Annotated in this window: 55 protein-coding genes (2 of these 55 only partly in view); 45 read left to right on the top strand and 10 right to left on the bottom strand. The window is 62.6% G+C overall.

Translation table 11 applies throughout. The features are described 5' to 3' along the window. Positions 1-1,449, top strand: partial view of a YdiU family protein gene (locus ACFWAD_RS16880; protein WP_378533630.1) — the 3' portion only. 60 nt of this gene lie to the left of the window's left edge; 1,449 of the gene's 1,509 nt are visible here — the last part of the coding sequence; the start codon falls outside the window, past its left edge; its stop codon occupies positions 1,447-1,449. 16 nt (positions 1,450-1,465) lie between these two features. Here ACFWAD_RS16880 and yaaA read toward each other — a convergent pair whose 3' ends face one another. Further along, on the bottom strand, positions 1,466-2,209 hold the full coding sequence (gene yaaA, locus ACFWAD_RS16875; RefSeq protein WP_007735009.1) for a peroxide stress protein YaaA: 744 nt from the start codon (positions 2,207-2,209) through the stop codon (positions 1,466-1,468). A gap of 55 nt (positions 2,210-2,264) precedes the next feature. Between yaaA and ACFWAD_RS16870 the strand changes: the two genes are divergently transcribed. From ACFWAD_RS16870 to ACFWAD_RS16850, 5 genes are all read left to right on the top strand, one after another. Continuing rightward, positions 2,265-4,010 (top strand): proline--tRNA ligase, encoded by a 1,746-nt coding sequence (locus ACFWAD_RS16870; RefSeq protein WP_378545737.1) that lies wholly within the window; start codon positions 2,265-2,267, stop codon positions 4,008-4,010. 79 nt (positions 4,011-4,089) lie between these two features. After that, a complete protein-coding gene (locus tag ACFWAD_RS16865) occupies positions 4,090-4,761 on the top strand; it encodes an O-methyltransferase (protein WP_378533626.1) in 672 nt (223 codons plus the stop codon). Between the two features lie 22 nt (positions 4,762-4,783). Then, the gene (locus ACFWAD_RS16860) at positions 4,784-5,443 is read left to right on the top strand and encodes a rhomboid-like protein (protein WP_003942804.1); all 660 of its coding nucleotides are present in this window, start codon (positions 4,784-4,786) and stop codon (positions 5,441-5,443) included. A 58-nt stretch (positions 5,444-5,501) separates the two neighbouring features. Beyond that, positions 5,502-7,232, top strand: a complete 1,731-nt coding sequence (locus ACFWAD_RS16855) for an acyl-CoA dehydrogenase family protein (protein WP_378533624.1) — start codon at positions 5,502-5,504, stop codon at positions 7,230-7,232. Further along, a complete protein-coding gene (locus tag ACFWAD_RS16850) occupies positions 7,229-8,008 on the top strand; it encodes a nuclear transport factor 2 family protein (protein WP_378533622.1) in 780 nt (259 codons plus the stop codon). The genes ACFWAD_RS16855 and ACFWAD_RS16850 overlap by 4 nt, the downstream gene beginning before the upstream one ends. A gap of 77 nt (positions 8,009-8,085) precedes the next feature. Here the strand turns inward: ACFWAD_RS16850 and ACFWAD_RS16845 are convergent, their stop codons facing one another. Continuing rightward, positions 8,086-8,511, bottom strand: coding sequence for a pyridoxamine 5'-phosphate oxidase family protein (locus ACFWAD_RS16845; protein WP_378533620.1), 426 nt, complete (start codon positions 8,509-8,511; stop codon positions 8,086-8,088). 155 nt (positions 8,512-8,666) lie between these two features. Between ACFWAD_RS16845 and ACFWAD_RS16840 the strand changes: the two genes are divergently transcribed. Together ACFWAD_RS16840 and ACFWAD_RS16835 are read left to right on the top strand one after the other, a co-directional pair. Continuing rightward, complete coding sequence (locus ACFWAD_RS16840) at positions 8,667-9,962, top strand: MFS transporter (protein ID WP_378545733.1); 1,296 nt, start codon at positions 8,667-8,669, stop codon at positions 9,960-9,962. A gap of 43 nt (positions 9,963-10,005) precedes the next feature. Then, positions 10,006-11,010: a DMT family transporter gene (locus tag ACFWAD_RS16835; RefSeq protein ID WP_378533616.1), complete on the top strand. Its 1,005-nt coding sequence runs from the start codon at positions 10,006-10,008 to the stop codon at positions 11,008-11,010. Here ACFWAD_RS16835 and ACFWAD_RS16830 read toward each other — a convergent pair. The 3 genes from ACFWAD_RS16830 to ACFWAD_RS16820 form a co-directional block, all read right to left on the bottom strand. Next, on the bottom strand, positions 10,972-11,805 hold the full coding sequence (locus ACFWAD_RS16830) for an SDR family NAD(P)-dependent oxidoreductase (RefSeq protein ID WP_378449959.1): 834 nt from the start codon (positions 11,803-11,805) through the stop codon (positions 10,972-10,974). The two genes, ACFWAD_RS16835 and ACFWAD_RS16830, sit on opposite strands and share 39 nt — an antisense overlap. Beyond that, positions 11,802-12,299 (bottom strand): nuclear transport factor 2 family protein, encoded by a 498-nt coding sequence (locus ACFWAD_RS16825; protein ID WP_019748058.1) that lies wholly within the window; start codon positions 12,297-12,299, stop codon positions 11,802-11,804. The genes ACFWAD_RS16830 and ACFWAD_RS16825 overlap by 4 nt, the downstream gene beginning before the upstream one ends. Before the next feature lie 93 nt (positions 12,300-12,392). After that, positions 12,393-13,034, bottom strand: a complete 642-nt coding sequence (locus ACFWAD_RS16820) for a TetR/AcrR family transcriptional regulator (RefSeq protein WP_378533612.1) — start codon at positions 13,032-13,034, stop codon at positions 12,393-12,395. Positions 13,035-13,117: 83 nt separating this feature from the next. On the opposite strand from ACFWAD_RS16820, the gene ACFWAD_RS16815 reads away from it, so the two are divergent. Then, on the top strand, positions 13,118-14,542 hold the full coding sequence (locus tag ACFWAD_RS16815; RefSeq protein WP_378545730.1) for an MFS transporter: 1,425 nt from the start codon (positions 13,118-13,120) through the stop codon (positions 14,540-14,542). Between the two features lie 54 nt (positions 14,543-14,596). Here ACFWAD_RS16815 and ACFWAD_RS16810 read toward each other — a convergent pair whose 3' ends face one another. Then, positions 14,597-15,052, bottom strand: a complete 456-nt coding sequence (locus ACFWAD_RS16810; protein WP_378545727.1) for a ferritin-like domain-containing protein — start codon at positions 15,050-15,052, stop codon at positions 14,597-14,599. Continuing rightward, on the bottom strand, positions 15,049-15,498 hold the full coding sequence (locus ACFWAD_RS16805; RefSeq protein WP_378545979.1) for a hypothetical protein: 450 nt from the start codon (positions 15,496-15,498) through the stop codon (positions 15,049-15,051). Before ACFWAD_RS16805 ends, ACFWAD_RS16810 begins: the two co-directional genes overlap by 4 nt. A 271-nt stretch (positions 15,499-15,769) precedes the next feature. Between ACFWAD_RS16805 and rimP the strand changes: the two genes are divergently transcribed. The 5 genes from rimP (at position 15,770) to ACFWAD_RS16780 (ending at position 21,256) form a co-directional block, all read left to right on the top strand. Continuing rightward, a complete protein-coding gene (gene rimP, locus ACFWAD_RS16800) occupies positions 15,770-16,378 on the top strand; it encodes a ribosome maturation factor RimP (protein ID WP_378545724.1) in 609 nt (202 codons plus the stop codon). Then, positions 16,375-17,406, top strand: coding sequence for a transcription termination factor NusA (gene nusA / locus ACFWAD_RS16795; RefSeq protein WP_283303835.1), 1,032 nt, complete (start codon positions 16,375-16,377; stop codon positions 17,404-17,406). Before rimP ends, nusA begins: the two co-directional genes overlap by 4 nt. A gap of 44 nt (positions 17,407-17,450) precedes the next feature. Continuing rightward, positions 17,451-17,801, top strand: a complete 351-nt coding sequence (locus tag ACFWAD_RS16790) for a YlxR family protein (protein ID WP_095970750.1) — start codon at positions 17,451-17,453, stop codon at positions 17,799-17,801. Positions 17,802-17,909: 108 nt separating this feature from the next. Next, positions 17,910-20,852 (top strand): translation initiation factor IF-2, encoded by a 2,943-nt coding sequence (infB, locus tag ACFWAD_RS16785; RefSeq protein ID WP_378449954.1) that lies wholly within the window; start codon positions 17,910-17,912, stop codon positions 20,850-20,852. A 113-nt stretch (positions 20,853-20,965) separates the two neighbouring features. Beyond that, a complete protein-coding gene (locus ACFWAD_RS16780; protein ID WP_003942205.1) occupies positions 20,966-21,256 on the top strand; it encodes a DUF503 domain-containing protein in 291 nt (96 codons plus the stop codon). 3 nt (positions 21,257-21,259) lie between these two features. Here ACFWAD_RS16780 and ACFWAD_RS16775 read toward each other — a convergent pair whose 3' ends face one another. Then, positions 21,260-21,727: a hypothetical protein gene (locus ACFWAD_RS16775; protein ID WP_378545721.1), complete on the bottom strand. Its 468-nt coding sequence runs from the start codon at positions 21,725-21,727 to the stop codon at positions 21,260-21,262. Between the two features lie 312 nt (positions 21,728-22,039). On the opposite strand from ACFWAD_RS16775, the gene rbfA reads away from it, so the two are divergent. From rbfA to ACFWAD_RS16740, 7 genes are read left to right on the top strand one after another with little or no spacing between them, the layout of a single operon-like run. Further along, a complete protein-coding gene (gene rbfA / locus ACFWAD_RS16770) occupies positions 22,040-22,519 on the top strand; it encodes a 30S ribosome-binding factor RbfA (RefSeq protein WP_230813034.1) in 480 nt (159 codons plus the stop codon). Positions 22,520-22,531: 12 nt separating this feature from the next. Continuing rightward, positions 22,532-23,524, top strand: coding sequence for a bifunctional oligoribonuclease/PAP phosphatase NrnA (locus ACFWAD_RS16765; protein ID WP_378545718.1), 993 nt, complete (start codon positions 22,532-22,534; stop codon positions 23,522-23,524). Between the two features lie 10 nt (positions 23,525-23,534). Continuing rightward, entirely contained in the window at positions 23,535-24,938 is a 1,404-nt protein-coding gene (locus ACFWAD_RS16760) for an MATE family efflux transporter (protein ID WP_378545715.1), read from the top strand. Then, positions 24,923-25,846, top strand: coding sequence for a metallophosphoesterase family protein (locus tag ACFWAD_RS16755; RefSeq protein ID WP_378545713.1), 924 nt, complete (start codon positions 24,923-24,925; stop codon positions 25,844-25,846). The genes ACFWAD_RS16760 and ACFWAD_RS16755 overlap by 16 nt, the downstream gene beginning before the upstream one ends. A gap of 13 nt (positions 25,847-25,859) precedes the next feature. Continuing rightward, a complete protein-coding gene (locus ACFWAD_RS16750; protein WP_378533592.1) occupies positions 25,860-26,519 on the top strand; it encodes a 4'-phosphopantetheinyl transferase in 660 nt (219 codons plus the stop codon). 24 nt (positions 26,520-26,543) lie between these two features. After that, on the top strand, positions 26,544-27,464 hold the full coding sequence (gene truB / locus ACFWAD_RS16745; protein ID WP_378545711.1) for a tRNA pseudouridine(55) synthase TruB: 921 nt from the start codon (positions 26,544-26,546) through the stop codon (positions 27,462-27,464). Further along, on the top strand, positions 27,461-27,937 hold the full coding sequence (locus ACFWAD_RS16740) for a GNAT family N-acetyltransferase (RefSeq protein ID WP_378545708.1): 477 nt from the start codon (positions 27,461-27,463) through the stop codon (positions 27,935-27,937). The genes truB and ACFWAD_RS16740 overlap by 4 nt, the downstream gene beginning before the upstream one ends. A gap of 4 nt (positions 27,938-27,941) precedes the next feature. Here ACFWAD_RS16740 and ACFWAD_RS16735 read toward each other — a convergent pair whose 3' ends face one another. Further along, positions 27,942-28,688, bottom strand: a complete 747-nt coding sequence (locus ACFWAD_RS16735; protein WP_283303847.1) for a metal-dependent transcriptional regulator — start codon at positions 28,686-28,688, stop codon at positions 27,942-27,944. Between the two features lie 117 nt (positions 28,689-28,805). Here ACFWAD_RS16735 and ACFWAD_RS16730 point away from each other — a divergent pair, with 117 nt between their 5' ends. The 23 genes from ACFWAD_RS16730 (at position 28,806) to ACFWAD_RS16620 (ending at position 53,672) form a co-directional block, all read left to right on the top strand. Continuing rightward, on the top strand, positions 28,806-29,786 hold the full coding sequence (locus ACFWAD_RS16730) for a bifunctional riboflavin kinase/FAD synthetase (RefSeq protein ID WP_283303848.1): 981 nt from the start codon (positions 28,806-28,808) through the stop codon (positions 29,784-29,786). Positions 29,787-29,940: 154 nt separating this feature from the next. Next, positions 29,941-30,210, top strand: coding sequence for a 30S ribosomal protein S15 (gene rpsO, locus ACFWAD_RS16725; protein WP_003942254.1), 270 nt, complete (start codon positions 29,941-29,943; stop codon positions 30,208-30,210). Positions 30,211-30,648: 438 nt separating this feature from the next. Then, entirely contained in the window at positions 30,649-32,919 is a 2,271-nt protein-coding gene (locus ACFWAD_RS16720) for a polyribonucleotide nucleotidyltransferase (RefSeq protein ID WP_378533586.1), read from the top strand. Between the two features lie 126 nt (positions 32,920-33,045). Beyond that, positions 33,046-34,407, top strand: coding sequence for a pitrilysin family protein (locus ACFWAD_RS16715; RefSeq protein WP_230813043.1), 1,362 nt, complete (start codon positions 33,046-33,048; stop codon positions 34,405-34,407). Positions 34,408-34,435: 28 nt separating this feature from the next. Then, positions 34,436-35,548, top strand: coding sequence for an alcohol dehydrogenase catalytic domain-containing protein (locus tag ACFWAD_RS16710; protein WP_378545703.1), 1,113 nt, complete (start codon positions 34,436-34,438; stop codon positions 35,546-35,548). Positions 35,549-35,729: 181 nt separating this feature from the next. Then, positions 35,730-37,355: a cutinase family protein gene (locus ACFWAD_RS16705; protein ID WP_378545700.1), complete on the top strand. Its 1,626-nt coding sequence runs from the start codon at positions 35,730-35,732 to the stop codon at positions 37,353-37,355. 157 nt (positions 37,356-37,512) lie between these two features. After that, positions 37,513-37,842 (top strand): hydrogenase maturation nickel metallochaperone HypA, encoded by a 330-nt coding sequence (hypA, locus tag ACFWAD_RS16700; protein ID WP_283303994.1) that lies wholly within the window; start codon positions 37,513-37,515, stop codon positions 37,840-37,842. Between the two features lie 2 nt (positions 37,843-37,844). Beyond that, positions 37,845-38,642 (top strand): hydrogenase nickel incorporation protein HypB, encoded by a 798-nt coding sequence (gene hypB, locus ACFWAD_RS16695; RefSeq protein WP_378545697.1) that lies wholly within the window; start codon positions 37,845-37,847, stop codon positions 38,640-38,642. 180 nt (positions 38,643-38,822) lie between these two features. Beyond that, positions 38,823-39,938, top strand: coding sequence for a NiFe hydrogenase small subunit (locus ACFWAD_RS16690; RefSeq protein ID WP_007735073.1), 1,116 nt, complete (start codon positions 38,823-38,825; stop codon positions 39,936-39,938). 54 nt (positions 39,939-39,992) lie between these two features. Next, the gene (locus ACFWAD_RS16685; protein ID WP_378449941.1) at positions 39,993-41,786 is read left to right on the top strand and encodes a nickel-dependent hydrogenase large subunit; all 1,794 of its coding nucleotides are present in this window, start codon (positions 39,993-39,995) and stop codon (positions 41,784-41,786) included. Between the two features lie 3 nt (positions 41,787-41,789). Next, positions 41,790-42,692, top strand: coding sequence for a NifU family protein (locus tag ACFWAD_RS16680; protein WP_378545693.1), 903 nt, complete (start codon positions 41,790-41,792; stop codon positions 42,690-42,692). Between the two features lie 19 nt (positions 42,693-42,711). Next, entirely contained in the window at positions 42,712-43,332 is a 621-nt protein-coding gene (locus tag ACFWAD_RS16675; RefSeq protein ID WP_378545690.1) for a DUF5947 family protein, read from the top strand. Then, positions 43,329-43,967 carry a DUF6084 family protein gene (locus ACFWAD_RS16670; protein ID WP_378545687.1) on the top strand — a complete coding sequence of 213 codons (639 nt, stop codon included), beginning with the start codon at positions 43,329-43,331 and terminating at the stop codon, positions 43,965-43,967. Before ACFWAD_RS16675 ends, ACFWAD_RS16670 begins: the two co-directional genes overlap by 4 nt. After that, complete coding sequence (locus ACFWAD_RS16665; RefSeq protein ID WP_378545684.1) at positions 43,964-45,343, top strand: hypothetical protein; 1,380 nt, start codon at positions 43,964-43,966, stop codon at positions 45,341-45,343. The genes ACFWAD_RS16670 and ACFWAD_RS16665 overlap by 4 nt, the downstream gene beginning before the upstream one ends. A 49-nt stretch (positions 45,344-45,392) precedes the next feature. Then, a complete protein-coding gene (locus tag ACFWAD_RS16660; protein ID WP_374227973.1) occupies positions 45,393-45,512 on the top strand; it encodes a DUF6893 family small protein in 120 nt (39 codons plus the stop codon). A gap of 6 nt (positions 45,513-45,518) precedes the next feature. Next, positions 45,519-46,013, top strand: coding sequence for a hydrogenase maturation protease (locus ACFWAD_RS16655; RefSeq protein WP_378449936.1), 495 nt, complete (start codon positions 45,519-45,521; stop codon positions 46,011-46,013). Positions 46,014-46,016: 3 nt separating this feature from the next. Then, entirely contained in the window at positions 46,017-46,304 is a 288-nt protein-coding gene (locus ACFWAD_RS16650) for a HypC/HybG/HupF family hydrogenase formation chaperone (protein ID WP_378449935.1), read from the top strand. Next, positions 46,301-48,589 (top strand): carbamoyltransferase HypF, encoded by a 2,289-nt coding sequence (gene hypF / locus ACFWAD_RS16645; protein ID WP_378545681.1) that lies wholly within the window; start codon positions 46,301-46,303, stop codon positions 48,587-48,589. The genes ACFWAD_RS16650 and hypF overlap by 4 nt, the downstream gene beginning before the upstream one ends. Positions 48,590-48,605: 16 nt before the next feature. After that, positions 48,606-48,905: a HypC/HybG/HupF family hydrogenase formation chaperone gene (locus ACFWAD_RS16640; RefSeq protein ID WP_030535597.1), complete on the top strand. Its 300-nt coding sequence runs from the start codon at positions 48,606-48,608 to the stop codon at positions 48,903-48,905. Beyond that, a complete protein-coding gene (gene hypD, locus ACFWAD_RS16635; protein ID WP_378545678.1) occupies positions 48,902-50,014 on the top strand; it encodes a hydrogenase formation protein HypD in 1,113 nt (370 codons plus the stop codon). The genes ACFWAD_RS16640 and hypD overlap by 4 nt, the downstream gene beginning before the upstream one ends. Beyond that, positions 50,004-51,074: a hydrogenase expression/formation protein HypE gene (hypE, locus tag ACFWAD_RS16630; protein ID WP_378545675.1), complete on the top strand. Its 1,071-nt coding sequence runs from the start codon at positions 50,004-50,006 to the stop codon at positions 51,072-51,074. Before hypD ends, hypE begins: the two co-directional genes overlap by 11 nt. Continuing rightward, positions 51,074-51,823 carry a DUF6390 family protein gene (locus tag ACFWAD_RS16625; protein WP_378545672.1) on the top strand — a complete coding sequence of 250 codons (750 nt, stop codon included), beginning with the start codon at positions 51,074-51,076 and terminating at the stop codon, positions 51,821-51,823. Before hypE ends, ACFWAD_RS16625 begins: the two co-directional genes overlap by 1 nt. Positions 51,824-51,854: 31 nt before the next feature. Then, on the top strand, positions 51,855-53,672 hold the full coding sequence (locus ACFWAD_RS16620; RefSeq protein WP_378545669.1) for an ABC transporter ATP-binding protein/permease: 1,818 nt from the start codon (positions 51,855-51,857) through the stop codon (positions 53,670-53,672). 82 nt (positions 53,673-53,754) lie between these two features. On the opposite strand, the gene ACFWAD_RS16615 is transcribed toward ACFWAD_RS16620, so the two are convergent. Next, positions 53,755-56,079, bottom strand: coding sequence for an ATP-binding protein (locus ACFWAD_RS16615; RefSeq protein ID WP_378545666.1), 2,325 nt, complete (start codon positions 56,077-56,079; stop codon positions 53,755-53,757). Positions 56,080-56,313: 234 nt separating this feature from the next. On the opposite strand from ACFWAD_RS16615, the gene ACFWAD_RS16610 reads away from it, so the two are divergent. Further along, on the top strand, positions 56,314-56,748 hold the 5' portion of the coding sequence (locus tag ACFWAD_RS16610) for an alpha/beta hydrolase (RefSeq protein WP_378545663.1). It continues 1,230 nt past the right edge of the window; the window shows 435 of its 1,665 coding nt (coding positions 1-435); the start codon lies at positions 56,314-56,316; its stop codon lies beyond the right edge, outside the window.

The raw sequence follows: 56,748 nt of genomic DNA, 5'->3' as shown, positions 1-56,748 counted from the left end.
ACCTTCGCTGACGAACTGGGCGCTCTGACCGTGCCGTGGCATGGTGCTGCCGCGCCTGACCCGCAATTGCTCGTTGTGAACGAGCGGCTGGCTGCGTCGTTGAGATTGGACGTGACAGCGCTGCGAAGTGTGGACGGGGTTGGCGTCTTGTCCGGGGCGACGGTGCCGGTCGGGGCCACACCGGTGGCGATGGCGTACGCGGGTCATCAGTTCGGTGGATACGCACCAATTCTCGGGGACGGTCGGGCGTTGTTACTCGGTGAGCTCGTGAGCAGCGACGGTCAGCGAGTGGACCTGCATCTGAAGGGCTCCGGGCCCACGCCGTTCTCTCGGGGCGGAGACGGGTATGCGGTCGTCGGGCCGATGCTGCGCGAATATCTGGTCAGTGAGGCGATGTATGCCCTCGGTATCCCCACTACGCGCGCGCTGTCGGTGGTGGCGACGGGTCGGCACGTTCGCCGCAGCGGCGCCGAACCCGGAGCTGTGCTTGCACGGGTTGCGTCGAGCCATCTTCGAGTGGGGACCTTCGAGTTCGCGGCCCGGCAGGGCGAGGTCTTGCAGCCGCTCGCCGACTACGCGATCGCCCGCCACGACCCGGAGTTGACCGAACTGCCCGCAACGGGGGCGAACAATCGCTACCTGAGGTTCTTCGAGGCGGTGGTCGAGGCGCAGGCGTCACTGGTGGCGAGGTGGATGCTCGTCGGTTTCGTACACGGGGTCATGAACACCGACAACACGACAATTTCGGGGGAGACCATCGATTACGGTCCGTGCGCCTTCCTCGACGCCTTCGATCCGGCGGCGGTGTTCAGCTCGATCGACCACGGCGGCCGCTATGCGTTCGGCAATCAGCCCGGTGTCTTGAAGTGGAATCTGGCGCGCCTCGCGGAAACACTGTTGCCGCTGATCGATTCCACACCCGATGATGCGATTTCCGCGGTGTCAGCAGTTCTCGACACCTTCGACGAGCGCTATGAGGACCACTACGCGGCCGGTATGGCGGCAAAGCTCGGTTTGGCCCTGCCGATTGTCGATCGGACGCTTGTCGACGATCTGCTGACGTTGTTGGCGGAACACGGTGCTGATTGGACGGGCAGTTTCCGCGTTCTCGCCGACGAATTGCGCGGAAATTCGGCGCCCCTCGACCAACTCGTGCCACGGGAGCACATCGCGCCGTGGTTGCAGCGGTGGCGCGGCGCCCTGGCGGAACAGGGACATGGGGCTGTGGAGACCGCTCGCGCGATGGATCGCGTCAACCCGCTGTACATTCCGCGCAATCATCAGCTCGATGCTGCCCTGCGCGCCGCGAACGACGGCGACCTCGTTCCATTCGAGAAGCTGCTGGAAGTGGTCACGCACCCGTTCGACCGGCGCGACGAGTGGGCTGCCTACACCGAGGCGGCCCCGCAGTCCTTCAGCGAGACGTTCCAAACCTTCTGCGGCACTTGACAGACAGACGAATCCATCAATCCGTCAGGATGATCAATTCACGCTCCGACGCGATCTCCACTCGCAGTCCCGCTTTCGACGCCACCCGCGCAACACCTTTGATGTCCGTGGGTTCGGCACGCGAGACCACAAGCGCACGGGCGAGCAGACCCTTGTGGTGCTTGTTGAAATGACTGACTACCGTGCGGGTGCCGTCCGGCTTTTCGGTGAGCACGGTCGCGATCAGCGCGTCCGGAACCGGTCCCAGGTCTTGGTAGGTACCCGATCGCAGATCGATCACAAGTCCGTCGGCTTCGGCGGCCAACGCCTTCGGCAGTTCCGGCTTCCACAGTGAGCGGAGCGTACCCATCCCGGGCAGTTTGGACCCACCGGAGAGGCGGTACGCGGGGATCAGATCACCGGCGCGGACCGCACCGAACAGGGCGGAACCGATTGCGATCCGATCGAGAGCCTTGGCCTTCTGGGCGCGGGTGAACGACTTGGCGTCGAGTGCGTCGAAGAGCACCCCGGTGTAGCGCTGCAGCGCGGGCCGCGTCGCGGACACCCACAGCTTGGCGTTGCGCTCCACTTCGTCCGCTTGCGTCGGACCAAGGCCGAGCGCTTCGCACGACGCCTCGACGTCGGCGGCCAGATCGACCAGCGTCTGAACCAGCAATTCGCGCGTTTCGGTCAACTGGGGCATCGACAGTTCGGCCAGATCGAGGGGCGCATCCTTGCCGCCGTCGGACTTGGTTTCTGAGGGAGGCAGCAGTACAAGCACGCTGTAACCGTACCGAGGCCCGCTCGGCCGACTGCGGCGACTATCCTTACACCTCGTGATTACCCGTCTGTCCCACCTGTTCCTGCGTACCCTGCGTGACGATCCCTCGGACGCCGAAGTTGCCAGCCACAAACTGCTGGTTCGTGCCGGCTACGTGCGTCGTATCGCTCCAGGCGTCTACTCGTGGTTGCCGCTGGGATTGCGGGTGCTGCGCGAGGTAGAGCGTGTTGTCCGTGAAGAAATGAATGCCATTGGCGGACAGGAAATCCTGCTGCCTGCGCTGCTCCCGCGCGATCCTTACGAAGCGTCGAACCGCTGGACCGAGTACGGCCCCAACCTGTTCCGCCTCAAGGACCGCAAGGGCAACGACTACATGCTCGGCCCGACCCACGAGGAGCTCTTTGCTCTGACGGTCAAGGGTGAGTACAACTCCTACAAGGATTTCCCGGTCACCCTGTACCAGGTGCAGACCAAGTACCGCGACGAAGAGCGTCCGCGTGCGGGCATTCTGCGCGGTCGCGAGTTCCTCATGAAGGATTCCTACTCCTTCGACCTGACCGACGAAGGCCTGACGGAGTCATACCAGGCGCACCGCGGCGCCTACGAGAAGATCTTCACGCGTCTGGGCGTCAAGTACGTCATCGTCTCGGCCACCTCCGGTGCCATGGGCGGCAGCGCGTCCGAGGAGTTCCTCGCCGAGAGCGAGATCGGCGAAGACACCTACGTCCGCTGCCTCGAATCCGGTTACGCCGCCAACGTCGAGGCCGTCAAGACGGTTGTTCCCGCCTCGATTCCGTTCGACGGGCTGCCCGAAGCGAAGGTGTACGACACCGCGAACACCCCCACCATCGACACCCTGGTGGACTGGGCGAACGGCGCCGACCTCGGCCGTACGGTCACCGCGGCCGACACCCTCAAGAACATCATGGTCAAGACCCGTCTGCCCGGCGGCGAGTGGGAACTGCTCGGTATCGGCATCCCCGGCGACCGTGAGGTCGACGAAAAGCGACTGGAGGCTTCACTGGAGCCGGCCGAGTTCGTGATGATCACCGAGACGGACTTCAAGAACAACCCGTTCCTGGCCAAGGGCTACATCGGCCCGAAGGCGCTGCAGGCCAACGGTGTTCGCTACCTCGTCGATCCGCGCGTCGTCGACGGCACCAGCTGGATCACCGGCGCCGACGAAGACGGCAAGCACGTGGTCGGCCTCGTCGCAGGGCGTGACTTCACGCCGGACGGAACCATCGAAGCTGCCGAAGTTCGCGACGGCGACGCCTCGCCCGACGGAGCCGGTGCGCTGGTCTCGGCTCGCGGCATCGAGATCGGGCACGTCTTCCAGCTCGGCCGCAAGTACACCGACGTGTTCACCGTCGATGTCCTCGCCGAGAACGGCAAGCCCGTCCGCCCGACCATGGGTTCGTACGGCGTCGGCGTCTCGCGCCTGGTTGCCGTCATTGCCGAACAGCACCATGACGAGAAGGGCCTGCGCTGGCCGGCCGAGGTCTCACCGGCCGACGTCTACCTCGTCATCGCGAACAAGGACGAGACCGCTCGGGAAGGTGCCGAAGGCCTCGCCGCGCAGCTCGACCGCGCCGGTCTCGAAGTGATCCTCGACGACCGCAAGGCATCGCCGGGCGTGAAGTTCAAGGACTCCGAGCTGATCGGTGTTCCACTGATCGTTGTCGTCGGCCGTGGTTGGGCTGACGGCAAGGTCGAAATTCGCGATCGCTTCACTGGTGAAAGCCGTGAGATCGACGCCGACTCGGCGATCGAGGAGATCATCAGCGCAGTTCGCGGCTGATTCGAATAGGCGTCAGGGCCGCCGCAGCCACCTTCCGAGGCGTCTGCGGCGGCCCTTCTTTTCTGCCACAATCGAGCCTATGGAACGCGAACCGGATTGGGCAGAAGTCGACGGCTATCTCGTTTCCACGTTGGTAGGTGAAGATCCGGTTCTCGACGCGGCACTCGTCGCCAATTCCGAGGCCGGTCTCCCGCCCATCGACGTGGCGCCGAACCAGGGCAAGCTCCTCAACCTTCTGGCGCGAATGTGCTTGGCGCGCAATGTTCTCGAGATCGGAACGCTCGGCGGATACAGCACGATCTGGCTCGCTCGCGCGGTCGGTCCCTCGGGCCAGGTCATCACGCTGGAATTCGATCCCACCCACGCGGATGTCGCTCGGGCGAATATCGAGCGTGCCGAACTGGCTGACCGTGTCGACATCCGCGTCGGCGCTGCGCTCGACAGTCTCCCGTTGATCGCGAAAGAAGAGTTGGGACCTTTCGACTTGGTCTTCATCGACGCCGACAAGGAGAACAACACCGAGTACGTGCGGTGGGCGTTGGCCCTTTCGCATCCCGGAACCGTCATCATCGTGGACAACGTCGTGCGTGGGGGACACGTGTCCAACCCGGATATCGACGACGAGCGCGTCAAAGCGAGTCGAGCGGTGTTGGAGATGATCGCGGCCGAGCCGAAACTCGACGGCACCGCCATTCAAACCGTGGGTTCGAAGGGATGGGACGGGTTTGCCGTTGCAGTAGTGAACGAGTGAGCGCAGACTCGAAGCGGTGAGGATGCTGGGGGCAGCAAAGGCGGCATGGCGATGGGTGCGCAGTGCTCCCGGTACCTACGTTTGGTTGCTGGCCCTGCTGTTCACCACACTGTTCCTGCGGCATCTGCCCGACAATGTCGAGGAGCGTTTTCTCGGCAAGCGCTCGACCAATCTGCATCACCTGGCCGAAGACCCGCTACGAGTCCTGTTCTCGAGTGCCTTCTGGCTCGAAGGTGGCGGTTGGTTGGGATACCTGGTTCTCTTCACCATCTTTCATGCAACGGCTGAGCGTTGGCTCGGGACGTGGCGGTGGCTGTGTGTTGTCGTCATCGCCCACGTCGGAGCCACGTACATCAGCGAAGGTGTTCTGTACGAAGGTATTCGGCACGGATACGTGGCGGAGTCGGCGGTCAACACTCTCGACGTGGGTGTGAGTTACGGTCTGGCCGGCGTCATGGGGATTCTGGTATATCGAATCGTCGATCCGTGGCGATACGTCTATCTCGCGGGGTTGCTGCTCTTCTACGGTGTACCTCTGATTTTCGCCACCAATTTCACCGCCATCGGCCACATGTCTGCGTTGTTGCTCGGGTTGGCGTGCTACCCGATCACGCGCGCTCGGGCCGGCACGTGGAATCCGATGGACCTGTGGCATTCGCGAAGAATCGCAGGTCTTCCATGAATCGCACCGCGGAAAGTTACCCGCTGGTAGTTTAGCGTCATCGACGAAAGGTAATGACGTGTCTGGCACCGATGGACTGCTCTTCAACCCCCATACTTACGACCCCGCTCAGTTCGATCCGGAGACCCGCCGTTTGCTGCGAGCCACCATCGAATGGTTCGAGAGCCGCGGCAAGAAGCAACTTCTTCAGGACGACCTCGACGCCGTGTGGGTCTCAGACTTTCTCGAATTCGTCGGCAAGGAGAAGTTGTTCGCGACGTTCCAGACTCCGGCGGCATTCGCCGACGGTGACGAGAACCGTCGTTGGGACGGTGCCCGCAACGCAGCTCTGAGCGAGATCTTCGGTTTCTACGGGCTGGCGTACTGGTACGCGTGGCAGGTCACGATCCTCGGACTCGGACCGATCTGGATGAGTGACAACGACGCTGCGAAGAAGCGTGCAGCGCAGGAACTTGCCGACGGTGGTGTCATGGCGTTCGGGCTGTCCGAGCGCGACCACGGCGCCGACGTGTACTCCACCGACATGCTCCTCACTCCCACCGACGGTGATGTCGTCTTCCGAGCGAGCGGCGAAAAGTACTACATCGGAAACGGCAACGTCGCCGGAATGGTGTCCGTGTTCGGGCGTCGTACGGATGTCGAGGGTCCCGAAGGCTACGTGTTCTTCGTCGCCGACAGCGCACATCCGAACTATCAGCTCGTGGATAACGTTCTGCGCGGGCAGATGTATGTCAGCAACTTCCGCCTCGAGGACTACCCGGTGCGTGAGGAAGACATTCTGCACACCGGCGTCGCCGCATTCGAGGCCGCACTCAACACGGTCAACGTCGGAAAGTTCAACCTCTGCACCGGCTCCATCGGGATTACCGAGCATGCGTTCTTCGAGGCAATCACTCACGCACAGAATCGAATTCTCTACGGCAACCCGGTCACGGACTTCGCCCACGTTCGCGCCGCCTTCGTCGACGCGTACTCACGTTTGGTCGCGATGAAGCAGTTCAGTGCGCGGGCGGTCGACTACTTCCGCAGTGCCAGCCTCGAGGACCGTCGCTACCTGCTGTTCAACCCCATGACCAAGGCCAAGGTCACCTCCGAAGGTGAGAAGGTGGTCGGGTTGCTGCACGACGTGATCGCGGCCAAGGGTTACGAGAAGTCCACGTACTTCCGCGAGGCAGCGCAGATGATCGGCACACTGCCCAAGCTCGAGGGCACCGTCCACGTCAACGTCGGTCTGATCCTCAAGTTCTTGCCGAACTATCTGTTCAACTCGGCGGAGTTCCCGGAGGTCGTCACTCGCGACGACGCCGCCGACGACGAGTTCTTCTGGAATCAGGGGCCTACCCGCGGCGCTGCGAAGATTCAGTTCCACGAGTGGAAGCCCGTCTACGAGAAGCACTCTTCGATTCCGAACGTCGCTCGTTTCTACGAGCAGGCGATCGCGCTCACCGAATTGCTCACTGCTGCAGCGCCGGACGCGCAGCAGCAGAAGGATCTCGATTTCATGCTCAACGTCGGGCACCTGTTCTCCCTCGTCGTCTACGGTCATCTGATTCTCGAGCAGGCCGAGATCACCGGACTCGACGCCGACGTCGTTGATCAGATCTTCGACTTCCAGATCCGCGACTTCTCGGGATACGCGATCGCACTGCACGGAAAGCCCTCGTCGACGCCGGAGCAGCAGCAATGGGCACTGGCCGCGGTGCGTAAGCCCGTGGTCGACGGCGAACGCTTCGACCGGGTGTGGCAGCAGGTCAAGGCGTACGACGGTGCGTACGAGATGCGCGCATGACCGCCCCGGTGACGCGCGAGCAGTTGATGACCGTCGTGGAGGGATCTCCGAAAGCCGTCGGCGCGCATGACCGCTCGACGTGGGTTGCCCTGTTTGCCGGCGACGGGCAGATAAACGACCCTGTTGGTTCGCGTCCGCACAACGGTCAGGCGGCGATCGAAAGCTTCTACGACACGTTCATCGCCCCCAATTCGATCACTTTCCATGTCGAGCGCGACATCGTGTGCGGCCGGACGGTGTGGCGCGATCTGAGCCTCGCTACCGAAATGTCGACCGGAGTCGTTCTCGACGTTCCGATGCACTTGCGTTACGACTTGGTGGGGGAGCCCGATTCCTTGCGGATCGGAACACTTTATGCGCATTGGGAATTGGCGACGATGTTGAGCCAGCTCGCTACTGCTGGTGTGGCAGGGGTGAAGGCGGCCGCGAAGTTGACCCCGCAGCTGCTCTCGAACCAGGGGATCGGCGGGGCGCTCGGGTTCTCACGCGGCATCTTCGGAGTTGGAGACAAAGGCAAGAAGGCAGCGTCGCGGTTCCTCGATGCGGCCGCCGTCGGCCGGACGCCGCCGGTACCCGTCGAGCTTCCGGCGGGCACACAGTTGTCCAACGCTGATGTCAACGCTCTGCTGACGGGCGTGACGAAGAGCAAGATGTTGGTTGCCGGTCGAACTGTGACGGCGAGCGTCATCGTGTGCGGGGAACCAGCCATTGCACTGTTCGGCTTCGAGGCGAGCGGTCATCGCCTCAACCGGGTGCGTTTCTTCACCGAGAGCTGATATCGAGAGCCCTCCACATGCAGGTCAGGCTCGGCGCGCCACTCCGGCGCGCCGAGCCTTTCGGGTTCCGGTTGTTGTCAGAGGGCCCCGAGATCCGCGGACAGCCAGTGCTGCGGGTCCATGAAGATCGCCACCTGCTCGCCCAACTGAGATCGTGCGAAGTCGAGGTATCCGTCGACCTTGTCCGGAGTCAGGTAGCGCCGCGAGACTTCGACCAGCATCTCGTCGGTGCCCGGAACGATCTTGTCGACGGATCCGCTGACACTGACGTAACGGATTGTCGGATCAAGCCTTTCGGCCATCAACGAGAAATGACCGGCCGACGCGATGAGCTGCGCTTTTCGCGAATCCTTTCCCGTGAGGATCCACGGTTTCCCGCCGGGTGAGTACAGGTACCAGATCGGGACGGTCAACGGGCCGCGTTCGGGACCGTCCGATACGGACAGCGCCCCGATGTGGGGCTCGGACAGAAACTGTTCACGCTCATTTTCGGAGAGTGCCATTCCTCGAGATTACCGCGACGTTTGACATGGCGTTGTGACTCCGTACACAATCGACGTGCTCATTATGAACAGGCGTTCGCAATGCGAACATCGATCTGGACTACTGGATCTGAACCGGTAGCGAACGCCCACAAGCAGTGAATGTCGAGGATCCGATGACCGCACCGCATACGCAGTCGAGTTCAACCACCGGTTCGCGTCGGGTGAGTGCCGCAATGTGGGTAGCACCGTTGTGTTGGATCGCTGTGCTCCTGGACGGATTCGACCTGGTCGTACTCGGCGCGGTGATTCCTTCGCTTCTTGACTACGACGCATGGGGATTGAGCACAGGCACGATCACGATGATCTCGACCTTCGGGCTCGTCGGCATGACCATCGGCGCCCTCGTCATAGGCACTCTCACCGACGTCATCGGTCGACGCCGCGCGCTGCTGTACGCCGTTGCTGCCTTCTCGATTCTCACTCTGTTGTGCGCAATTGCGCCGAACCCCTTCATCTTCGGTCTGCTGCGCTTCCTGGCCGGTGTGGGACTGGGTGGCGCCCTGCCGACTGCATTGGCTCTGGTCAACGAATTCTCGAAGAAGCAAGGCGGCGGATCTGCGTCGACCTTGCTGATGACCGGCTATCACGTCGGCGCCGTTGCCACCGCCGCGCTGGCGCTCGTCGTGATCGAACCTTTCGGTTGGCGAGCGATGTTCGTTGTCGGCGCACTTCCTGCCGTCGTCCTGATTCCGCTCATGTTGCGGTATCTGCCGGAATCTCCGTCGTACCTTCTCGCTCACGGAAAGCGTGCCGAAGCCGAGGAAATCGCTGCCCGTTACGGAGTTGAACTCGAGGCCGCGCCTACCTCTGAAGATGGGCGCGCCGAAGCTGCCAATCCCGTTCGCGCACTGTTCTCTTCGAAGTTCCTGCGCAACAGCATCGCTATCTGGATCACCAGTTTCATGGGCTTGCTGCTCGTCTACGGATTGAACACGTGGCTTCCGACAATCATGCGTGAGGCCGGTTACAACCTCGGGGCGTCGTTGACGTTCCTTCTGATCCTCAATGCCGGAGCTGTCGTCGGACTGTTGATCGCCGGGGGTGTCGCGAACAAGATCGGCCCGCGTACCGCCGCCATCGTGTGGTTCGCCGGAGCGGCATTGTTCCTGGCACTTCTAAGCGTGAAGGTGTCGTTCGGGATCTACGTGATGGTCTTCCTCGCCGGATGCTTCGTGTTCAGTGCACAGGTGTTGGTCTACGCCTTCACCAGCGCCAATCATCCTCCTCAAATTCGCGCGACAGCGCTCGGATGGTCGGCCGGTGTCGGTCGGGTCGGTGCGATCTGTGGCCCGATTCTGGGCGGAGTTCTCCTGGGCGCGGGCTACGCCGTGCCGTGGGGCTTCTATGCATTCGCGCTTGTCGGTCTGCTCGGTGCAATTTCGATCTCCTGCACACGGGTACGCATCTGAAATACCAGTTTCGCCGGTTGGTGTGCTACTGCTATCGTAAAACATGAGTACCAAGAGTAGCGCTATCGTCACGCCGCAGGCACTGCTACCGACGACATCGTCTCGATCCGGTTTGTGGTGGGGCCTGCTCGGAGTGCTGGCGTTCTCGTTCACCGTTCCGCTCACGAGAGTCGCCGTCGCGGATCTCGACCCCTTGTTTGTCGGTGCGGGCCGCGCCGTCGTCGCCGGAGTCCTTGCGATTGTGATGCTTTCGGTAACTCGCGCGACGCTTCCGACGCTTCGGCAATGGTTGCGCATCGCACTCGTGACCGTTGGCGCGGTTCTGGGGTTTTCACTGTTCACCACGTTTGCGTTGCAGACATCGCCGGCAAGTCACGCGGCGGTGGTGATCGGTCTACTTCCCGCGGCTACTGCGGTTTTTGCCGTCGTTCGAGGAAAAGAGCGCCCCAGCCCGGGATTCTGGTGGGCAAGCGCCGCCGGTGCGGTGTCCGTCGTAGGGTTCGTGGCCGTCGCAAACGGTGGACTCGGCTCGTTCCATCTCGCTGACCTTCTTCTGTTCGCCGCGGTTGTCTGTGCAGCGCTGGCATATTCGGAAGGTGCGTTGCTGGCTCGCGAGATCGGGTCGTGGCAGACGATTGCCTGGGCATTGATTCTTGGACTGCCGGCAACGATTGCGTTGACGGTGGCGTCCATGGCACAGGCCCCGGTCTCTGCCGATACGAACTCGTGGCTTTCGTTTGCCTACCTGGGGTGCGTGAGTATGTTTCTCGGGTTCTTCCCCTGGTACCGGGGCCTGGCGATCGGTCCCATTTCCACAGTGAGCCAAACACAGTTGGTTCAACCGGTACTCAGCATCGCGTGGTCGGCGCTGATACTCGGTGAGGCGTTGTCACCCTCGATCATGGCCGGTGGCGTCGTCGTGATCGTGTGCGCCTGGCTTGCTTTGAAGGCCCGAGTGGCAGCGCCGCGTGCTGTGTCGGCACGCGACGCGCCTACTGCTGCAGATGGCTCAGAAAAGCGGCCCGCCGCCGAAGGCACTGCGATGTGACGCCGGTTGTTTCCCGTTGGCGTCGGTGATCCCGTATTCGACAGCCGTTTCCGCGGTGATCAGAGTGTGACCGCTGCGCGCGTTCACTTCTGGATCGTTGGCCAACGCGGTGATGACCTGACCGACGAATTCGGGGGTTTCGGCCTCGGCCAGCGAGAAGCCTTCGAAGCTCTCGATTCCGCTCGCTTCCATGCGTTCGTTGCGGATCAATCCGAGCCAGAAGGACAGCGCGGTGACGCCGGTTCCCTTCAATTCGACGGCCATGTCCGCAGCCATCTTGTCCAAGCCTGCCTTCGACATGCCGTACAGCACCGAGTGCAGGTACCCGCGGGTCCCGAATGACGAGATGTTGCCGATCACTCCGCTGCCCCGGGGAACCATCAACTTGGCCGCTTCCACCGAAGCAACGTAGTGGGCGCGTAGCCCGATCCCGATCAGCGAATCCCAATCGTCGATCGGCCTCTTCCAGAACGGATCAGCGAAGCCTGCATAGCCGGCCGGGTTGGCCCAGACGTTGTTGACCAGGAGATCGAGGCGCCCGGACTGTTCGTCTGCGATACGGGCAAACAGGTCGACGATCTGCTGATCGTCGCTGTGATCGCACTGCACGGCAATGCCGTGACCACCGCGCTCGGTGATCTCCGCTGCGGTGCGATCGAGCGGGCCGTCGGCGCCGACGGTTCCTCGTGCCGTCACGTACACCGTCCAGCCGTCGCTTCCCAAGGCGAGGGCAATGCCCTTACCGACGCTTCGGCTGGCACCGGTTACGAGCGCAACTTTTCCGTTCGTCGTCATCGCGGCCCACCCAACGAACCCTCGGCGATGTCAGCGTCAGGGGACAGTGGAGTGGTGATCGACCACGTCTCCGTGAAGTGGCATTGACTCATTTTCCACACACCGTCCTCGATCACGTATTTGTCGTCGTATTCCCCGGTCATCAACTTCTCGGTGCGTCCGACGGTGTCGACCTGGCGGAACTGCAGGGTCCATCGACCTACCGCGGAAGTCTCCGAGGTCAGTGCGATATCGGGATGCAATCCGTGATGCATGTCGAGGACCGCGTACCGGCCGTCGACCTTGCGGAGGGCGATCTTCTCGAAGATGTCCGCCATCGGCCCCGCGTCGTCGAACGCGCCGAGACGGCCGTAGTCGATCGACGCTCCGGAACGGATGAAGCTGTTGCGGAACTGAACTGGATCCTTGGCGTCACAAGCTCGCCAGTAGCCGTGCTTGAGCTTCTTGATTTCCTCGATCTGTTCGAGCGCGTCGAGGCGTTGTGCGAGATCCAACGTCGGTCCTTTTCGTCTGGGTTTCCCGGAGACATGTCGGATCGACTGTAGGGTGTCCTCAGTCACATGTGTGTAGTTTTTCCCAGTGACCGGTCAGGAATCGGTGTCGGTTTCGGTTTCGCTCGAGGATTCGTCGCCGGTGAGCGTGATCGCAGTCGAGTCGCTGAAGACGCTGCCCCAGAGCTCGCCGAGGGCCGGATCTTCTTCGGCGTGTTCGGGCGCCATCATTGCGAGCAGATTGTTGATCAGCATCCCGTTCGCGATGAACAAACGCGCTTGCTCGGGCGTGCAGCCGGTGCGCTCGCGCAGCAAGGTGTAGATGCCGGACATGGCGTTCCGGGATACGGCGGCGACGTCATCGGTGCTGGTGGCGAAGCCGTGCAACATGACAAGTAGTAGATCTCGGTCGAGAACCAGTTCGCCGTAGGCGGATCCGAGCTCGGCCCAGAACTGCGGATTGCTCGGATCGATCGTGACCGTATCCAATTTGTCGTTGAACGTGCGCACGATTTCGTCGAGCGCGCGCGTGAACACCGCGTGGAACAGATCTGCCTTGGTTCCGAACATGCGCACGACGTAGGGCTGTGAGACACCGGCTTCCTTGGCGACGGCGTCCGTACTGGTTCCGGAGTATCCGCCCTTTGCGAATGCTCGCGTTGCCGCGGCAAGGACGAGCGCGCGACGTTCCGGTGCGCTCATCCTGCGGGTACGTGGTTCAGCTGCACCGATCGACATGTTGACACGTTATCACCGGATAGCTTAGTTTCGACTTAAGTAATCATTCGATGCCTTAAGGCACCTTCACTTGAGGAATCACGATGACCGTTTTGACGAAGTCCGGATCGGACGCCGCATCCGGGTCGGAAAGCAGTGGAGGACGTAAGGTTTCGATCGCGATAGCGATGGTTGCTGCTTCTCTGCCCATGTTCATGGCCACCCTCGACAACCTCGTGATGACGAGCGCGCTGCCGGTGATCGAGAAGGAACTGAACGCGTCCGTCGGGCAACTTCAGTGGTTCATGAACGCGTACACACTCTGCTTTGCGACGCTGATGCTTTCGGCGACGACGCTCGGCGATCGGTGGGGGCGCCGCAAGATGTTCGTGTTCGGGATCGGGCTGTTCACGGCGGCGTCGATTGCTTCGGCGTTGTCGACGACACCGAGCCTGCTGATCGCGGCCCGAGCTTTTCAGGGCGCCGGCGCTGCCGCGATCATGCCGCTCTCGCTCACTCTCCTCGTGGCAGCGGTGCCGGAAGCCAAGCGCGCCATGGCAATCGGCGTGTGGGGTGGAGTCTCCGGACTGGGAATCGCGATGGGTCCGGTTGTCGGTGGGGCAGTAGTCGACGGGTTCTCATGGCAGGGCATCTTCTGGATCAACGTGCCGGTTGCGATCGTCGCTGTTCCTCTCGCGCTGTACGCGTTGCGCGAATCGACCGGTCGCACAAAGCCTCTCGATCTTCCCGGTGTCGCGCTCGCCGGGCTCGGCGTGTTTCTGGCGGTATGGGGAATCGTTCACGGCAACGACGAGGGCTGGGGATCCTTCGGAGTGGTGGCGTCGCTGGTGGGTTCCGCAGTTGCCTTGGCGCTGTTCGTTCTTCGCGAGATGAAGGCGTCGCATCCGGTGATGCCCCTACGTCTGTTCCGCTCGCGCAGCTTCTCGATGGCGAACGTCATCGGCTTGACCTTCTCGATCGGTATCTTCGGGGCGGTGTTCCTTCTGTCGCAGTATCTCCAGATCGTGATGGGTTACAGCCCGTTCCAAGCAGGCCTGCGGACGCTTCCGTGGACGGCAGCGCCGATGATCTTCGCGCCTCTCGCCGGTTTTCTGGCACCGAAGGTCGGGCTCCGTTCGCTCCTGCTGACCGGGCTGTTGCTCCAGGCCGGAGCCCTGTTCTGGTTGGCCGCGTTGATCGGTCCGGACGTGACGTACGCGTCGCTGGTTCCGGCGCTGCTGATGGCTGGCATCGGCATGGGCTTGACCTTCGCGCCGAGTTCGACCGCGGTACTCGTCGACATGGACGAGCCCGATCACGGAACGGCCAGTTCGACGAATTCCACGCTTCGTGAGATCGGTGTTGCTCTGGGAATCGCAGTTCTCACCGCAGTTTTCCTCGCCGCCGGCGGTGCGCTCACTCCGCTGGGCTATGGCGATGCACTGACACCAGCTCTGCGCGTCGGCGGTTGCTTTGTGTTGGTCGCGGTGGTCGCGGCGTGGTTCGTGCCCTCGCATCGAAAGGCCTGAGCACTGCTGTGCGCCTTTGTTAACCGCCGGCGGTTAACAAAGGCGCACAGCAGTTTACGAAGCCGGGTCCCCTGGGAACGCTGAGGTGGCCGGAGCGGTTCCCAGTGCGGACCGCCAACCGGCACCGCGGATTGCCGCATCGGTGAGGCCGTCGATTCCGAACGTGCGGAGTTGGTCGGTGTCGACTTGTTCGACAAATGCCCGGTAGGTCACGGCAGTGTCGGCTTCGATCTGCGCAGCCAGTTGCGCTGCGGTAACGGCATCGGTCACCGGGAACGGAATCTCGTAGGCCGCCGCGGCTGTCGGCGGGGTCTCGCCGGCTTCGGTCGAGAGTGCCACCAGAGCATCGCGTCGAGCGCGGTGCGCAGCTGTATGCGTGGCAACTTCGTTGACGCGGGCAGGGTTCGAAAACGCGGCGACTACTCCGTAAGCGAAGATCGCGGCATTCTCGGATTCGATGGCGGTCAGCAAGGCAGAGCTCTCGGATCGACGGGTGTGCGAGGTGATCACGGAAGCAACACCGCAACCTGGGTTGAACACGACGCGCTGATCGAGCCGAGCAAGCCTGCGCGATAGCCGGACATCGTCCGCGCCAGGTCTGCGGCACTGCGCGCCGAATCGGCCAGCGAGGTACCCAGCGCGTCGACGCCCGTAGGAGCGTTCGCGGCCGAGGTCGACGGCGATGCAGTGGTCGTGGCGCTGCCGCCCGCTGCCCGCGCGATCTCGGCGTCGAGTTCGAGTGCATGCGCTGTTCGTTCGGCGCTGATCGTCGTGAGCGAGGCCGACTTGTCCGGTGCAAGAGCGATCGCGGCGGTTGCCGCTGCCGCGTCCGAACGGGCTCTCTCGGCCTGGGCCGTCAGCTGGTCGACTTCTGCAGCCGCCTCCGCTGTGCCGTCGTCGGTGCAGGCGGACAAGGTGAAGGCTGCAGCGCCCAACGCTGCTGCGGTTCCCGTCATCTTGATCGCACTCCGCCGGGAGAGTGGGGTAGTGGTCATGGGCGTCAGCACCAGTCCATCGTGCCAGGTGGTCGGCCGATCGTTCGAATCCGCGGGTCGTGTTCAACTGTGACGTGCGTCGGGCACTCTGGTCACGGAGGCGCGCAATGAGCGGTACTCTTGGATGCTTGCAGCATGTGGCACCTGGTGTCTTTTCATGCTCGCAGCCGCCCACGTCGACCGTCGACACAAGTCGGACAATCGACGACAACTGAAATGAGGAGTTCGCGAGATGCCGGTGCCATCCAGGGAGAGGGTGATCGAGCTGATCTCCGAACTCGTGCACGCCCAGGGTTACGACGTCGAAGACGTAGTCGTGACCAATGCGGGCAAGCACAGCGCGGTGCGCATCATGGTCGACAGCGATGCCGGGATCGAACTCGATGCCGCCGCAGAGGTCAGCAGACTCGTTTCGGAACTCTTCGACAGTCTCGAGGAAATCGGTGAAACGCCGTACACCCTCGAGGTGACCTCGCCGGGAATCGATCGTCCGCTGACGCTCGAGCGTCACTGGCGTCGAGCGCGGGGACGTAAAGCGCGCATCGATCTGGCCGGCGAGACCGTGGTGGGCCGTATCGGAACGTTGAACGAGGATTCGGTTGCGGTTGTCATCGGTGGGCGCGGCGGACTGAGCGTGCGAGCGATTGCCCTGGCCGACGTGCAGAAGGCAGTCGTTCAGGTGGAGTTCTCCAAGCCCAGTGAGGCGGAGTTGGAACTCGCGGGCGGCATCCCGGAGGGCCGTGCAGTCCCGTCGGATGCGGTTGATGTCGGTGTCGACGGCGCTGAAGACGACGAAGCAGAATTAGAAGACGTAGAAAACGAAGAAGGGTTCGACAAGTGAATATCGACATTGCAGCGTTGCGAGCGATCGAAGCCGAAAAGGGTGTCTCGATCGAAACTGTGATCGCCACGATCCAGACCGCGCTGCTGACGGCGTATCGCCACACCGAGGGGCACAAGCAGAACGCTCGGATCGACGTCAACATCAAGACCGGTTCCGTGCGAGTGATGGCGCACGACACCGATGCAGACGGCAACATGATCGGCGAGGAGTGGGACGACACTCCTGAAGGATTCGGCCGGATCGCGGCGACAACCGCACGCCAGGTCATCCTGCAGCGCCTGCGCGACGCCGAGCACGAGCGCAGTTTCGGTGAGTTCTCCACCCATGAGGGTGAGATCGTCGGCGGTGTCATCCAGCGTGACACGCGAGCGAACTCTCGTGGAATGGTCGTCGTTCGCATCGGCAGCGAATCCAACGGCGCAGAAGGGCTGCTGCCGCCGGCAGAACAGGTTCCCGGCGAGAACTACGAACACGGTGAGCGCATCAAGTGCTACGTCGTCGGAGTTGCTCGCGGCGCCCGTGGCCCACAGATCACCCTGTCGCGGACCCACCCGAACCTGGTACGCAAATTGTTCGCCCTCGAGGTTCCGGAGATCGCAGACGGCAGCGTCGAGATCATCAACGTCGCGCGTGAAGCGGGACACCGTTCCAAGATCGCCGTTGCCTCACGCGTGCAGGGACTCAACGCGAAGGGCGCGTGCATCGGCCCGATGGGTCAGCGCGTCCGCAACGTCATGAGTGAACTCGCGGGGGAGAAGATCGACATCATCGACTTCGACGAAGATCCGGCGACCTTTGTCGGCAACGCACTTTCCCCGTCGAAAGTGGTCTCCGTCACTGTCGTCGATCCCGAAGCTCGTGCGGCCCGTGTCATCGTGCCCGATTTCCAGCTCTCGCTGGCCATCGGAAAGGAGGGCCAAAATGCCCGCCTGGCTGCGCGGTTGACGGGTTGGCGTATCGACATTCGTAGCGACGCGGCACCCGCTGGAGATGCGTCCGAGCGGCCCGCCACGTCCAACGGATAACGGTGGAATGCAGTGATCGAGACGGTTCGGCGGTAGAGTGGACAATGGTTCGACGTGAGTCCTCGGATTCTGCGCGCGTGAAACCCGGTTCGCCGGTCAGAACGTGTGTGGGGTGCAGGGAACAAGGGTCGGCTGTCGATCTGTTGAGGGTCGTGGTTGGTGAGCAGGGGCCGGAGGGTTCCCCGCTGATCCCCGACGTATCGCGAAGACTCCCCGGTCGAGGTGCATGGCTGCACCTGGATCCGAGTTGTCTGAGCCTGGCAGAGCGGCGCCGAGCATTCAGCAGAGCACTGCGAGTGTCCGGAAATCTGGACACGTCCGCTGTCGACCAACTGGTCGACGCAGTTCACACAAAAGCAGTACCTCTCGAGAAGAACAGGCACAAGCACTCATGAGCACACCGTGAAGCACCAACGATGAACGTCCATCGGCGATAACCCGAGGTCGTGCGGGACCCACATCTGTGGGATGCCTCCTGCTCGACCTCATCAGTGAGGAGAGCAGTGGCAGGCAAGGCCCGCGTGCACGAGTTGGCTAAAGAACTCGGTGTCACCAGCAAGGAACTACTCGCAACGCTCAAAGAGCAAGGCGAGTTCGTGAAGTCTGCGTCATCCACAGTGGAGGCGCCCGTCGCCCGTCGTCTGCGGGAGTCATTCCCGTCGGCCGGCGGAGCAGAAACCAAGACCGAGACCGGCGCATCCGCTCCGGCCCGCCCCGCGGCAAAGCCCGGTGCACCGTCGCCGTCAGCTGCAAAGCCCGGCGCCCCGCGTCCCGGCCCCAAGCCGGCCGCACCCGCACCAGCCGCTCCCGCAGCACCGGCACCGGCAGCCCCCGCGGCTCCCGCAGCCGCTGCTCCGGCAGCACCGTCGGCGCCGGTCCCCACCCCGACGTTCAACGCTCCGAAACCAGCGCAGCCGGCACGCCCGGCTCCGGCTGCTCCCGCAGCGTCGGCACCGGCAGCCCCCGCGGCTCCGGCCGCACCGTCCACCGGCGCAAAGCCCGGCGGACCGCGTCCGGGACCGAAGGCACCTCGCGTCGGTAACAACCCGTACTCCTCGGCTCCCGCCGAGCGTCCGGCACCTCGTCCGGCTCCCGGCGCACCGCGTCCGGGTGCAGGCCAGGGCGGTTCTCGTCCGGCTCCGGGTCAGGGCGGTCCTCGTCCGGCTCCCGGCCAGGGTGGACCTCGTCCGGCTCCGGGTCAGGGCGGTCCCCGTCCGGCTCCCGGCCAGGGTGGACCTCGTCCGCCTGCAGGTCAGGGCGGACCCCGTCCCAGCCCCGGCTCCATGCCTCCTCGCCCTAACCCGGGTGCAATGCCTGCTCGTTCCGCTCGTCCCGCGCCCGGTGGCGGCGGACGTCCGGGTCGTCCCGGTGGCGCTCCCGGTGGTCGTCCGGGTGGCGGCGGCGGTGGATACCGCGGTGGCGGCGCTCCCGGCGCCGGTGCCGGTGCAGGTGCTCCCGGTGGAGCAGCTCCGGCCGGTGGATTCCGCGGTCGTCCCGGCGGCGGTGGCCGTCCCGGTCAGCGCGGCGCAGCGGCAGGTGCATTCGGTCGTCCCGGCGGAGCAGTTCGCCGTGGACGTAAGTCGAAGCGGGCGAAGCGCGCCGAGTACGAAAGCATGCAGGCTCCCGCAGTCGGCGGTGTCAGGCTGCCACGCGGCAACGGTGAGACCATCCGTCTCGCTCGCGGCGCATCGCTGTCGGACTTCGCGGACAAGATCGATGCGAACCCCGCAGCACTCGTGCAGGCGTTGTTCAACCTCGGTGAGATGGTCACGGCAACTCAGTCGGTCAACGACGAGACGCTGGAGCTGCTCGGCGGCGAAATGAACTACGTCGTGCAGGTCGTCAGCCCGGAGGACGAGGATCGCGAGCTGCTCGACAGCTTCGACCTCACCTACGGCGAGGACGCCGGCGGAGAAGAGGACCTCGAGTCCCGTCCGCCTGTGGTGACCGTCATGGGCCACGTCGACCACGGTAAGACCCGTCTGCTCGACGTGATCCGTAAGGCGAATGTCCGTGAGGGCGAAGCCGGCGGCATCACGCAGCACATCGGTGCCTACCAGGTGCTGACCGAGCTCGAGGGCAACGAGCGTCTCGTGACGTTCATCGACACCCCGGGTCACGAGGCCTTCACGGCCATGCGTGCTCGTGGTGCCAAGGCCACCGACCTCGCGATCCTTGTTGTCGCAGCCGACGACGGCGTCATGCCGCAGACGGTGGAAGCGATCAACCACGCCCAGGCGGCCGACGTGCCGATCGTGGTCGCGGTGAACAAGATCGACAAGGAAGGCGCGAACCCGGACAAGATCCGGCAGCAGCTCACCGAGTACGGACTGGTGGCCGAGGAATACGGCGGAGACACCATGTTCGTCGACATCTCGGCGAAGCAGGGCCTCAACATCGACGCACTGCTCGAAGCAGTGCTGTTGACGGCCGACGCCTCCCTGGATCTGCGCGCCAACCCGGACATGGACGCTCAGGGTGTTGCCATCGAGGCGCACCTCGACCGTGGCCGCGGCCCCGTCGCTACCGTGCTCATCCAGCGCGGAACGCTGCGGGTCGGCGACTCGATCGTTGCCGGTGATGCTTACGGCCGCGTCCGCCGCATGGTGGACGAGCATGGTCAGGACGTCCACGAGGCACTGCCTTCACGTCCGGTCCAGGTCATCGGCTTCACGTCGGTCCCCGGTGCAGGTGACAACCTGCTCGTGGTCGACGAGGACCGTATCGCTCGCCAGATCGCAGACCGTCGCAACGCACGTAAGCGCAACGCGCTTGCAGCGAAGAGTCGTAAGCGCATCAGCCTCGACGATCTCGATGCAGCTCTGAAGGAACATTCACAGCTGAACTTGATCCTCAAGGGTGACAACTCGGGAACCGTGGAGGCCCTCGAAGAGGCTCTCCTCGGAATTCCGATCGACGACGAGGTGCAGTTGCGCGTCATCGACCGCGGTGTCGGTGGCATCACGGAGACCAACGTCAACCTGGCTGCTGCGTCCAACGCGATCATCATCGGCTTCAATGTCCGCGCCGAAGGCAAGGCAACGGAGCTGGCGAACCGCGAGGGCGTCGACATTCGCTACTACTCGGTGATCTACCAGGCCATCGACGAGGTCGAGAAGGCGCTCAAGGGTCTGCTCAAGCCGGTGTACGAAGAGGTCGAGCTGGGCAAGGCAGAGATCCGCGCCATGTTCCGTTCGTCCAAGATCGGCAACATTGCCGGTTGCTTGGTCACGTCGGGCAGCATCCGTCGCAACGCCAAGGCACGTCTCATCCGCGACAGCAAGGTCGTCGCCGAGACGGTCACCATCTCCTCGCTCAAGCGGGAGAAGGAAGACGCAACCGAGGTTCGCGAAGGCTACGAATGTGGTTTGACCGTCACCTATTCCGATATCAAGATCGGTGACGTTCTCGAGTGCTACGAGCTTCGCGAGAAGCCGCGCGACTGATTATGTCGACACGGGCGTTGGGGCGGACGCACGTGAGTACTAGCTGACATGGACTCTCTCGGACTTGAACATACAAGTCCGGGAGAGTCCATTCGGCTCTGTCTAGGGGGAAAATGTTTGTAGGGGCACTGGAGTTCGACATCCTTTTCGGCGATGTCCACTCACTCAAGGAAAAGCGTTCGATGCTGTCGCCGATCCTGACGGAACTCCGTCGATTCGGCGTGAGTGCAGCGGAGGCAGGGGAGCAGGGACGCCTGCGTCGTGCGCTCGTCGGCGTCGGTGTGGTCAGCTCGTCCGTCGATCACCTGCACGATGTTCTCGATCATTGTGAACGGGCAGTGGCCGAGCGTCCGGAGATTCAGTTGCTGGCAGTGCGAAGGCGTATCTTCGGCCCGGAAGACTGAGCGTCACCGATCGGCGTCAGTGAGCCACGTTTCCAGGCGGCGTACCGAATCGAGTTCGTCGGCAAGGGATTCGGCGTCTCCGGGGCCCAGTGTGACGGCGTCCACCGCATCGCGTATTTTTCGCGCAATCTCGATTTCGCCCAGCGCAATGGCGATCTCGGCGCGAGCGGTCAGCGCTTTCACCAGATCCACCGCGTCGGCGCCAGGGAATCGACGTAGTCCGACGTCCAGAACCCGAGCGGCAGTGCGATCGTCGTTCTTGAATTCCCGAAGAATACGGGCGTTGTCGACGACCCTTGCCAACCCTTTCAACGACTTCGATCCGCCGTACTCGAGGTCTTCAGGTTCGTCACGCTGAATGAAGATGATGTTGTTGCCCGAGGGATCGACGACTGTGAACCGACTTTGACCCGGCCGGAAGCGCGTGATTCGAGGCGCGCCCTTGGCGAGGACCTTGCCGTAGCTCGACACGTCCGCGCACGGGAGAAGTGGGACGGTGGTCTCGTTCTCGACTACGGAATCGATATCGGTCTCAGGACTCTCCTCGATGCGATCAGGGTGGGGCCGATGTGTCGATGCTCACGCCCGATGCACCCGGTTGCCGTGGAGATCGACGACGGCCCTGCCAGCGGTGTGAATGTGGTCGAGGACCTCTGCGTATGGTGATTTGGTTGCCGGGTAGCCGATGGACGAGACTGTTGTCGGTAATAATTCTTGTTAACCAGAACTTTGATCGATCGAGTCACCTCGAATCGAGTGGCCAGGTAGAGGAGACTGACAGTCATGGTAGATCCAGCCCGGGCACGCAAGTTGGCAAAGCGTATCGGAACCATCGTCGCGACGGCGATCGATCACGAGATCAAGGATCCGCGACTCGCATTTGTGACCATCACGGACACCAAGGTCACCAACGATCTGCACGACGCGACGGTGTACTACACGGTCATGGGCGAGAAGGTCGATTCCGCGCCTGATGTGGAAGCCGCAGCCGCAGGTCTCGAGAAGGCCAAAGGTGTTCTGCGCTCGAAGGTCGGTGCCGGAACCGGAGTCCGCTTCACACCGACTCTGACGTTTGTCGCCGATACTGTTCCCGACACCGCGCGTCATATGGAAGAACTGCTGGCCCGTGCCAAGGCCGCCGACGACGAGGTCGCCAAGGCGCGCGAGAACGCTCAGCCCGCCGGAGATGCAGATCCGTACAAGGAGCCGCGAGCAGCTGCAGACGAAGACGAGGCGTCGCCAGATGTTCGTGAAGCCGACTGACGCGCACCGAGAATGACGATCACCGCACTTTCGGACGTCGACCCCTGCGAGGCGAAGTTCGCACAGGTGGCCGAGGTTCTCGAAGCAGCACACACGGTGACAATTCTCTGCCATGTGCAGCCGGATGCGGACACGATCGGTAGCGGACTTGCACTCGGCCTCGTTCTCGAGCGTCGGGGCGTTTCGGTGCAGGTCGCGTTCAGTCGGCCGTCGGCGCTGCCCGAGTCGATGGGTGATTTCCCAGGTGTTCACTTGCTTGTGGCGCCCGCCGATGTTCGTGAAAGCGTCGATGTTCTGGTGACCGTGGATGTCGGGAGCGAGGGCCGGCTCGGTGAGTTGGCGAGTCGACTCGCCGGCGCGAATCGCACGATCGTCCTCGATCACCATCGCTCCAATTCCGAATTCGGAACGATCAACGTCGTCGACGAAACCGCGGCTTCGACGACGGCACTCATCGCACGCTTCTTCGATGCGTGGGGAGTTGCGATCGATCGCGATCTTGCGCACTGTCTCTATGCCGGACTGGTCACCGACACCGGCTCCTTCCGGTGGGGTGGTCCGCTTCCGCATGTGCTCGCGGCGCGTTTGCTGGCGACCGGCATCGACGGCGACGCGATTGCGCGCAAGCTGCTCGACACCCATCCGTTCGGGTGGTTGCCGATGCTGGCTTCGGTACTCGGGTCCGCGGTGCTGGTCCCGGAAGCTGCGGACGGCCGTGGGCTGGTGTACGCGGTGATCCGACGCAGTGACATCGGCGATCTTCGTTCCGAGGAGATCGAGAGTGTCGTCGATATCGTGCGAACCACTTCGGAAGCCGAAGTTGCCGCAGTACTCAAAGAGTCGGTTTCCGGAAGCTGGTCGATCTCGTTGCGGGCAAAGTCGGCGATCGACGTGTCGGCGGTCGCTGAAAGTCTTGGTGGTGGCGGGCACCGGCTATCGGCCGGATATACATCGACCACTTCCAGCGACGAGATTGTTGCCGCGCTCGTCGCGGCACTCGGCTGAATCCGCGGCATTGAGCGAATCCGACGCCACCTCGGCGGGATCTTCAGCAGCTGATTTCGACGTCACTGGACGACGAATCTTTTCCCTCGCCTTTCCGGCGCTCGGGGTGCTGGCGGCCGAACCTCTCTATCTGTTGTTCGACATCGCCGTGGTCGGCCGACTCGGGGCGCTTCCGCTGGCCGGGTTGGCGGTCGGTGGTCTGATCCTGTCGTTGGTGAGTACGCAGCTGACCTTCTTGTCGTACGGGACGACGGCGCGCGCGGCACGGCTGCACGGAGCGGGCCGCGAGCGCGACGCGGTGGGCGAGGGCGTTCAGGCGACCTGGCTGGCGGCCGCGATCGGCTTGGCCTTGGTAGTGATCGTGCAGGTGATCGCCGGCCCGTTGACTTCGGCGGTGGCCGGGACTCCCGACATCGCCGCGGCTGCGGAAAGTTGGCTTCGGATAGCAGTATTGGGTGTACCTCTGATCCTGGTAGCCCTGGCCGGCAACGGGTGGATGCGCGGGGTTCAGAACACGGTGCGACCGCTGCGGTTCGTCCTTGTCGGCCTGGGTATTTCGGCGGTCTTGTGCCCGATTCTCGTTCACGGTTTGCTCGGTGCTCCGCGTATGGAACTCGAAGGGTCGGCTGTCGCGAATCTGGTCGGCCAGAGCGTTTCGGGTGTCCTGTTCGCCTGGGCGCTCTTTCGTGAACCGGTCTCCGCCCGACCGCATTTTGCGATCATGCGGGCGCAGATGCTGATGGGCCGTGACCTGATTCTGCGCAGCCTCGCATTCCAAGCGTGTTTCGTCTCTGCGGCCGCGGTGGCGTCGAGGTTCGGTGCTGCCGTCGTGGGTGCGCATCAAGTTGTCCTCCAACTGTGGAACCTGGTTTCGCTCCTTCTCGATTCATTGGCCATCGCCGCTCAGACGCTCATCGGAGCGGCGCTCGGCGGCGGATTCGCAGCCGCGGCGAAGAAGATGACCTGGCGGATCACCGCATGGTCGACGGTATTTGCCGTGGTGCTCGCAATCTTCTTTGCCGCCGGCCACTCCGTGATCCCCGGACTCTTCACCTCTGACGCCGAGGTGCTCGGTCAGATGTCGATCGCGTGGTGGTTCTTCGTCGCGATCATGCCGGTAGCGGGAATCGTGTTTGCACTCGACGGTGTTCTCCTCGGTGCCGGCGATGTGGTGTTTCTGCGCAACGCGACCATGCTCTGCGCAGTTCTCGGGTTTCTGCCCGCGATCTGGCTCTCCCTCGCCTACGACTGGGGTCTGGCCGGAATTTGGGCAGGGCTTACCGTGTTCGTAGTACTTCGGATGGTCGCGGTGTCGTGGCGAGCGTTTTCCGGCAAGTGGGCAGTGACAGGTCCGGCGACGGCGAGGCGCGGAAGTTCAACTGAGGAAGCAGAGGGATCGTGGCAGCAAAGTTGATGGCGGTGAGCGACATTCATGTCGGTCACAACGGCAACAAGCCGATGACGGAAGAACTGTTTCCGGATTCGCCTGACGACTGGCTCATCCTCGCCGGTGACGTCTCGGAGAAGACGGACGACATCCGGTGGGCGTTGAAGCTCCTTCGCAGCCGATTCGCAAAGGTCATCTGGATTCCGGGCAATCACGAGCTGTGGACGACCGCCAAGGATCCGGTTCAGATTCACGGAGCGCCGCGGTACGAATACCTGGTCAACATGTGCCGCGAACTCGACGTCATCACGCCCGAGGACCCGTTCCCGGTCTGGGAGGGGGACGAGGGGCCGGTCACGGTCGTCCCGATGTTCCTTCTCTACGACTACTCGTTCCTGCCCGCAGGTGCGCGGGACAAGGAACACGGGCTCGAGATCGCGCGGGACAAGAACGTCGTCGCCACCGACGAGTTCCTACTCTCGCCGCAGCCGTATGCAACGCGCGACGCGTGGTGCCGGGCGAGAATCGAATACACCCAGGCACGGCTGGACGCGCTCCCCGAAGGCACAAGAACCATTCTCGTAAACCATTTCCCGATGGTCCGGCAGCCGACGGACGTGCTCATGTATCCGGAGTTCGCATTGTGGTGCGGAACCACTGCGACGGCCGACTGGCACGTGAAGTACAACGCGGTGTGCTCGGTGTACGGACACCTGCACATTCCCCGAACCACGTACTACGACGGCGTCCGCTTCGAGGAAGTGTCACTCGGATACCCGCGCGAATGGCGTCGGCGCGGTCTGCCGGAGAAGCTGTTGCGTCAGATTCTTCCCGTGCCGGAGTACCCGCCGGGAACGCTCAACAAGTGGGGTGGCCACTTCAAGGTCACGCCCGAGCAGGAAGCCGAAGTCGAGCGCATGCGCGCCGGACGCTGAGAGGTATCGCTACGTGATCGAACAGATTCTTCCCGGTGGGGTCGCGACGGCCGAGGCCTTCGTCGATCCGCCCGGTCTGGTACCGCATCCCAGCGAGGAGGCGTTGATAGGCCGCGCCGTCGAGAAGCGTCGTCGCGAGTTCGTGACTACTCGGCACCTTGCGCGTCAGGCGATGGGCAAGCTCGGTGTTCCGTCTGCAGCCGTCATGCGCGGCGAGCGTGGGGCCCCGCTGTGGCCGCAAGGAGTGGTCGGGAGCCTCGCCCATTGCGACGGTTACCGCGGCGCTGTCCTGGCGTACTCCATGCAGGTCCGCTCACTCGGGATAGACGCCGAACCGCACGGCCCGCTGCCGGACGGGGTTTTGCCCGCGGTCAGCATCGAGGCGGAACGAACGTGGCTGGGTGCCCAGGAGACCGGCGGTCCGGTGCATTGGGATCGAGTGCTCTTCTGCGCGAAGGAAGCCACGTACAAAGCGTGGTTTCCGCTCACCGGGCGTTGGCTGGGGTTCGAGGACGCCCACATCACGTTCGAGGCGGATTCGGAGACTTCCGGAACTTTCACGTCACGTCTGCTCGTCCCCGGTGAGGCGACGTCCGGTCCGCCTCTCACCTCTTTCGACGGCAGGTGGTTGGTGTCGGACGGGCTGATCCTGACGGCAATTTCGGTGCAGTGAGCGCGACTGGCAGAATCGGCACACGTGTCAGCTCGTGAAAAGCCTTCCTCCGGTCTTGTCGGCGCCGGAATCCTGATCGTCGACAAAGAGGCGGGTATCACCAGCCACGACGTGGTCGCTCGGTGCCGCAAGTTGTTGAACACCCGGAAGGTGGGACACGCCGGGACGCTGGATCCCATGGCGACCGGCGTCCTTGTTCTCGGCGTGGAGCGTGCGACCAAGTTGCTCGGACTCCTGGCGCTGACCACCAAGGCGTATTCGGCGACTATTCGTCTCGGGGCATCGACGGACACGGACGACGCCGAGGGGGAGGTCCTGACTTCCGCAGACGCTTCGCAGGTGACGGACGCGGAGATCGCGGCGATCGTGGCCACGCTGACCGGAGACATCAAGCAGATCCCGGCGAGCGTGAGCGCTATCAAGGTCGACGGTCAGCGCGCACACGCACTGGTGCGAGCCGGAGAAACCGTCGAGCTCGCGCCTCGCCCGGTGACGGTGTCGACTTTCGAGGTTCTGGCTCGGCGAGGTGTCCCGGGAGGATTCGTCGATCTGGATGTCGACGTGGAGTGCTCGTCCGGTACGTACATCCGCTCGCTCGCACGGGATCTCGGTCGTGAGTTGGGCGTCGGCGGTCATTTGACGGCACTGCGCCGCACCCGCGTCGGGCCGTTCACTCTCGAACATGCGCGCACGCTCGAAGATCTGGCGCAGCAGCCGGGTGTGAGTCTCGACATCGATCAGGCCGCGCAGACGGCCTTTCCCCATCGGCAGATCACCGCAGAAGAAGCCGAGGCGATCAGCCAGGGGCGCTGGCTCGAGCCGATCGGGATCAAGGGGATCTGTGCGGCCATCGATCCCACCGGTCACACGATTGCGCTCCTGCAGGAGAAGGGTCGACGCGCCAGCTCGGTGATGGTCGTGCGGCCGGCGACGCTGCGCGGATGATCGTTCGCGAGCGTGTCGACGGCGACCTCGACGGTTGCGTCGATGTGCTGGCGCGGGTCCACGAGTGCGACGGATATCCGAGCACATGGCCGCTGAACCCGCACCGCTGGCTCAATTCGCCCACACTGGTGCAGGCGTGGGTCGGTGAGAGTGACGGCCGTGTTGTCGGTCATGTCGCCGTCGACAGCGAGGTCGGAGGTGCGCCGGTAACCGCGGGATCGACAGCTGTGTCGCGACTATTCGTTCATCCCCGTGTACGCGGGAAGGGCCTGAGCGGTGCGCTACTCGACGCCGTGACGGATTTTGCAGCCGCGAGTCAGTTGGGACTGGTGCTCGACGTCGTCGACGATGCTCTGCCGGCGATCGCGCTGTACGAGCGTCGAGGTTGGGAGTACGTCGACGAGAGGCTCGCCGACTGGACCCGGGAAGACGGCGTCCGGCCTGTGGAACGTCGATACCGGTTGCCGCCCTGAGCGGTTAGACAAGCCAAATTGCTTGAGCGACTGGGCTTCCCAAGTCGATGGTGTTCGGGCTGTCGCCGAGTCGCACGGATACGGTACCGGCGAAATCGCGGCGCTCCTCGACGGTGATCTCGACATCGAGACTGACGCCGACGGAATCGAAGTACCGGAGCATTTCGGGATCGGAATCGGAGATCCGGGCAACGCGGCCCCGTTCGCCGTTGGCGAAGTCGCTGAGCTGGCGGGCCGGGGGAGTCGGTACCGAACCATCGGTGGCGGGAATGGGATCACCGTGTGGGTCGCGTTCGGGGAAGCCGAGTTTGGCGTCCATCCGGGAGATCATCAAATCGGAAACGGCATGCTCGAGGACTTCGGCCTCGTCGTGGACTTCGTCCCAGCCGTACCCGAGTTCCTGAACCAGGTAGGTCTCGATCAACCGGTGTCGCCGGACCATGGACACAGCAGCGGCGCGGCCGCTGTCCGTCAGAGCGATGGAACCGTAGCGGGCGTGATCGACCAGGCCCTGATCCGAGAGTTTGCGGATGGCCTCTGACACGGTCGAGGCCGAGACGCTCATCTTCTCGGACAGGAGCTTGGTGGAAACCCGTTCGTGGGACCACTCCTGGATCGTCCAGATGACCTTGAGGTAGTCCTGAGCCACCGACGAGAGCGCGAGCGTGTCGATTGCCGCGTCGTGTGCCGAAGTGTTGTCGCTGTCCGACGCCGATGATGCTTCCGAGGTTCCGGTCTTGTGAGCTGCCACAACGCTTAGCTTAGGCTACGAAATCCGGAACTTCCGTACGTGAGCGGCAGCACAGCGGTGATTCGCTGGGCGGGTCCGAACGTGACCCGCCGCTAGTGGACCCGTAGGCTGCCAATCGTGCTGAGATGGCGTGGTCTCGACGAAGTTCCGGCCGATTGGGGTCGTTGTGTGCTCACTATCGGTGTGTTCGACGGTGTGCATCGTGGGCATGCCCAATTGATAGCGAGAGCGGTTACCGCTGCCCGCAAACGTGGTGTTCCGAGCGTGTTGATGACGTTCGACCCGCATCCCATGGAGGTTGTGCGGCCGGGTAGTCATCCAGCCCAGTTGACGACGCTGCAACGGCGTGCGGAATTGGCTCAGGATCTGGGCATCGACGTCTTCTGCGTGATGCCGTTCACCGCTGATTTCATGAAGCTGACGCCCGAGCGCTACGTCCACGAAATTCTCGTCGAACGCCTGCATGTCGCCGAGGTGGTGGTGGGGGACAACTTCACCTTCGGCAAGAAGGCGCTCGGTAATGTTGATCTCCTGCGTGAGATGGGCGCTCGTTTCGGCTTTGCTGTCGACGGCGTCCAGCTGCTCGCCGAGCATGCGGTGACGTTCTCGTCCACCTATATCCGCTCGTGCGTCGACGCTGGCGACATGGAAGCGGCTACCGAAGCTCTCGGCCGTCCGCATCGTGTCGAAGGTGTAGTCGTGCACGGTGACAAGCGTGGACGCGAGTTGGGATTCCCGACGGCGAACGTTGCACCGCCGATGTTTTCGGCCATTCCGGCCGACGGTGTGTACGCAGCGTGGTTCACGGTGCTCGGCGCCGGTGAGGAACTCGGAACCGTCGTTCCCGGTCGTCGATACCAAGCCGCAGTCTCTGTAGGGACCAATCCGACGTTCTCCGGCCGGACCCGCACCGTCGAGGCCTACGTACTCGACACCGAAGCCGACCTGTACGGACAGCACGTCGCGGTCGACCTGGTTTCGCGGATTCGCGGGATGGAGAAGTTCGACTCGATCGAGTCGCTCGTCACGGCGATGAACCGGGACGTCGAACGCGCACGCGAAATCTTGAGTGAGGATGCAGAGCGCAGCGTGGGTTGAGCCCCTCGTTAGTGGCGGCGGCCACATTCGCTGTAGGCGTGCGAATGCGCCGCATTACTGCTGGTAGGATCTTCTCTCGGTGCGTGCTGCGGTTTGCGGTGGCCGCGCCCGATCTAGTTCCTTTCACGCAAACGTCATTACAGGAGTGAATCAAGTGGCATTGACCACGGAAGAAAAGAAGGTCGTTCTCGGCGAGTACGGCTTGCACGAGACCGACACGGGATCGCCCGAAGCGCAGGTGGCAATGCTCACCAAGCGCATCACCGATCTCACCGAGCACCTCAAGACCCACAAGCATGACCACCACTCGCGTCGTGGACTGCTCTTGATGGTCGGTCGCCGTCGTCGTCTGCTGAAGTACGTGGCAAAGACCGACGTCGCTCGCTACCGCACGCTCATCGAGCGTCTCGGCCTGCGTCGCTAGATTTTTCTCACGACGCTGATCGAAAGCAACACGGCACGCTTCGGTTTGCCGAACACTCCGTCAGCCGGCGAAGCCACGCATATACTGGGCTTCGCTGGCTTTCGGCGTTAGCTGCCGCAAGGCAGTTTCCGCTGTCGGCGCACATGCACAGTTGTCAATGCGCAGTTGTGCAGAGCGAAGTCAGCACACCGTATGCACCAGAGAACGTGGTGTCGGTTGTCGGTAGTGGTTCTCCGGACCGGGCAAGTGCCCGAAAGCTCCGGCGGACTTCGATCGACGGCCGCCCGAACGTCGTGACGTCCCGAGGCAGAAATCGCTCGCATAGTAGGAGCGTCTGCAATTCAAGAGGGGGACGTCCCTCGGTGCGCAGTTTCCACCAGGAGGGTGGAAACGCCCGCGCGGGTACGGCGAAGACGAGAGGGAAGTGAAGAGAAAAGAATGACAGACAATTCCGTAGTAGAGGTCGACGAAGGCGTGTTCGAATCCACCGCCGTGATCGACAACGGGTCTTTCGGTACCCGCACCATCCGTTTCGAGACCGGACGCCTTGCTCAGCAGGCCGCCGGCGCCGTCGTCGCTTACCTGGACGACGAGACCATGCTGCTGTCCGCCACGAGCGCCAGCAAGCACCCCAAGGAGCACTTCGACTTCTTCCCCCTGACGGTGGACGTCGAAGAGCGCATGTACGCAGCGGGCCGCATCCCCGGTTCGTTCTTCCGTCGTGAGGGGCGCCCCTCCACCGACGCGATCCTGACCTGCCGCCTCATCGACCGGCCGCTGCGCCCGTCGTTCGTCGACGGTCTCCGTAACGAGATCCAGGTCGTCGTCACGGTCATGAGCCTCAACCCGCAGGATTTGTACGACGTCGTGGCCATCAACGCCGCTTCCGCGTCGACGCAGATCGCGGGCCTGCCGTTCTCCGGCCCCGTCGGTGGCGTGCGTGTTGCACTCATCGTCTCCGAGGACAACAAGGCCGGCCAGTGGGTTGCATTCCCGACGGTCGATCAGCTCGAGAACGCCGTCTTCGACATGGTCGTTGCCGGCCGCGTCGTGTCCGGTAGCGGTGACAACGCCGACGTCGCGATCATGATGGTCGAGGCCGAGGCCACCGACAACGTCATCGCGAAGATCGCCGACGGCGCTCAGGCACCGACCGAGGCCATCGTCGCCGAAGGCCTCGAGGCCGCCAAGCCGTTCATCGCACGCCTGTGCGCTGCACAGGCAGCTCTGGCATCCAAGGCTGCAAAGCCCACGGGTGACTACCCGGTCTTCCCGGCGTACCAGGACGACGTTTTTGCTGCCGTCGAGGCCGCTGCATCCGAAAAGCTCAATGCCGCACTGACAATCGCCGGCAAGCAGGAACGCGACGACAAGACCGACGAGGTCAAGGTCGAGGTTCTCGAGCAGGTTGCACCGAACTTCGAAGGCCGCGAAAAGGAACTGGGAGCAGCGTTCCGCTCGCTCACCAAGAAGCTGGTTCGCCAGCGCATCCTGCGCGATCAGTTCCGCATCGACGGCCGCGGCGTCACGGACATTCGTTCGCTCTCTGCCGAGGTTGCGATCATCCCGCGCGCACACGGCTCCGCACTGTTCGAGCGCGGCGAGACCCAGATCCTGGGTGTCACCACTCTCGACATGGTCAAGATGGCGCAGCAGGTCGACTCGCTCGGTCCCGAGACCAGCAAGCGCTACATGCACCATTACAACTTCCCGCCGTACTCCACCGGTGAGACGGGCCGCGTCGGTTCGCCGAAGCGTCGCGAAATCGGTCACGGTGCACTCGCCGAGCGCGCTCTCATGCCGGTTCTGCCCAGCGTCGAAGAGTTCCCGTACGCGATTCGCCAGGTCTCCGAGGCTCTGAGCTCCAACGGCTCCACCTCGATGGGCTCTGTGTGTGCTTCCACGCTCGCACTGCTCAACGCCGGTGTGCCGCTGCGTGCTCCGGTTGCCGGTATCGCCATGGGTCTGGTTTCCGACCAGGTCGACGGTGAAACCCGCTACGTGGCTCTGACCGACATCCTCGGCGCCGAAGACGCTTTCGGTGACATGGACTTCAAGGTCGCAGGCACCAAGGACTTCGTCACGGCTCTGCAGCTGGACACGAAGCTCGACGGTATCCCGTCGCAGGTCCTCGCCGGCGCATTGTCGCAGGCGAAGGACGCACGGACCACGATCCTCGAGGTCATGGCGGAAGCCATCGACACCCCGGACGAGATGAGCCCGTTCGCTCCCCGCGTGACGGCCATCAAGGTCCCTGTCGACAAGATCGGCGAGGTCATCGGCCCCAAGGGCAAGATGATCAACTCCATCACCGAGCAGACCGGTGCCAACATCTCCATCGAAGACGACGGCACCGTGTTCGTCGGCGCCACCGATGGACCGTCTGCACAGGCCGCGATCGACATGATCAACGCCATTGCCAACCCGCAGCTCCCCAAGGTCGGCGAGCGGTTCCTGGGCACGGTCGTCAAGACCACCGCCTTCGGTGCCTTCGTTTCGCTCCTGCCGGGACGCGACGGACTGGTGCACATCTCGAAGCTGGGCAGCGGTAAGCGCATTGCCAAGGTCGAAGACGTGGTCAACGTCGGATCCAAGATCCGCGTCGAGATCGCCGACATCGATGCTCGCGGCAAGATCTCGCTGATCCCGGTCGAAGAGGGCAACGACGAGGCTGCCGCTCCGGCCGCCGACGAGGCTGCTTCCGAGTAGATCTCACTTCGTACTCTGATGCGGCCCCGCGCGGATTTCCGTGCGGGGCCGCATCTGTACTGTCTGTAGACACGAACCTGTAGATACCTGATTCACCACTTGCACCGAGGACTGCTGAACCTTTTCATGGCAAAGACCACCCCCAACACCACGCGCAGCCGCAGCGCTGTGCTGAAATCGCCGATCGATGCGAAGTCTCCTGAATCGGGAGTGCAGCGCACGGTCCTTCCCGGCGGCCTGCGCGTCGTCACCGAATTCATCCCCGGTGTGCGTTCGGCCTCCGTCGGCGTGTGGGTCGGAGTCGGCTCCCGCGACGAGCAGCCGAGTGTGGCCGGTGCCGCGCATTTTCTCGAGCACCTGCTGTTCAAATCGACGCCGTCACGGACAGCGTTGGACATCGCGCAGGTCATGGATGGTGTGGGCGGCGAACTCAATGCATTCACGTCGAAGGAACACACCTGTTTCTACGCGCATGTGATCGACGACGACCTTCCGATGGCGGTGGACCTTGTCGCCGACGTCGTGCTGCGCGGGCGTTGCAGAACCGCGGACGTCGACGTCGAGCGGCAAGTAGTGCTCGAAGAGATCGCGATGCGCGACGACGATCCGGAAGACTTGCTCGGCGACGCGTTCCTGACCGCGTTGTTCGGCGACCATCCTGTCGGCCGTCCGATCATCGGTAGCGTCGAATCGATCGAGTCGATGTCGCGCAATCAGTTGCATTCCTTCCATGTTCGGCGTTACACGCCGCAGCGGATGGTGCTGGCCGTAGCGGGAAACGTCGACCACAAGCAGGTTGTGACGCTCGCTCGCCGCGCATTTGCCGGGCATCTCGAGCGTGGGGTCAAGCCGGCGCCGCGGCGCGAAGGCACTTTGCGTTTGCGAACGATGCCTGAACTGAGCTTGACCCATCGCGACAGCGAGCAGGTCCACCTTGCGCTCGGGGTTCGTGCGTTCGGCCGGCACGAGGGCCATCGCTGGGCGCTGTCGGTTCTCAATGCCGCAGTTGGTGGCGGACTGAGTTCTCGTCTCTTCCAAGAGATTCGGGAGAAGCGGGGGCTCGCGTACTCCGTCTATTCCGGCGTCGACACCTTCGCGGACACCGGAGCGTTCTCCGTGTACGCGGGTTGTCAGCCGGAGAACCTCGGGGAGGTTGCCACGGTGATCCGCGAGGTGCTCGCGAACGTGGCGAGGGACGGAATCACCGATGCCGAGATCGCCCGCGCCAAGGGATCGCTGCGCGGCGGATTGGTTCTGGCACTGGAAGATTCAGGCTCACGCATGAACCGTATCGGTCGCAGTGAATTGAATTACGGCAACCATCGCAGTGTTGCGCAGACGCTCGCGACCATCGACGCAGTCACCTCCGAAGAGGTGCTCGAGGTGGCGCAGGTGCTCTTGACGAGGCCGTTTGCAGCGGCCGTCGTCGGCCCGTACAAGCGGGTTCGTGACCTCCCCGCGTCGGTACGCGGGATCGTGGGCAAGTAGCTCGAACAATCGAAATCGGGGTGTGCAGTTGAAGATCCGTGGTGCAGTGCTCGAAGAGATCGGCCGGGAGCGTCCCTTTGCGGAATCGACCCCGATTTCGATTTCGGACCTTGATCTCGAATCCCCGGGCCCCGGCGAGATCCTCGTCAAGATCGAAGCTGCCGGGCTTTGTCACTCCGACCTCTCCGTGGTCGACGGGAATCGCGTGCGTCCCGTGCCGATGTTGCTGGGACACGAGGCTGCTGGTCGAATCGTCGAACTCGGCGACGGAGTCGATTCGCTGTCGGTTGGCGCCCGCGTCGTGATGACATTTCTTCCGCGGTGCGGTGATTGTGCGGGATGCGCCACCGACGGCCGGATGCCGTGCACGGTGGGCAGCGCCGCCAACAACGACGGCAGTTTGCTCGGTGGCGCGCAACGACTGCGGCGCTCCGGCGAGAACGTCAAACATCATCTCGGTGTTTCGGGTTTCGCGACGCATGCTGTGGTCAACGCCAAGTCGGTTGTTCCCGTCGACGACGACATCCCGGCCGAAATTGCAGCCGTACTCGGCTGCGCGGTGTTGACCGGAGGGGGAGCGTTGCTCAACGCGGCCAGGCCTCGCCCGGCCGATACGGTGATGGTCGTCGGATTGGGCGGAGTCGGGATGGCCGCAATTCTGACGGCGCGCGCACTCGGGGTCGAGAATGTCATCGGCGTCGACGCACTGGAATCGAAGTTGGCCCAGGCCCTGGAACTGGGCGCGACCGAGGTCTTCACACCGTCCGGGTTGTCCGAGAGTGGTATCCGCGCAGACATCGTCGTCGAGGCTGCGGGAAATGCTCGGGCCTTCGAGACCGCGGTGGCTGCGACGGCAGCGGGTGGCACGACCGTCACGGTCGGGTTGCCGGCGCCTGACGCGCGCTCGTCGATCTCACCTCTCGGGCTGGTCGCCGAAGCGCGGACCATCATCGGTAGCTACCTGGGATCTGCGGTCCCGTCCCGCGACATCCCGATCTACGCGCAGTTGTGGCGCGACGGGAAGCTACCGGTCGAGAAGCTGATCTCCTCGCGAATCGAATTGGCCGACATCAATTCGGGCATGGACGAACTTGCCGACGGAAAAGCAATCCGACAGGTCATTATCTTCGAATCGGAGTAGCGCCACGCTGGCGTTATGCAGGTTTTTTGCGACTGCAACGAGATGAGAATCCACGCGAGCCGCCCCGGAAAATCGTTACCTCCTGTAACGCTCATCTCGTACTGGACGACTACTCGAATGACGTTGCGTGACGCCCCGGGGGTCGGTCGTACGTTTTCCAAAAGCTGATTGGGGAGAAGATATGCCGGTTCGTGGGTTCTTTTCGCGACATCGAATACTGGCGGGTGCAGTAGCGCCTGCAGCGCTCGGCGTGGCCGCGTTGGTGGCGGTCGCAGTTGCCGTGGATTCTCCGCAATCACAGACGATCGAGACCGAGTTGACCGCGTCTGTCACCGAGTGCCACGACACGGTCGGGATCGGTGTTGCCGGTCGCGGTGACACGCCGGTCGAGGGCACGACGAAGATGCTCGTCGGTGCGGATGGAAAGACACTCCTGCCGGCGGCGCTCACAGACGACTACAGCAGCCACTGGGTAGACGGGGTACTCAAGGCGCCCGCCGGTTCGGTCAAGGACGGCTCGTACGCCTCCGTCTACATCGCGTACCCCGCCAACATGGACAGTTACGAAGAAGCCGTGACTACGGGCGCGGACAATACGCGAGCTGTCATGAAGGCGATCAGCGCCGCGTGCCCGAACACGAAGTTCTCGATTGTCGGGTACAGCGAGGGCGCTGACGTCGTGCGCCGCGTCGCGATGGACATCGGCTCGGAGTCGAGTACCTCCGGCATCAATCCAGACAACGTCGTTGGTGTTGTGATCTTCGCCGACGCTGGTCGACTCGCGGGTGAGGGACCATTCCCCGGCGCGAAAAACCCCTACACGAACCCTGACGGTTTCAACGAGAAGTATCAGGACGGAAAGAACACCGCTTCCGGATCCGGGGCGCTGCCGGGAACCAGCGGAGATTTTGGTGCCCTGAACGGCAAGATTGCGTCCTTCTGCTCTGACGGTGACCTCACCTGCGCAGCCCCCGAGAACATTTCACTGCTGATCCTGGCGGCAAACGTCGGTCGGCAGCTCAATGTCGATCAGTTGCAAGCGCAGAATCTGACGCCGGCCACCGGCATGGATATCGCGGTGGTGATGGGACGCGTGATGTTCGACGCGTTCAACGACATCTCGAGCAATCCCACCTGGATGCAGAGCGACGAAACCTTCCTCCAGGTCTTGCTGAAGGTGTCCGACCCGGCATACAAGCCGAGCGAGGCCACCACCAAGCCAGTCGCGAAGGACTCGGTTTCCACTGAGGAAGTGTCGCCGTTGGCGTACCTGCCGCAGAAGCTGTTCAAGGAAATCGTGGGGCTCATCGCCACGAACCAGAACACGATCCCCGTAGTCATGAACGACCCGTACGGCCTGACCTTGGGTCCGGACGTCGGCCACCACTTCGACTACTGGCGTGATTCGGATGTTGGAAACGGAAAGCCCCTGACATCAGCGGAGTACGCAGCCGCGTGGCTGACCTATCTGGCCAAGCAGGCTCAGGACGGCAAGCCTGTCGATTCGTCGGCGAAGCCGACCGCCGAAGAAATGGCGAATGCCATCGATGCCTTGGCTGCCTCACCTCCGGTTACCGACTCGGCCAAGACCACGACAACCACGGCCGCAGCGGTACAACCCGCACCCGCTGGTTCGGAATCTGCAGCATCGGTTCCCGCGGCTCCGACGACGACATCCGTTGCCCCGGCTGCGTCGCCGAGTGTGACTTCAACCGTGGCGCCGTCGACTTCAGTCGAGTCAAGTGCGCCGCCGACCGCGACCGTGACGACGACAACGACGACGACGACGCAAACTGCGGCCGGGTAACCGTCAGGTTTCCGTTCGTCACGAATAACGCTGTCACAGGCTGCGATCCGCAATTAGTTGCGGATCGCAGCCTGTTTTCGTGTACGGGTTCCGTACGCCGACCGTTGGTGCTTATCGTGGAAGGGAGGTTTCCGGATCACGAATCGTGGGTTTCACCGTGCACGAGCTGTCTATTGCGCAGAGTGTGGTCGAAGCCGTGTGTGAGCGTGCCGGCGAGCGACGAGTATCGAGCGTGCGGCTGGAAGTAGGGCAACTCTGCGCGGTGGTTCCACACTCCCTGTTGTTCTGCTTCGACGTCGTCACTGCGGGTACTCACGCCGAAGGTGCCAGCTTGCACATCGATCAGATTGCAACCAGCGCGCGATGCAAAAGCTGCGGCGTGACGTTCTCGCCGCCCGACATGTTCTTGCTGTGTGAATGCGGCAGTGCTGATGTCGAGGTGCTTGCCGGCCGAGAGTTGCGGATCCTGTCGATGGAAGTGAGCTGAGCATGTGCGCGACGTGTGGGTGCGGGGACACCACAGGACCCCGGGTGTCGGTAGTCGCAGACGGAGAACACGAGCAGGAACAGGGTCATGGTCACGGTCACGGGTATGACCATGAGCACAGCCACCCCGACCACACTGTGATTCTCGAGCAGCAGGTGCTTGCCAAGAACGACGGCATTGCCCTGCACAATCGTGAGTGGATGCGGGCGCGCGGAATCACGGCGCTCAACATCATGAGTTCGCCCGGCGCGGGGAAGACGACGTTGCTGGCGCGAACGATCCGCGAACTCGAACGGCAACGACCTGTCGCAGTGATCGAAGGTGACCAGGAAACCCGCCTCGATGCCGAACGGATTCGCGAGACCGGTGCGTCGGTGGTCCAGGTGAACACCGGGGCCGGTTGTCACCTCGACGCGGAGATGGTCGACCGCGCACTACGCGCCCTGGACCCCGCAGACGAGTCGCTGCTTCTGATCGAAAACGTCGGAAACCTGGTGTGCCCCGCGCTCTTCGACCTGGGCGAGGAAGGCAAGGTTGTCCTAATTTCGACACCGGAGGGGGATAACAAGCCGAAAAAGTACCCGCACATCTTTGCCGTCGCGGACCTGGTCGTGATCAACAAGATCGACTTGCTCCCATACGTCGAGTTCGACGTCGGTGCCTGTGTCGCACAGGCGAAAATCCTCAATCCTGCTGTGCGCGTGGTTGTTTTATCTGCGACGACAGGTGAGGGCATGGACGAGTGGTACGAGTGGATCGGTAGTCGTTCGGCGATTTCTCCGGTGGCCGTTGACAACTGATCTGCTCGGGTAGTTAATGAAATGAGTGGGTGCCACGCAAGTGGGCCGAGGTTCGACTCCGGTGGCGTCAGCGTTTCGGTGCCGCGGCAATTCGAGGCCACAGAGTTTTGAGGCCATAGCGTGTCAGGCCGGTGGCGGCGCCGAGAATCAGGCGCAAGTGCACCCGTGAAAGCGGCTGACATGGACACACAAAAATCGACTGCTGGCACCACGGCGGAACCTGCCTCCGAAAGCGCAGCTACCCCCGCAAGCGCAGCGGCCAAAGCGGAAGAAACTCTGATCCACGTGCTGTGGATCAATGCCGGGCTCAGTTGCGACGGTGATTCGGTGGCGCTGACTGCCGCCACGCAACCCAGTATCGAGGAGATTGCGCTCGGTGCGTTGCCCGGCCTGCCTCAGGTAGCGGTTCATTGGCCGCTCATCGACTTCGAATGCGGACCGCAGGGTGGCGCTGACGATTTCCTGGAGTGGTTCTGGAAAGCCGACCGGGGAGAACTGGAACCCTTTGTTCTTGTTGTCGAAGGATCGATACCGAACGAGAAACTTCACGACGAAGGGTACTGGTGTGGTTTCGGGAACAATCGCGAAACCGGCCAACCGGTCACCACGAGCGAATGGCTCGACAAGCTGGCACCGAAAGCCACTGCGGTAGTTGCTGTCGGCACGTGTGCGACATACGGCGGAATACATGCGATGGCCGGCAATCCGACGGGTGCGATGGGTGTGCCGGACTATCTCGGGTGGACCTGGAAATCGAAGGCGGGCATCCCGATCGTGTGCGTTCCCGGGTGTCCCATTCAGCCGGACAACCTCTCCGAGACCCTGACCTATCTTCTGTACATGGCCACTGACCAGGCGCCGATGATTCCCTTGGACGAATCCCTGCGCCCGCAGTGGCTTTTCGGTGCCACCGTTCACGAAGGCTGTGACCGTGGCGGATACTACGAACAGGGCGAGTTCGCGACGGAGTACGGGTCACCGAAGTGCATCGTCAAACTCGGGTGTTGGGGACCGGTCGTGAAATGCAATGTCCCCAAACGCGGTTGGATCAACGGAGTTGGCGGGTGTCCCAACGTCGGCGGGATCTGTATCGGGTGCACGATGCCGGGGTTCCCCGACAAGTTCATGCCGTTCATGGATGAACCGCCCGGCGGCAAACTCTCCACCAATGCGGTGGGAATGTACGGGTCCGTGATTCACAGTCTGCGCCGGATCACCGGTCACACGTTGGACAAGGAACCGCACTGGCGCGAGCGCGGGTCGAAGTTGCTCACCGGTGCAACGCGTACGTGGTGACCGACCGGATACATTCAAATCAGTTCGTGAGCAACGTCTCTGGGAGGCACTGCAATGACGGCCATCGTTCCCGAACCCACCTCGACTGCGGACCGCGACGGTCTAGTCGAGATGGCGTGGGACCCTATCACCCGAATCGTCGGCAGTCTGGGCATCTACACCAAGATCGACTTCGCCAATCGCGAAGTGGTGGAGTGCCACAGCACGTCGTCGATTTTTCGTGGGTATTCCCTCTTTATGAAGGGGAAGGACCCGCGCGACGCGCATTTCATCACCAGTCGTATCTGCGGCATCTGCGGTGACAATCACGCCACGTGCTCGTGCTACGCACAGAACATGGCGTACGGCGTCAAGCCGCCGCATCTGGGCGAGTGGATCGTCAATCTCGGCGAGGCCGCCGAGTACATGTTCGACCACAACATCTTTCAAGAGAATCTGGTCGCAGTCGATTACTGCGAGAAGATGGTCTCCGAAACGAATCCCGGTGTGCTGGCGCAGGCAGAGAACACGCGCTGCCCGCACGAGGATCAGCATGGTTATCGCACGATCGCCGACATCATGCGGACCCTCAATCCGTTCACGGGTGAGTTCTATCGGGAGGCGCTGCAAGTCTCGCGTTCGACCCGTGAAATGTTCTGCCTGATGGAGGGTAGGCACGTCCACCCGTCGACGCTCTATCCCGGTGGCGTCGGCACGGTCGCGACGATCGAACTGATGACGGACTACATGTCGAGGCTGATGCGGTACGTCGAATTCATGAAGAAGGTCGTGCCCATGCACGACGACCTGTTCGACTTCTTCTACGAGGCGCTGCCTGGTTACGAAAAGGTAGGACTGCGGCGGACCCTGCTGGGTTGTTGGGGTTCGTTCCAAGACCCCGAGTACTGCAATTTCTCGTACAAGGACATGACCGACTGGGGCCGGAAGATGTTTGTCACTCCCGGTGTTGTTGTCGACGGCAAGCTGGTCACAACAGATCTGGTGGACATCAACCTCGGTATCCGAATCATGCTGGGCTCCTCGTATTACGAGGACTGGAGTGATCAGGAGATGTTCGTCAAAACCGATCCGCTGGGTAACCCGGTCGATCGCAGGCACCCGTGGAACCAACACACCAACCCCCACCCGCAGAAGCGGAACCTCGAGGACAAGTACAGCTGGGTCATGTCTCCGCGATGGTTCGACGGAAAAGACAATCTCGCTCTGGACACCGGCGGGGGAGCATTGGCTCGTCTGTGGAGCACCGCTCTTGCCGGCCTGGTCGACATCGGATACCTCGAGTCGACCGGACACAGTGTGAAGATCAATCTTCCGAAAACAGCGTTGAAGGGTCCGGTCTCGCTGGAGTGGAACATTCCAGAACACGGCAGCAACACTCTCGAAAGGAACCGTGCGCGAACCTATTTCCAGGCGTACGCAGCGGCTGCTGCCCTTCATTTCGCCGAGAAGGCGCTTGTCGAGATCCGGGCCGGCCGCACCAAGACGTGGGAGTCGTTCGAGGTCCCGGACGAGGGTATCGGCTGCGGATTCACCGAAGCCGTCCGCGGAGTTCTCTCACATCACATGGTGATTCGTGACGGAAAGATCGCGAACTATCACCCGTACCCACCGACGCCGTGGAACGCGAGCCCGCGCGACAGCTACGGAACCCCCGGTCCGTACGAGGATGCCGTGCAGGGTCAGCCGATCTTCGAGGAGAACGATCGAGATCACTTCAAGGGCATCGACATCATGCGGACCGTGCGCAGTTTCGATCCCTGTCTGCCGTGCGGCGTCCACATGTACCTCGGCGGCGGTAAGACCCTGGAGAAGTTGCACTCGCCGACGCAGTCCGTGACCGGGGAGTGATCGATGGAACAATCGGCCGACTACTGGCGCGGAGCAGGTGAGCGTATCGAGACGTTGTTGCAGGCCAATGCCGGTGCAGGCCCGGTGGCCAAAGATCGCGCCGAGCAACTGGTGCGTGAGGTCGTGCAGTTGTACGGCGCAGCACTCGAACGCACCGTCGCGCTGGCGGATCCGGCCACGATGGATGCGATGGTTCGCGACGATCTGGTGTCCAGCCTGCTACTGGTGCACGGACTTCACCCGCACGACGTGGAGACCCGCGTCCGCACTGCGCTCGACAGCGTCCGTCCGTACCTCGGTTCGCATGGCGGCGACGTCGAACTGATCGAGGTGGCGGGCGGCGTGGTGCGACTACGGCTTCTCGGGAGCTGTAACAGCTGTCCTTCGTCCTCGGTCACCCTCGAAACCGCCGTTCAGGATGCGGTGCAGGCGGCGGCACCCGAGACCACCGGAATAGACGTCGAAACACCCGACCCGCACGAGGTGAAGTCGGGTGTGATCTCGGTCGAGTCCCTGTTCTCGCACGTACACGCCGACGGGGGAGGTGCGCACTGGGTGGAGGTCCCCGAATTCGCCGAAGTCGACGTGGGCGAGGTCGCGGGGTTCCGGGTATCGGGCACCGATCTGTTGGTCTGTCGCTCCGGTGACGATCTGTACGCGTATCGCGACCATTGCCCAGTGTGTGAGCACTCGATGGCGGGGGCTGTGCTCGAACGCATGATGGGTCGACCTGCCCGAGACGCCGCCGTCCTCACCTGTCCGACGTGCGCTGCTCACTTCAGTGTGTACGGAGCGGGAGCGCGGGTAGGCACCGGCTCCGAGCACCTGGCGCCTGTGCCGGTGTTGATTCGCGACGGGGTGCTCTCGGTCGCGCTTGCTGACGATTCAGCGATACCGGTGACCTAGCCGTGAACGCAGCCCGGTCATGAAAGTCACTGTGGGAGAGGTGCTCACACGAATCGCCTCGACGCGTGCCGTTCCGACCGGACCGCGGTGTGAGATGTGTGCGGCGGGCATAGGCGACGAACACCAACACGTCGTGGACGTACAGGTTCGGAGCCTGATGTGCGTGTGCCGTCCCTGCTATCTACTTTTTGCGCCGGTCGACGCGGACCTTCGATACAAGGCGGTTCCCGATCGGTATCTCGAATTTCCGAACTTCGACCTCGGACCTGGACGGTGGGAGTCTCTGGAAATCCCCGTCGGCCTGGCATTCTTCTTTCGAAACTCACTCCTCGACAAGTACATAGTCTTCTACCCGGGGCCGGCCGGAGCTACCGAATCCGAGTTGCCCATCGACTCGTTCGAGACTGTGCTCGCGGAGAATCCGGGGCTTTCGCAGATGCGGGCCGACGTCGAGGCGTTGATCGTGTCGGTGCCCACGTCAGGACAATCGCCGAGATGCTTTGTTGTTCCCATCGACGCCTGTTACGAACTGGTGGGACGATTGCGCACCGTGTGGCGTGGATTCGACGGTGGCCAGGATGCCGCACGCGCAGTGGACGAGTTCTTCGGGCGCGTCGAGGCGCGAAGCAGGTCGGCATGACTGTTCTCGACTTCTCGGTCGACGACGTGGAGGTGGAACCGTACGCGGTTACGCCGAATCTGACGGTGAGATTGAGGATGTCGGAATCCACCGGCGCGACCGTCCGTGCGGTGGCTCTGCGCGCGCAGGTTCGAATCGAACCGCACCGCCGGCCGTACTCAGACGCGGAAGGCGAAGGTCTGCGCGATCTCTTCGGTCCGCGGGAGCGTTGGTCGAGTACTCTGCGCACCTTCCTGTGGATGGAATGCTCCACGGTCGTTCAAGGATTCACCGGAACCACGGTCGCGGCCTTACCCATGGCGTGTACGTACGACTTCTCGGTGACGGCGTCGAAGTACCTGCACGCACTCGGTGACGGAACGATTCCGATCGTGGTTCTACTGAGCGGAACCGTATTCACCGACGGGCAGCGCGGTTTCTCGGTCCAGCAGATCCCGTGGGACAGATCTGCTGCCTACGAATTGTCGGTCGACGTGTGGAAACAGCTGATGGCCACGCATTATCCGGCCTCTGGTTGGGTACGCCTCGACCATGAGACGATTGCCGATCTCGTGCGATTCAAGGCAGCTCACGGCCTCACGGACCTCGATTCAGCCGTGCGTCAGTTGCTGACGGCGAGCCAGGTGCAGCGATGACCCGAACGGAGATGGATCACGACGTTCGGGCCGTGGCCGACGCTGTCCTGTACGAGGGCTATCTTCTCTATCCTTACCGGGCAGGCTCGGCGAAGAACCAATCCCGTTGGCAGTTCGGGGTTCTCGGACCGCCAGGTGCCGCCGAGGTCGGAGTCGGCGAGGAACCGTCGATGTCCGCGCAATGCCTGCTCGGCGAATTCGAGGGGAGGGGCCCTGCTGCCGACCCCGTCGAAGTGACTGCGAGTGTGAGATTTCTGCATCACCAGTCGCGGACGGTAGAACGACTCGGTGCCGGCGGCGCGTGGATCCCGGTCGATCGGTTGGTAGTCGACGAGCGCGAGTCGATCTCGTGGGACGAAGCCACCGAATCCGAGATCGTGTTGGGTCCGTGGGGTCTGGACGAGCTCGAGGCCGGCGTCGAAGAAACCTTCTGTGCGGCGGGGGTTGTCGACGGAGAGACTTTGTCGGACTCTCGGGGCAGGGTGGTCGGACGGATCGTTCGGACGAGGCTTCCGGTGAATGGCTTCTTGGCAGTGAGCGCCTCCGCCGGGGGCGGACGCACGGTGATTTCCGTGAAGATCATGAACGCCACGAGCGTCGACGCAAGGGACAAGGGCACGGCCACGGCGCAATCGATGCTCGGCACTCACGTCATTGTGAACTGCACAGGCTCGAGGTTCCTGTCGTTGTTCGAAGACGCAGATCACTCGGAGTCGCTGCGGCAAAATCGATGTTATCCGGTGCTTGCGGGGACCGAGGACCCCGCTCACCCTGGTACGTCGCCCACCGTTCTGGTGTCACCGATCATCTTGTACGACTTTCCCGAGATTGCGCCGCAGAGCGAGGGATCTCTCTTCGATTCGACAGAGATCGACGAAATTCTCACCCTGAGAATCCTCGCCATGACCGACGAGGAAAAGGCGCGGGCGCGGGCAACCGACTCCAAAGCTGCCGACATCATCGACCGATGTGAGCGCTTGACGGACGATGATCTAGCCGGCCTGCACGGTGTGCTGCGAGATCCGCACGCCGGTTCTGATCTGATACCCGAGGTGCCTGACGGCGTGGACTGGTGGACCCCGGAAGCCGACACCAGTGTTCAACCACGCACCGACGCAGTTCTGATCAACGGCGTCCGCGTCTGTGGTGGAAGTACAGTTCGGCTTCACCCCTCACGTCGCGCCGATGCTCAGGACCTGTTCTTCGACGGCCGGATCGCCCACGTCGCCACCATTCATGAAGACGTGGACGGCGACATTCATGTTGGGGTGACACTCTTGGACGATCCGGCCGCCGATCTGCACAACTGGTACGGCCGCTACCTGTACTTCGCGCCGGACGAGATAGAGCCGATGCCGCGAGACAGCGCGAGTTGACGTACTTCAGAGCTATCGGACTTCACAGCTATCGAGAGGAGAACTCGCCATGAGGAACATGGGATTGCTGTCGACGGCACTTCTCGGCGCCACCGCGATCGCAGCCGCGGTCGTTCTGGTGGTGTCGATGCCGGACATCCAGCGCTATCTGCGAATGCGAAAGATGTAAAACGCTGTGCGCGTGCTGATTGCAGGTGTCGGAAACATATTTCTCGAAGACGACGGATTCGGCCCCGAAGTTGTTCGAGCGCTGCAGCATGAGATTCTCCCGTCGGGAGCTCGCTTGGTCGACTACGGGATTCGAGGCGTGCATCTGGCCTACGACTTGTTGGAGTCGTGGGACGCGCTGGTGCTGATCGACGCCTTACCGGTGACCGGAGTCCCGGGGAAGCTCGCGATCATCGAAGTGGACCCCGAAAGTGAAGGTCCGCAAGGAGGTTTCGACGCGCACTCGATGCATCCGAGTTCGGTGTTCGCCAGTCTGCAGGCCCTCGGCGGAACACTCCCGCGGACGTTCGTGGTGGGGGCACACGCGAAATCGACTGGCGACGGAATCGGATTGAGTGCAGAGATGCGTGATTCGGTCGGGCAAGCCGCCTCTGCGGTGATGGCACTCGTCCGGTCGATCGACGTGGATTGTGATGCCACCACATTGGGGCCGGAGGTGTGAGTCATGTGTCTGGGGATTCCGGGACGGGTACGCGAACTACTGGACGGATACGGCGGTCAACTCGCCCTCGTCGACGTGGAAGGTGCACCACGCAAGGTCAACATCGGAATGCTCGACGAAGGCGCCGTCACGGCAGGTGACTGGGTGGTGATCCACATGGGCTTTGCAGTCGAGAAGGTCGACGAGCAGGGAGCACGCCGCGCTCGGGCCGGCCTCGAACTGATGGGCCGTGGTGATCATGACGGTGAGATCGACGACTCCGATACTCGTACGGGCGAGGTCGGGACATGATGATCGCCTGCCGTGTCATCGTTCGTGGCGTAGTCCAGGGGGTGGGATTCCGGCCGTTCGTTCATGCGATTGCCACCGAGCTGGGACTCTCGGGTTCGGTGGGAAATTCTGCGCTCGGTGTCGTGATCGACGTCGAAGGCGACGGAGAGGCAATCGATGCATTTGTCGCTCGGGTGCGCAACCGCCCCCCGCCGCTGGCCCGGGTGGAGTCGGTAGAGCGCGAGGACTCGCGGCCGGTAGGTCGTCAGGGGTTTTGCATGATCGAGACGGATGCAGGGTCGGTCGGGCGAACCTTGGCGCCGGCCGACGTCGGGATCTGCGACGATTGCCTCCGCGAACTGACCGATCCGAGCGATCGACGATTTCGTCATCCCTTCATCACCTGTACCAATTGTGGTCCACGATTCACGATCATCGAGTCGCTGCCCTACGACCGGGCCGCCACGACGATGAAACGGTTCCCGTTGTGCGCGACCTGTGCGGCGGAGTACGTGGATCCCTCGGACCGGCGGTTTCACGCGCAACCGATTGCCTGCCCGGAGTGCGGTCCGACGCTCTCATTCGTGGAACGGGGCACGGACGAGGTGAGCGGCGAGGCCGCACTGCTACGAGCCCGATCGCTACTACGAGACGGGAAGATTCTTGCTGTCAAGGGGATTGGAGGGTTCCACCTGGCCTGCGATGCCCACGATGGTCGCGTGGTCAACGAATTGCGTGAACGCAAGCATCGAGCAAGCAAGCCGCTGGCGGTGATGGTGCGAGATGTGCGAGAAGCCGGAGAGCTGGGTGCGGTCGGGGATGCCGAGTCCGATGCCATGTCCTCGCGCGAGCGTCCGATAGTGCTGGTTGCCAAAGCGTCTGGCTATGCGCTTTCGCCCTCGGTTGCGCCCGGAATTCCGGATATCGGAATCATGCTGGCCTACAACCCGATTCAGCATCTTCTTCTGGGTTTGGCCGGAGATGCTGCGGGCCCGGCGGTGTTGGTCATGACATCGGCGAACATCGGTGGAGAGCCGATTCTGTACTCCGACAACGATCTCGATCGATTGGGCGACTTGGCCGACGGGGTATTGACCCACAACCGTCCGATCTTGATTCCGTGTGACGACTCGGTGATGCGAATAGTGGACAGCCGACGACAGTTGCTTCGTCGCTCGCGCGGATATGCTCCGCTGCCCGTCACCGCGCCGTTCGACGTACCGCCTACCTTGGCGGTCGGGGCCGACCTGAAGAACACCTTCTGTCTTGCAGAGGGCGGATATGTGTGGCCGAGTCAGCACATCGGAGACATGGGCGACCTTGCTGTTATCGACAGTTTTGCTGCGTCGGAGAGTCACTTCGAATCGATCACGGGAGTAGTACCGCACCAGATTGCCTGTGACGAGCATCCGCGGTATCACTCGTCCTCGTGGGCTCGCAGTCGTAGTGGTGACCGACCGGTGCGGGTCGTCGGGCATCACCACGCACATGTGGCTTCCGTGATGGGGGAGCACGTCCGGGACGGGAGCGAACCAGTTCTCGGAATAGCGTTCGACGGCACCGGTTACGGGGCGGACGGCGCAGTGTGGGGAGGGGAACTACTGCTGGCGACGTACAAGGGTTATCGCCGTCTCGCGCATCTGGGATACGTACCGCTGCCCGGTGGCGATGCCGGAGTGGAACGGCCGTACCGAATGGCGCTCGCCCACCTGTGGCATGCGGGGTTGGACTGGGAATCCGACCTCGCGCCCGTGGCAGCCTGTCCGCCCCGAGAGCAGTCGGTCCTACTTCATCAGTTGGAGACCGGTTTCGGGTGTGTGGACACCTCCAGCATGGGGCGGTTGTTCGACGCAGTCTCCTCACTGACCGGGGTCCGGCAGCGGGTCGACTACGAAGCGCAGGCTGCCATCGAGTTGGAGGGGGTTTCCAGGGGAGTCGACAGCGCCGGTTCGCGGTACACCTTCGACGAGGTGCAGTCGGACGACGATTCGTGGACAGCAGATCCGCGGTCGGTCATTCGGGCTGTTGCCCGCGATCTCCGGGAGAAGGTGCCCGCCGAAGTGATCGGCGCCCGTTTTCACGAATCCGTAGCGCACCTGGTGCTCGAGTGGGCAATTCGTGGTCGGGAATTGGCGGGAGTGGACGAGGTAGTACTCACCGGAGGTGTCTTCCAGAACCCTCTCCTGCTCGTTCGGGCGTGTGCTCTGCTCGGAGCCGCTGGATTCATGCCGCTGACAGGACTGGAGTTGCCACCGAACGACGGCGGTCTCGCCTACGGCCAAGTGCTGGTCGGGAGTTCGTCATGAGGTCAGGAGTTGTGCCATGTGCCTAGCCGTACCGGGACGTATCGAGTCCCTGGAGGAACGCGACGGAACGACGATGTCGGTGGTGAACTTCGGTGGCGTCCGAAAAGAAGTGTGCCTCGAGTACATTCCGGGCGCCCAAGTCGGCGAGTACGTCGTGGTGCACGTCGGATTTGCCATCCAGCGACTCGACGAGGAATCCGCTCGCAGCACGCTGGCGGAATTCGAGCACCTCGGTGTACTCGAAGAGGAATTCGGTGACGGGTTCGAAAGGGCTGCCCGGGCCGCGGGGATCGAACCGAAGGAGAAAGAATCATGAAGTATCTGGACGAGTTCTCCGATCCGGAACTGGCCAGCAAACTGCTGGATCAGATCCGCGCACTGGCCACACGGCGATGGGCGATCATGGAAGTGTGTGGTGGTCAGACACATTCGATCATCAGACACGGCATCGATCAACTACTTCCGCAACAGATCGAGATGATCCACGGACCCGGATGCCCGGTCTGCGTCACCCCGCTCGAGATCATCGACAAAGCTCTCGAAATCGCGGCAAGACCCGATGTCATTTTCTGCTCCTTCGGGGACATGTTGCGAGTTCCGGGGAGTTCGTCGGATCTGTTCCGGATCAAGAGCGCCGGCGGCGACGTGCGCGTGGTGTACTCACCGTTGGATGCTCTGACTGTTGCCAAGGAGAATCCGGACCGGCAAGTGGTGTTCTTCGGGATCGGATTCGAGACCACCGCGCCGGCCAACGCCATGACCGTCTATCAGGCCAATCGCCTGGGTATCGAGAACTTCTCGCTACTCGTCTCGCATGTTCTGGTCCCGCCGGCGATGGCCGCGATTATGGACTCGCCAGAGTGCCGCGTGCAGGCATTTCTGGCGGCCGGGCATGTGTGCAGTGTGATGGGAACGTCGGAGTACCCGGCGCTGGCCGAGAAGTACAAGGTCCCGATCGTCGTCACCGGATTCGAGCCACTGGATCTGCTGGAGGGCATCAGAAAGACGGTGCTGCAGTTGGAATCGGGTCGATACGAGGTCGAAAATGCCTACGCCCGTGCCGTCACGGCCGAGGGCAACACCGCAGCGAAGGCGATGCTCGAGGACGTGTTCGCGGTGTCGGATCGGACCTGGCGCGGCATCGGATCGATCCCGGACAGCGGTTGGCAGTTGGCACCGAAGTATGCGTATTTTGATGCCGAAGAGCGTTTTTCGGTGACCGATATCCATACTGACGAGTCGAGTGTCTGCCGTTCCGGAGAAGTGTTGCAAGGTTTGATCAAGCCACACGAGTGCAGTGCCTTCGGGAAGGAATGCACTCCGCGGAATCCGCTCGGTGCCACGATGGTGTCGTCCGAGGGGGCATGCGCTGCGTACTACCTGTACCGGCGCCTGGAACTTCAGGAGGCGGGTCATGCCGGCTGAGGAGACCGCTGTCGTGGACTTGTCGGCGTGGGTCTGCCCACTGCCGCTGCGTGATTCGCCGAATATCGTCATGGGGCACGGTGGTGGGGGAGCGATGTCCGCCGAGCTCATCGAGCATCTGTTCCTGCCCTCGTTCGGAAGCGCTGCCGATGCAGAACTCGGTGACTCGGCCGTATTCGACGTCGGCGGGGTCCGGCTCGCCTTCTCGACCGACTCGTACGTAGTGAAACCCATGGTGTTTCCCGGTGGAACGATCGGTGACCTTGCTGTCAACGGAACGGTGAACGACCTGGCGATGGCGGGAGCGCAGCCATTGGTGATGTCGACGGCATTCATCCTCGAGGAAGGGACTGCGCTGACCGACATCGCGGGAATCGCGAAGGCACTCGGGCAGGCCGCGCACGTTGCCGGCGTCCGACTGGTGACAGGTGATACCAAGGTTGTCGATGCCGGTCACGGCGACGGAGTCTTCATCAACACCGCGGGAATCGGGATTGTCGCCGATGGTGTGGACATCAATCCCACCCGCGCACAAGAAGGTGACGTCGTGATAGTCAGCGGCGACATCGGCGTTCATGGAGTGGCCGTGATGAGTTGTCGTGAAGGTCTCGAATTCGGGACCGAGGTGCGCAGTGATTGCGCTTCCTTGAACGGCGTGGTCGCCGACATGATTGCCACAGGCGTCGACATCCATGTCTTGCGCGACCCTACCCGGGGCGGAGTTGCCGCGACCCTCAACGAGATCGCTCAGGCGTCGAACATCGGGATTGCGCTGGTGGAGCGAGATCTTCCGATTCCCGCCGACGTGCGCGATGCCTGTGGGCTACTCGGCTTGGATCCGTTGTACGTCGCAAACGAGGGCAAGTTGATCGCTTTTGTTCCACGCGAAGATGCCGACCGAGTTCTGGAAGCGATGCGCGCCAATCCACTGAGTATGGGAGCTGCCGTGATCGGGGAGTGCGTGGCCGAACATCGCGGAATGGTGGTGGCGCGAACAGCATTGGGAGGCAATCGGGTAGTGGATTTGCCGGCGGGTGAACAACTTCCGCGGATTTGCTGATGACTGCCGTCGATATGGACGGGCCGGCGTTGTTTGCTCGTTACGCGTATCCGCCGAACGAGTTGGGTTACTGCGGACCCGACGATCCTTCAGTGCTGCTACGACAGGCCCACGGCATCTCGGCGAGTGGCGACCGTGACCGCGCTCGTCAATTCGACGGTGCGTGGCCGTACCTCGAGGCCTTGGCCGTAAGTGCGGGCATCGACGACCCCCTGGATTCGCGAGTGATCGAAGCCTATTGGGTGGGAGGTGATCTCCTCGACTCTCTCGATTCGGGGAAGTTGTTGCAGCACCTGAGGACGGCCTTCGGTAAACGCGAGAACACCGGGTTCCTCCCCGTCCTCGGGGATCGGGACCGCGCGCTCGCTCACCACAGCTTTCACGTACTTCTGGTGTATCCGTGGGTCAAACTGCTTCGGAAGCGCGGTGAGGTCCCACTGTCGGTCCTCCAGAATTGCCGGATCAGATGGGGAGTGGTCGAGGACGTCGGCGAAGAGCACGCATTGGTGATTTCCTCCCCGCTCGAGTTCGACGGTGAGAAACTCGCACACGGCACGCCGGTAGCGCAGCGAGTGCGATGGAGCGTAGACGGCCGCTCACTCGCGGCGACGCCAGTTCCGGGTGCCGTGGTGACGATGCACTGGGATTGGCTGTGCGACAGCATCACTGCCGAGCAGTCACTGGCGTTGGATGCCGCGGAAGACTCGGCATTGCAGATCGCGAACCAGATGCTGTCGACCGATAGTTGATCGTTGGTTCCTCTCCCGGACGGAGGCTACGGTGAATTGGAACAACGCGGTACCGGACAGCGCAGTGTGGTTGGCAGAGGCCTTCGCGATCACGGTTGTGGCTCTCGTGATCGCCGGACTGCTACTTGGCCGGTACACCCGCTGGGGCAACCAGTTTCGTCGAATGGCATGGCCCTACTTCGATCCCCAGCGCACAGTCCTTCCACTGTTGATTCTCGCGTCACTGCTGTTGCTGACGATTTTCGGTGTCCGCGTGACAGTGTTGTTCTCGTACTGGTACAAGGATTTCTACGACGCCATCCAAAACCTCGACGAGACCGCTTTCTGGCACTACCTGCGAGTGTTCGCGATTTTGGCAGCAGTCCACGTCGTGAGTTCCCTGGTCGTCTACCTGGTGGGCCAAACACTCGATATCAGCTGGCGCAGTTGGCTCAATGACACACTGACCGACGATTGGCTCGACGGCCGCGCCTACTATCGCGGAAATTTCTTGGAGAACCCGGTCGACAATCCGGATCAACGTATTCAGGCAGACATAACCGCGTTCGTCACGTCGTCCCGCACGTTGTCCATGGGCGCCGTCGCCGCAATGGTGTCGATCGTCAGCTTCACCAAGATCCTGTGGGATCTGTCCGGGCCTTTGACTGTTTTCGGTGCCGAGATTCCGCGAGCGATGATCTTTCTCGTCTACATCTACGTGTTGGTGACCACGGCACTCGCATTCTGGATCGGCCGGCCTTTGATCATGCTGAACTTCTTGAACGAGAAATTCGGCGCCACCTTCCGGTACGCGTTGGTTCGACTACGGGAATACGGCGAAAGCATTGCCTTCTATCGCGGAGAGAACGTCGAACGACGCACGCTCGGACTACGATTTGCCGCAGTGATCCGCAATATGTGGGCGATCGTCTTCCGGACGCTCAAATTCAGTGGCTTCAATCTGGCAGTGGATCAGACAGCGGTGGTGTTTCCGTTTCTGGTCCAGGGATCTCGATTGTTCAGCGGGCAGATCACTTTCGGCGACGTGATGCAAACTGCTCAAGCATTCGGCCAGGTGCACAATTCGTTGTCGTTCTTTCGAGAGTCCTATGCCGATTTTGCAAGTTTCCGGGCCACACTGATCCGTTTGACCGGGCTCGCCGATGCCAATCGGCGTGCTCGCGCACTTCCCGTGCTCGACGCGTTCTCCTCTGGCAGTCATTTGGTTGTTCGGGGACTCGACGTGCGCACGCCGGGTGGCGAGGCATTGATCTCCGAACTCGACTTGTCACTGGGGCCCGGCGATGCACTGCTGGTGAAGGGTCCGTCGGGTAGCGGCAAAACCACGCTGCTCCGCAGCATCGCGCAGTTGTGGCCGTACACAAACGGTTCCGTGACCACCCCGGTCGGAGACGTCCTGTTCCTCTCACAACGGCCGTACCTACCTTTGGGTTCTCTGCGCGCGGGTTTGGCATATCCGGACCAGTTGCCCTCAGGTCAGCCGAACACCGGGCGCTCGAGCTTCGACGACCGCAGGCTCCACGACGCGCTCGCCGAAGTGCACCTCGCTCATTTGATCGGTCGACTCGACGAGGCTGCTGATTGGACTCGAATTCTGTCGCCGGGTGAACAACAACGGTTGGCGTTCGCCCGAGTCCTCCTGATCCGACCGCGAACCGCATTTCTCGACGAGGCGACATCCGGAATCGACGAAGGCCTCGAGTACACGCTCTACGACATCCTTCGCCGTGAACTGCCCGACAGCATCATTGTCAGCGTCGGCCATCGCAGTACTCTCGACGTTTTTCACAACCGACAACTCGAACTGCGCGGTGCGGGACACTGGACTCTCACTGATCACGAAGGCTGAAAAAACTTTCGGCGGTCGGATTCTTGCGACAGGCTTCGGCTGGGTTACCCGCCGCGCCGCGATCGATCGAAGACACCGACCGTCACGAGGTCGAAGGGTTGCGGAAGTCGTTTGTGCGCTGGAGCACCCAGGCCGCAATCCTGGTCCGCGAGCCGTACCCCAGTTTGTTCAGTATGTGATCGACGTGGCCGTCGACAGTGCGCTGAGAAATGACCAGCTTGTCCGCGATTGCTCGGTTGGTCAGGCCCTGTGCGACGAGTTCGGCCACCTGCTGCTCCCGCGGAGTCAGCATTTCGTCGGCCGCCGATTTTGGTGATCCTCCGGGCGGTTGCTCTCTCAGCGCGCCGGCCGCTGCGTCGTCGAGAGTCAGAGCTCGACCATGATCGAATGCTGTTTGAAACACCCTGTCTCCGAGCCGGTTACGAGCCTCGGTCACGCTGTTTTCGTGGTACGGGACCATGCTCCTGAAGGTGTCCATCGGGCTGCCCGTGGCGGTGAACAGCGTGTCGGCAGCTCCCATCAGTGTGGCTGCCAGCTTCGCGTCCCGGTCGACAAGCGTCCACGCGATTTCCTCGAGGCACCATGCACATCCGAACTGGTTACCCAGCCCTCGCAGCAATCGGAGAGAATCTTCGAGTAGCTCGATACCGCGAGCGTGGTTGCCACGACGCCACAGGGCGGATCCGTAGTCCGACATCGCCATCGACCGCCACAAGATTTCGCCGCGCGATTCGGTGAGGGCCAACTCCTCCTCGTAAATGTTTGCAGCCCGGTCGGTTTCGCCGAGTGCGTCGACGACGAAGGCGAACCAGTAGAGCGCGGGTACCAGACGGGCGATGTCGTCGTTTGCCCGGAATGTTGCGACAGCCTGCTCGAGGTACTCGGCACCGCGCACGAGATCGCCGTCGGCGACCGCGACGAATCCGAGCGTGTACCGCGCCAGTATGCGACCGTCGTCATTCCGCTGCATCTCGGCCTGTCGCCGAGCCTCTTCGGCAATGCTTGTCGCTGAAGCGATATCTCGTTGGAGGGCTGCCAGCAGTGCGCCTGTCGCGGCGGCCTCGACTACCGCTTCACCGATTGTGCCCTCGGTCAGTTCGGGCACCTCGGCCAGGGCGCGACCCAACCAGTAGCGACCTTCGTTGAATCGACCACGTGCAAGCCAGTAATCATGCAAAGCGCTTGCGGTACGCAATGTGGCTTCGACCGAGTCGGGTTCGGTCAGACCGAATTCCAACGCGGTGCGCACGTTGGGTAAGTCGCGGTCGATCCGCGTCATCCAGTCGATTTGGTGCGGCCCCGTCCAGTCGACTCCGGCGCGGAAGACGAGTTGCCTGAACCACTCACTGTGCCTGCGCTGCAGCGAGACCCACTCGTCGACTGACACCAGTTCACGCCCGTAGTCGCGAAGAGTCTCGAGTAGGCGGTAGCGTACGTACGAGCCGTTTTGTTCACGGATGAGGATCGACTTGTCGACAAGGGACATCACGAGATCGCCCAAGTCGTCGTTCTGTGCTTCGTCGGCGAGAATTCCTTCGACGGACCCGAGATCGAAGCTACCCGCGAATACGCTCGAGTTCGCCCACAACGACTTCTCCGGCGGCGTACACAGATCGAAGCTCCAGTCGATGCTCTGTGCAAGCGTTTGTTGACGCGCTGGAGCGTTCCGGCTGCCCCGCGTCAGCAGTTGGAAGCGGTCGTCGAGTTTTTGCAGGATCTGATCGACCGACATCGCCCTCAGTCGGGCAGCCGCCAACTCGATCGGCAGCGGTAGTCCCTCCAACCGGCGGACGATCTTCTCCACAGCCGCGCTGTTCTCGCTGGTGATGCGGAAGTCCGTCACGGAGGAACGTGCCCGCTGCTCGAACAGCATCATCGCATCACCATCACGGGTGTCGGTTGGCGACGGCGCCTCGGTGGGAAATCGCAGAGGCGGCACCCGTAATACCATCTCGCCGGGAATGTCGAGCGGTTCTCGGCTGGTCGCCAGAAGTGCCAATCGGGCACAGCACCGGAGAAGTTCGGCGGCGGTGTCGGCCACCCAGCCGATGAGGTGTTCGCAATTGTCCAGAACAAGCAGGACACGTTCGTCGACGAGACGGCCGATCAGTACCGATCGCGGTGACCGCGTAGATCGGTCTTGTACTCCGAGTGCGGCAAGAATCGTCTGATCGAGAAGTGCCGGCTCCCGCAGTTCGCTGAAGTCGACGAACCAGACGCCCCCGGGGAACGCACGGGAGGAATCATCGGCGGCACGGAGCGCCAAGCGGGTTTTGCCGACCCCACCCAGGCCCGTAAGGGTCACGAGCCGGTAGTCCGACAGCAGGCGCCGGACTTCTTTGGCCTCGGACCGACGACCGACGAAACTGCTCAGTTCGATCGGTAGGTTTCCTCGTTTTGCCGCCATGAGAATCGCGCCGAATTTGTATGTGCTGAGTGGATTGACCCCACACAGTGTACGCGGAATCGCGTGTGTGAAATCTGTCAACGCACCACCGGTGTTCGCCCGTGATTGCCGTTGGGCCGAAGCTTTTCGGTGCATGACGCGGAATAGCGAACACCTTCCACCGACGTAGTTCGCGCCTCATTCGAAAGGGATGAGAGGCGCATTCCATCTTTCTGGCGCGCTTACGATTCCGGCATGAAACGTGTGTGGGAAGGTGTGCGGCGCTATGGCAAGACGCTGCATTCGGTCGGGTTGTCGTTCGGCTTGGTGTTTTTCGTCCTCTCGATGAGCCCGTCCCTCTTACCGCGCGCGTGGTACCTGCAGGGCGTGGCAACTGGTATTTCCGTCGCCACGGGGTATGGCATCGGTGTGAGCGTGGCGTGGATGATCCGCAAATGCGGAGTCGAACCGACATGGTCGGATCGGACCAAGAGGATCGGATGGGCCGTACTCACCGTTCTGGCAGTGATATTGGTGCCTCTCTTTCTGATCTTGGGTTCGTGGTGGCAGCAGATCGTCCGTGATCTGGTCGAGGCACCTCGCGTCAACCGGGCGAACTATCTTCTGGTGCTGCTGATTTCGATAGCGGTGTGGTTGATCTTGCTCGAGGCGGGTCGCGGTCTGCGGCAT

It is taken from the genome of Rhodococcus sp. NPDC059969 (genome assembly GCF_042738325.1).
Classification (GTDB): Bacteria; Actinomycetota; Actinomycetes; order Mycobacteriales; family Mycobacteriaceae; genus Rhodococcus_F.
Note: the sequence above shows the minus strand (reverse complement) of the source record. Positions and strands in the feature narration are given on the sequence as shown.

Excerpts from the sequence above, each read along its gene's own strand:
- rimP (WP_378545724.1), top strand. The coding sequence starts at position 15,770 with ATGCCGGTGCCATCCAGGGAGAGGGTGATCGAGCTGATCTCCGAACTC.
- ACFWAD_RS16615 (WP_378545666.1), bottom strand. The coding sequence starts at position 56,079 with ATGGCGGCAAAACGAGGAAACCTACCGATCGAACTGAGCAGTTTCGTC.
- ACFWAD_RS16660 (WP_374227973.1), top strand. The coding sequence starts at position 45,393 with ATGAGGAACATGGGATTGCTGTCGACGGCACTTCTCGGCGCCACCGCG.
- ACFWAD_RS16845 (WP_378533620.1), bottom strand. The coding sequence starts at position 8,511 with ATGGCACTCTCCGAAAATGAGCGTGAACAGTTTCTGTCCGAGCCCCAC.
- ACFWAD_RS16790 (WP_095970750.1), top strand. The coding sequence starts at position 17,451 with ATGGTTCGACGTGAGTCCTCGGATTCTGCGCGCGTGAAACCCGGTTCG.
- ACFWAD_RS16740 (WP_378545708.1), top strand. The coding sequence starts at position 27,461 with ATGATCGTTCGCGAGCGTGTCGACGGCGACCTCGACGGTTGCGTCGAT.
- ACFWAD_RS16690 (WP_007735073.1), top strand. The coding sequence starts at position 38,823 with ATGGACACACAAAAATCGACTGCTGGCACCACGGCGGAACCTGCCTCC.
- ACFWAD_RS16680 (WP_378545693.1), top strand. The coding sequence starts at position 41,790 with ATGGAACAATCGGCCGACTACTGGCGCGGAGCAGGTGAGCGTATCGAG.
- ACFWAD_RS16780 (WP_003942205.1), top strand. The coding sequence starts at position 20,966 with ATGTTTGTAGGGGCACTGGAGTTCGACATCCTTTTCGGCGATGTCCAC.
- ACFWAD_RS16675 (WP_378545690.1), top strand. The coding sequence starts at position 42,712 with ATGAAAGTCACTGTGGGAGAGGTGCTCACACGAATCGCCTCGACGCGT.
- ACFWAD_RS16685 (WP_378449941.1), top strand. The coding sequence starts at position 39,993 with ATGACGGCCATCGTTCCCGAACCCACCTCGACTGCGGACCGCGACGGT.
- ACFWAD_RS16840 (WP_378545733.1), top strand. The coding sequence starts at position 8,667 with ATGACCGCACCGCATACGCAGTCGAGTTCAACCACCGGTTCGCGTCGG.
- ACFWAD_RS16820 (WP_378533612.1), bottom strand. The coding sequence starts at position 13,034 with ATGTCGATCGGTGCAGCTGAACCACGTACCCGCAGGATGAGCGCACCG.
- ACFWAD_RS16815 (WP_378545730.1), top strand. The coding sequence starts at position 13,118 with ATGACCGTTTTGACGAAGTCCGGATCGGACGCCGCATCCGGGTCGGAA.
- rbfA (WP_230813034.1), top strand. The coding sequence starts at position 22,040 with ATGGTAGATCCAGCCCGGGCACGCAAGTTGGCAAAGCGTATCGGAACC.
- hypB (WP_378545697.1), top strand. The coding sequence starts at position 37,845 with ATGTGCGCGACGTGTGGGTGCGGGGACACCACAGGACCCCGGGTGTCG.
- hypD (WP_378545678.1), top strand. The coding sequence starts at position 48,902 with ATGAAGTATCTGGACGAGTTCTCCGATCCGGAACTGGCCAGCAAACTG.
- ACFWAD_RS16625 (WP_378545672.1), top strand. The coding sequence starts at position 51,074 with ATGACTGCCGTCGATATGGACGGGCCGGCGTTGTTTGCTCGTTACGCG.
- ACFWAD_RS16715 (WP_230813043.1), top strand. The coding sequence starts at position 33,046 with ATGGCAAAGACCACCCCCAACACCACGCGCAGCCGCAGCGCTGTGCTG.
- ACFWAD_RS16860 (WP_003942804.1), top strand. The coding sequence starts at position 4,784 with ATGCTGGGGGCAGCAAAGGCGGCATGGCGATGGGTGCGCAGTGCTCCC.
- ACFWAD_RS16705 (WP_378545700.1), top strand. The coding sequence starts at position 35,730 with ATGCCGGTTCGTGGGTTCTTTTCGCGACATCGAATACTGGCGGGTGCA.
- ACFWAD_RS16830 (WP_378449959.1), bottom strand. The coding sequence starts at position 11,805 with ATGACGACGAACGGAAAAGTTGCGCTCGTAACCGGTGCCAGCCGAAGC.
- hypF (WP_378545681.1), top strand. The coding sequence starts at position 46,301 with ATGATGATCGCCTGCCGTGTCATCGTTCGTGGCGTAGTCCAGGGGGTG.
- ACFWAD_RS16640 (WP_030535597.1), top strand. The coding sequence starts at position 48,606 with ATGTGCCTAGCCGTACCGGGACGTATCGAGTCCCTGGAGGAACGCGAC.
- ACFWAD_RS16850 (WP_378533622.1), top strand. The coding sequence starts at position 7,229 with ATGACCGCCCCGGTGACGCGCGAGCAGTTGATGACCGTCGTGGAGGGA.
- ACFWAD_RS16670 (WP_378545687.1), top strand. The coding sequence starts at position 43,329 with ATGACTGTTCTCGACTTCTCGGTCGACGACGTGGAGGTGGAACCGTAC.
- ACFWAD_RS16720 (WP_378533586.1), top strand. The coding sequence starts at position 30,649 with ATGACAGACAATTCCGTAGTAGAGGTCGACGAAGGCGTGTTCGAATCC.
- hypE (WP_378545675.1), top strand. The coding sequence starts at position 50,004 with ATGCCGGCTGAGGAGACCGCTGTCGTGGACTTGTCGGCGTGGGTCTGC.
- ACFWAD_RS16665 (WP_378545684.1), top strand. The coding sequence starts at position 43,964 with ATGACCCGAACGGAGATGGATCACGACGTTCGGGCCGTGGCCGACGCT.
- ACFWAD_RS16765 (WP_378545718.1), top strand. The coding sequence starts at position 22,532 with ATGACGATCACCGCACTTTCGGACGTCGACCCCTGCGAGGCGAAGTTC.
- ACFWAD_RS16805 (WP_378545979.1), bottom strand. The coding sequence starts at position 15,498 with ATGACGGGAACCGCAGCAGCGTTGGGCGCTGCAGCCTTCACCTTGTCC.
- ACFWAD_RS16650 (WP_378449935.1), top strand. The coding sequence starts at position 46,017 with ATGTGTCTGGGGATTCCGGGACGGGTACGCGAACTACTGGACGGATAC.
- ACFWAD_RS16835 (WP_378533616.1), top strand. The coding sequence starts at position 10,006 with ATGAGTACCAAGAGTAGCGCTATCGTCACGCCGCAGGCACTGCTACCG.
- ACFWAD_RS16865 (WP_378533626.1), top strand. The coding sequence starts at position 4,090 with ATGGAACGCGAACCGGATTGGGCAGAAGTCGACGGCTATCTCGTTTCC.